Raw genomic sequence first — 54257 nt, forward strand, 5'->3', positions numbered from 1 at the left:
ATCTGCTCGTCGTTCTCGATGACACCGTTGTGGACGAGCGTGAAGCGGCCCGTCGTGCTCTGGTGCGGGTGGGCGTTCGGGACGCTCGGCACGCCGTGTGTCGCCCAACGTGTGTGACCGATGCCGATGGCGCCTTCCGCTTCGACCGGTACGATGTCACGAAGTGCGGCGATGCGACCGACTTCTTTGAACACATGGACATCATCACCGACGAGCGCGATTCCGGCTGAGTCATAACCTCGATACTCGAGCTTCTCCAACCCTTTTAATAAAATCTCTTTCGTTCCGATTTGACCAATCATTCCTACAATTCCACACATAACAATTCTCCTCATCGATTCGATTTCTCGAAAAAGGAAACGGGCTTTTTAGAGTGCTGTCAACGTGTTCCTCGTTGTCCGTCCGGTCACCCGAACGTTTTAAAAGAACACTTGTAGTCGTGACAGGCGACTAGGAGGCATCCGCCGAAAACTCGATAACCCCCAACCTCGTCAACTCCGAAGAGTTCTGGCGCTTTTCCCTTCATAGCTGGCCGTTTCTCCAGATACCCTTTCATGCTAGCCGGTCTCGATTGAATCCGAAAGTGTTTATGTCACAACAGAATCTGATACTTTTTTACTGTTCATGTAAAAGTCACCACTTTCACTAAAAAGCTACTTTTTTAAACAGGCTTGTCTCGTCGAGCTGGTTCGGTCATGATGGAAGTATCTATTAGATGAAGTGGAGGAATGGCTATGAATATCGTCTTTCTCGTCATCGGTATCATCTTATCGACCGCATCCAAATGGCTGCAAATCGAAGGACAGAGTGAAGTTGGGGATTTTCTTGTGTTTCCGGCCGCCTTTTTCTTGGCGCTCGCGCTCTTGTTCAGCTTCCCGTTCTTTAAAGAATGGTGGGATGACCCGTCGCTTCGCCCGAAAGCGTATCGTTTTGCTGGACTTGCTGCCGGCGGCGTCTTGTCATTCCAGCTCTTCGCCTGGCTCCTATTCGGTCAAGGCGAGTGGATCGGAAGTATGTTCTTGATCCCGTTCCTCATTTGTCTCTACTTCGTCATCCGCACGTTCAAATGAAAAAGGGGGAAGCGCCTAAGCGTTCCCCCTTTTTTAAGAGATGTCGAGATTGAGTAAGACTCCATAGTGATCACTCGGCAGCACGTCGGTGATTGAATCGGACGTCTTCCCAAACACGTCCACGCTCGAGATGAGCGGGACGTTCCCTTCGTCGTGACGCAATAACATCCAATCGTAGCGTGCTGGTTGTTTCTGCAAAGAATCCTGCTTCAAATACGGATTGTGTACATAATCCAGCGTCGGCTCATCCCCTCCACGATCACATGTGGCGACATCGATCCAACGATGTGCGGTCAAATCACGATAAATCTCCGACTGCGGATTGTCATTGAAGTCACCACATAATAGCTCGTAACGTTCTCCCTCACCGATCCACTTGCGGACCGCCTGCACTTGCGCTTCCCGAATGACCGGCGACCTCCAATTCAGATGGACGTTCGTCAATCCGAAAGCGTGACCTCCTGCTTGAAACGTCACCCGCATCGCACAGTAGTTCGCTTCTTCTACCTCGTGGTGCCAAATCGCATCATTCGTATCGAGGGGAATATTACTTAAGACAGCGAGCCCTTCATCGGGTGAGTCCGGATAGGCGAGAAATACGCAAAACGGATAGCCCGTTTCGTGGGCGATCTGCTCGGCTACACTGATGCCTTGCTCCCCTTCCACATGCGTTTTGACTTCTTGAAGCGCCAGCACATCGGCTTCAATCATCTTCACTGTGGCACAGATGGACTCGATCCGCTTCGACCATAATGTCGGATTGTTCCAGAGGTTGAACGTCGCAATCCTCATGTACTGGCTCCACTCTGTTGCAAATCTGTCAGCACGAATTGTTCGCTTTCTTGAAGCTGTTGAATCGTTTCGCTCAACTCACCGACCGTGTTGTCTAAATAGTAACGGTCCGGTGCACCCGAGCTTAGAAACTCGTTCCGCAATATGATGACCCGCTCCCCCATCTGCGCATCGCTCGGCCTATACTGATCGCGTTGGATGTGAACGTCTTGCTCCGCCCATAAGATGACGTAGCGTACTTCGACACCTTGTTCAATCCAGTGAACCGTGTAGCGCTTCACGTCTTGCCAAAAAGCGACCCAGTCCACGACGACGTCATACCCCGCCTCAAGAAAATTATCAGTCAACGCGACGATATTCTTCCAAACCAAATCGTTTGCCCGCTCTGATTCCCAAGGCCTTTCACGACCAGAGACTGCCATATGACTGATGTCATCCCCCGACACGTATGCACTCTTCTCCATGCTTTGAGCGAGCCATCTCGCCGTCGTCGACTTTCCGACACCAGCCGGACCTGAAATGATCCATACTTTCCGATTCATCATTATCCTCCTTAACATGTAAGAGGAAGCGCCTAAGCGCTCCCCCACTTTTGTTCTTCTCGCAATTCGGCTTCCGTGACGTAGTGCTCGTCGAGTTGAGCCATATGCCGCTCATACAGACGATGCTCAAGAATGGCGAGCATGTAAGCTCCTAGCCCAATCAACGCGAATGCTTGAAGTGAAATCCAATCCGTGAGCAATGCGTAAATCCACACTAGGAAGAAGGGTAGCGTCACGAGCCCAAAGATGGAGTTAAGATGGATGAGCCGCTTTGCTGCATCCGACTTCAAAAATTGTTTTTTAATATTCTCGCGTTGCCACATCTTACGAAAATCGGGAAGACCCGCTGCGATGCTGAGAAATATGACCGTCATGGGTGATAGCCAATTATACTCTAATGAGAAAAATAGAAGTGCGGCCAACACCGCTGACAAGAACACTTGTGTGGAATGCTTTCTCTGGTCGAACGCCGTCAATTCACGCATTTGGCTTCGTTTATCCATGACCTTGCTCCTTCTCGATGTCGCGCGCTTCCCGAATCAGTTTTAAATCCTCCCCCGTCAAATAATGGCCGTCATGCTTTTGGATGATGCGATCGAGCCATTTCCCGAAAAAGGCAGCTCCCCAGAAAAAGGCTTGCGACAACAAGAACGCCTGAAATGATTGCGGTTGTGGCGTCTCATAGAATACGACAATCCCGTAGTATCCGATTGCGCTAACCCCAATCAAATAAATCGTATACCGGAGCGTAAGCAATTTCCGTGCCTGTCCATTTTTCACGAACCGACGCCACATGAGAAATCGAGTCGTTTCGATGCTAATCATCAGAGCGAAAACCGACACTAAGAGCACAAGGATAAATGACTCGGGCATGTCCCAGTACGATGCGTAAATTAACATCCCAACGACCGCTGAGAAGACAGTTATACCGAAACCCCAACTCGTCCACTTCTCAAATCGAAGAATCGTATCAATCTGTTGTTTTGATTGTGGTGACAGTTCCATTCAACCCATCCTTTCGATCAATTCTTCATACGTCGGTGCATGAGGATCATGCTTTTTCAACTGACGTTCAATGAGTCGTTTCCGATGATTTGCAGTTAACCCCCAAATCCCAAATAGAAATCCAATCCCAATTCCAAGCGACTCCATTGTTAATAACGCCGTCATAAACGTGCCCATCAACAGCGCGCTAATCCACGTGTCCGCATATTCGACCTTTAGCCACTGTAAGCTTTTTGAGTGCGTCGAGACATAGCGAAGGAGACGGTATTGTTTATGCCCCATGAAAATAAGGAACACGGCGACGGTCCACATTAAAGGAATCAATAACATCTTTTCGAATAGAAGCGCAACAATCATTAATAGAATGTAGATGCCCAGAACCGCGCCCCCAAAGCGTTGAATTCGTTTAATCGATTGGACTTCTTTTTGAATAGAATATTCCATCCGCTCACCCCCTAAGCTGTTCGTATGTAGGAAGCCACACATCCTCTTCTTTCATCCGATTTTCGATTCGTATCGTCAACAACCCTGCTACTACGAGCATGAGCAGCCCACCTAGATACAGAACGTTCGACTCAAACAACTCACCACCATTTAAAGCGATAAAGAAGGCAATCGTATTGAAGCAGTCACTTCTTAATTGTTGGCGATAGCGATGCGTCAATTGTGGATTCAATGTCCGCCGCATCCGGGACCGTCGAATATACATGACATTGACGGGGACGAGCGCTAGTCCGGTATAGACAATTCCCCAAAACAGATGATCCGTCCATGCTATAACTGGAAGGACGACAATCAAGAATACACCGACAATCCCAAAGATGAGTTGATGGAACGAACGAAACCACGCCCGTTCCTGCTCGATGCGTTCTCTCATCGCGCTTCCTCCAATTCAAGGGCGCGCAAGATTGGATCACGGGCTTGTAGCGCCCGGTTCAAGCGGCGCGACACGACTTCGGCAATGATTCCCCAGATGACGACCGCGAACGCCCAATAGATGTTATCTTGACTAAAAATCAATAGCCCGCCGACCATGATGATGAGTACGCTCGTATTCACGATGTCGTATCCTAACTGCCAACGGAGCATTTTTTGTGCGGCTGACTCGAACAAAAACGACCGTCTCATCCGATATTTTGCGACGTCTGAAACGAGCAGGGCGACGCCGACAAGACCGAGCGGGACGGTGATCCACGTTGCCCGTCCAAAGAACATCAAAGCGAACGCCAGAATGACCACCCCCAATAAAGCGTAACCGATGCGTGTATGTCGTCGCTTCCATTCTCGTTCCCGTTCCATCCGAACTGATTGTGCCATGACCTTCTCCTCCTCACTCTTCTCTATTTTTATACGAAACCCTTTTGAATTCGTTTCGCAGATTTCAATGATTCTCTGTACAATCGTTCGACGTTTTTCAACAATTGCCGAAGGATTGTCCTCCACCCATATATAATTTCTGATATACTGATAGCGTATTCATACCTACAAATTTTCATGTGAAAGGTGCAGACCCTGATGTCCCCAAAGTATAAACAAGTCGCCGAACAGATTGAGACGGATATTATGAATCACGTCTATCAACATACGAACAAGCTCCTCACCGAGGACGAATACGCCACCAAGTACGGCGTCAGCCGCAACACGGTCCGAAAAGCAATCGAGATTCTCGTCAACAAAGGCTACGTCTATCAAGTGCAAGGGAGCGGCGTCTTCGTCCGTGACCATTATATGAGCGATTACGTGAACCTCGAGAAGTTGCAAGGTCTCACGAGCGACTTCAGTGGACGAAAAGTCGAGACGCGCGTGCTTGATTTTGAATTGACGACAGCGAACGATGAAGTCGCTGAACGGATGAAGTGCAACGTCGGGACACCCGTCTATTACGTCAAACGACTCCGTCTCGTCGATGACCATCCGTTTTCGGTCGAGGACTCGTATTTCCGAAAAGACCTCGTCGTCTATCTCGACCGGAACATCACGGAGAAGTCGATCTACAACTACTTCCGCAACGACCAAAAGCTCGCCATCGGTTTTGCCGACCGTGTCATTTACGCCGACTTTTTGAACGCAGCAGATGCTGAGCTACTTGGATTAAATGAAAATGACCCGGCCCTTCTCGTCGACAACACCGTCTATTTGACGAACGGTCAAATCTTCGACGTATCGCGCTCGACACATCATTTCCGCCATGTTAAGATGCTCAAAGTCTCTAACATCAAGTCCTAAACGCACTCGAGAGATTGTTCTCGTGTGCGTTTTTTTCGTTCGTATATTTTATAAAAGAAAGGGTTTACATGTAAGCGGTATCGTGATACTATCAATTTGTAGAATTTGTACCTATGAATTTTGGTTATCCATACAAAAAGGAGAGATACTATGGTTTCTGAAACAATCGAAATTACACCCGAAGATATTTTCGGTTTAATCGCTCTTTCAGGCGACGCCAAAGCGAGCTACCATCATGCGATGCTATTGATGCAAGAAGGCAAAGCAGAGGAAGCGGCTGAAGCGGTCAAAGCTGGGGATGCGACATTGAAAGAAGCACACGCCATCCAGACGAAATTCGTCACACTCGAGGCACAAGGGAAAACGGCTACGGTCGGCGTTCTCATGGTGCACGCGCAAGACCACTTAATGAACACAATTCTCGTCAAAGAGATGCTCGGCTATATGATGAACATGCAAAACGAAATCAACCAATTGAAAGGAATGGATCAAAAATGATGAAAATCGGACTCTTCTGTGCAGCAGGTATGTCAACAAGTATGTTAGTAGAAAAAATGAAAGCGGTTGCCGCTGAACGAGGCCTTGAGGCTGAAATCGCTGCTTACCCAGAATCAGAAATGGAAACGTACGTGGACAACCTCGACGTCGCGCTTCTCGGACCACAAGTCAAATACTTGCTCGCGAAAGGCAAACAAATCTGTGAGCCGAAAGGCGTTCCAATCGACGTCATCAACACAGTCGACTACGGCATGATGAACGGAACGAAAGTATTAGACCACGCGTTAAAACTCGCAAATAAATAAACTGAGGTGACCACTTTGAAAATGCCAAACAATTTCTTGTTCGGCGCCGCATCGGCTTCTTACCAAGTCGAAGGTGCATGGAACGAGGACGGGAAAGGACTCTCAAACTGGGACGTCTTCTCGAAAATTCCTGGAAAAACATTTGAAGATACGAACGGCGACGTCGCAGTCGACCATTACCACCGTTATAAAGAAGACATCGCACTCATGGCGGAGATGGGACTCGAATCATACCGTTTCTCGATCTCATGGCCGCGTGTCTTCCCGAACGGCACAGGTGAAGTGAACGAAAAAGGACTCGAGTTTTACAACAACTTGATTGACGAGTGCTTGAAGCACAACATCGTCCCATTCGTGACACTCTACCACTGGGACCTCCCGCAAGCGCTTGAAGAAAAAGGTGGCTGGAAAAATCCAGAGACGGTTGACGCATTCGTCCGTTTCGCCGATACTTGCTTCCAATCGTTCGGCGACCGTGTCCGTCACTGGATCACGTTCAACGAAGCGGTCATCTTCTGCTCACTCGGCTACTTGACTGGGGCACACCCGCCCGGCATCGAAGGCGACGTCAAAGGTTACTTCCAAACGACACACCACGTCTTCGTCGCTCACGCTCGTGCCGTCGAGTTGTTCAAACAAAACGGATACGTCGGCGAAATCGGAATCACGCACGTGTTCAACCCGGCTTTCAGCATCGATGACGCCGAAGAGAATAAGTTCGCTGAAATGCACGCGAACGCTTACTCGACGCATTGGTTCTATGATCCGATCTTGAAAGGTGAATACCCAGCGTACGTCGTGAAAGGACTCGAGGAGCAAGGCCTTCTCCCTGACATGACAGACGAAGAGCTCGACCTCTTGAAGCGCACGGCTTCGATGAACGACTTCATCGGCCTCAACTACTACAGCCCGCAACGCGTCATGAAAAATGACTCGGCGCTCGTCATGGCCGGTGGCCGCGAGAACTCGACAGGCCGCCCGGGTAACCCATCATTCGATGGCGTCTACAAAACGGTCATGATGGATGACAAAGTCTACACGAAATGGGCTTGGGAAATCTCACCGGAAGCGTTCCTTGACGGCATGCACATGCTCAAAGATCGTTACGGCGATGTGAAAATCTACATCACAGAGAACGGTCTCGGTGATGTCGACCCGATCGTAGACGGAGAAATCGTCGACGACGCTCGCATCGAATACATCGAAGGTCATATCCGCGCCGTGAAACACGCTGTCGAACAGGGTGTTAACGTCGCAGGTTACTATGCTTGGTCGGCTATCGATCTTCTCAGCTGGCTCAACGGATATAAAAAGCAATATGGCTTCATCTATGTTGATCACGCTAACGGGCTTGCTCGTAAGAAGAAAAAATCGTTCTACTGGTACAAAGACATTATCGCTACTCGCGCTGAAAACCTATAAGGAGGTTCCCCATGAGCCGCTTAGAAACCGTATTTGAAAAATTCACGCCAGGGTTCGTTCGTTTCGCGAACGCCAAGCCCGTCCTTGCTATTAAGGACGGGTTCATCCTGACGATGCCGATGACGATCATCGGGTCATTGTTCTTGCTCATTCTTGCTCTCCCAATTCCAGGTTGGGCTGACTTCATGTCAGGATTGTTCGGAGCCGATTGGACGCTTCCACTCACGCAAGTCGTCGGTGCGACGTTCGACATTCTCGCTTTAATCGGTGTATTCGGAATCGCTTACTCGTATGTTAAAAACGAAAAAATCGAAGGTGTACCAGCTGGTATCCTCGGGATCATCTCGTTCTTGATCATCACGCAAGCGTCTGTCCTCTCTGAAGGTGGAGAAACAGTCGGCGGAGTCATCCCGAAAGTATGGACAGGTGGACAAGGTGTCCTCGCTGCCATCGTCGTCGGATTGGTCGTTGGATTCATTTATTCGCAGTTCATCAAACGCGGCATCAGCATCAAAATGCCTGACGGTGTTCCACCAGGCGTATCGAACTCATTCTCAGCACTCGTTCCTGGTCTTGCGATTATCACACTTGCGGTCGCGACATTCGCGATTTTCCAAGCGGTTGCAGATCGTACGTTCACAGAAGTCGTCTATGACGTGCTTCAAGCACCACTTCAAAACTTGACAGACACACTTGCTGGAGCCGTTATCATCATGGTGCTCATGTCAGTCATGTGGTGGTGTGGAATTCACGGTGCTGCCATCCTCATGGGGATTATGGGACCACTCCTTACAGCAAACGCGCTTCAAAACCAAGCACTCATCGATGCGGGTGAAACACTCGTTGCCGGTGAGAACGCGAAAATCGTTACCATCCAGTTCCTCGACGTCTTCACGAAGCTCGGTGGATCAGGAATCACAATCGGTTTCATCATCGCGACACTCATGGTCGCCCGTTCGGCTCACTTGAAGCAACTCGGTAAGCTCTCGCTTGCACCAAGTCTCTTCAACATCAACGAGCCGGTCATCTTCGGGATGCCGATCGTGTTCAACCCGATCATGTTCGTACCGTTCGTTATCGTTCCTGCCATCGCATCGTTCATGGTGTACTTCTCAATCCTTTGGGGCTGGGTCGACCCGTTCAACGCACTTCAAGTGCCATGGACAACACCACCGATCATCTCTGGTTTCTTAATCGGCGGATGGCGTGCAGCGCTCTTGCAAATCGTTACGATTGCGATGGCCGTAGCCGTCTACCTCCCGTTCGTCCGCATGCAAGACCGCGTCTCGTACGGCGAAGAGTTGAAAGCACAAGAAGACGCAGACAAAGCGTCAGCCTAAGCAAATAACGACAGCCCTTCTCAGCGATGAGAAGGGCTGTTATATTTAGGAAAATGAGTATGAGAGTTGGTACATAGATGAAACGAAATTATACGGTCACGTTCTGCTTATTGATGAGCGCCTCGTTCCTCGCCGGCATCGCTCTAGAGTCTGTCGTCCCGTTCGTACTAGGAGTCGTCTGTCTGTTCGCAGCTGGCGTTCAAGCCAGGAAAGAAATCATTCATTAACAAGCAGCCAGCCTATTCGTAGCGCTGGCTGCTTTCGATTACAGATCTCGAATCGGATATGCGTCGGCGATTGCCTGTAACCCTTCCAAAAAACGCGTCACATTGCTCACAGACGTCTCAAACGTGAACGCAAGCTCCTCAGACTCACCTTCAAGCGGATGCTCGAGATACCCCTTTACCGTGACCTCATCCCCATCTCCGTCTCTTCTCGTCACTGTCAAGCTGACGAATGGTTCGGTCGGCTCAAACTCGACTTCGGATACGTCGCCCGCTACGAATGACTCGAACATTGGTATGTAGTGAGCCACGAGCAGACTGTCGAGCATGACGTCATCGAACGTGATGCGATGGTCCGGCGTATGGAGCCCGACCCAATTACGATGCCAGGCCGCGTCATGGATGTTGTCGGCGTCCGGATAGGCATACGCATAGCTCTCGATTGTCACATCACATGACTCGTCACGCGACATCAATTTGGCGATGGGCATCGTTATCCGTCCTTCCTGAGCGAATAACCGTCAATCTCCTGCAAACGCATCCGTTTCTGATCCACCGCTGCGTGGACGATGACCGTCACTCCTGGGTTGAGCTCCATCATCTTTTTGATTTTCGTCAAGTCGTCTCCTTTAATCTCGACTGGCAGGATAAACTCACCTTCCTTCAAATGGATGAACTTGATTTTCCCTTTGTCGTCATACCCTGTCACTTCGTACGTCGCATACTCGCGTTTCATTTGAACGGCCCCTTTCATTTGTTGTCCTCTTCTATACGTTCCCTGACCGAATACGTTCCACACAAAAAATCCATCCCTGTAGCGGCAGGGATGGATCCATCTTACGCCTCGACGCTATCCGCGTGTTTGGCTTTATGATCGCCGATGACTCCAGCGTACCATTTCGCGCTGTCTTTCCAGACGCGCTCTTGCGTGTCGAAGTCGATGTAGAGAATGCCGAAGCGTTTCTCATAACCGAAGCTCCATTCGAAGTTGTCCATGAGCGACCAGAGATAATATCCGGCGATGTTCATGCCTTCGTCGTTCAAGTCGGATACGGCTGTGAGGTGCTTTTTAACGTAGTCGATGCGTTTCACGTCATGGACTTCGCCGTTCTCAAGCACGTCGTCGTAAGCCGCGCCGTTCTCTGTGATGATGATTGGAAGGTCTGTGTACTCGTTACGTAAGCGACGGATCAGGTCTTTGAATTCGTTCGGGGCGATATCCCAGCCCATGCCCGTCTTGTCGTAATCGGAGTACGCAGCCACCGTCATGAAGTCGTTCGCCGCGCTGAACTCAACGAGTCCGCGGCTGTAGAAGTTGATGCCGAAGAAGTCGCACTCTGTCGAAATCGTCTCCATGTCACCTGGTTTGATGAAATCGTACGTGTGAACATATTTCGCGAACAAGTTCATCATATCGACCGGATATTGACCTTTGAACACTGGATCGAGGAACCAGCGATTCGAGTAACCGTCCGAGTTGTTTTGTGCGAGTCGGTCATTCACCGAGTCCGTCTTCGCATAGACCGGTGACAAGTTGAGCGTGATACCGATTGGCGTCGTCGACTTCAACTCTTGTTTCAATAATTCGACCGCTTTCCCGTGCGAGAGAAGCATATGGTGCACAGCGCGGACCGCTTCGTTCATGTCGCGATGGCCCGGTGCGTGGACACCAACGTGGTAGCCGAGGAATCCAGCACACCATGGCTCGTTGTGTGTGATCCATGAGTCGACGATGCCGTCGAGTTCATCGAAGCACACTTTGGCATAGTCGAGGAACCAGTCGACCGAGTCGCGGTTCACCCAGCCCCCTTCATTGTGGGCCCACATCGGGAGATCCCAGTGGTAGAGTGTGACGGCCGGCTTGATGCCTTCCTCACGGAGGCGTGTCGCCAGCGTCTTATAGAACGCCATCCCAGCTGGGTTGAACTCACCTTTCGCCGGGAAAATGCGCGGCCATGCGATCGAGAAGCGATACGTGTCGACACCGAGCTGTTTGATATGCTGGATGTCTTCTTCGAAGCGGTGGTAGTGGTCGCAGGCGACGTCACCGTTATGCTTCTCGAACACGCGTCCGTCGATGTCGCAGAACATGTCCCAAATCGACGGAGTGCGCCCGTCCTCGTTATGCGCGCCTTCAATCTGATACGACGAAGTCGCGGTCCCGAAGACGAAGTCTTTGTTAAACTGCATAGTCAATTCCTCTTTTCTCTCTAGTTATTCTTTGACCGCACCAGCCGAGATACTGCTGACGATGTATTTCGACAAGAACAAGAAGGCGATCATGATCGGTACGACCGAAATGGCGATACCGAGGTAAAGGGCACCGAGGTTCTCGGCGACTTGCGATCCTTTCAAGAAGCCCATGAGGACCGGCAACGTGTACTTCTCAGGTGAGAACAAGAGCACGAGCGGCATCAAGTAGTTGTTCCATGAGCCGATGAACGTGAAGATCGACATCGTCGCGACGGCCGGCATCATCATCGGGAGCGCAATCGTATGGAAGATGCGCAGTTCGCTCGCTCCATCGATGCGCGCCGCTTCAATCATACTGACGTGCAGCGTCGCTTGCGTGTACTGACGGATGAAGAAGACGACGAACGGACTGGCGATTGATGGGATGATGAGCGGGATGAACGAATCGAGAATTCCGAGCGTTTTCGAAATCTCGTAGAACCCGATAAGTCCGAGTTGCCCTGGGACCATCATCATGACAAGCATGAAGATGAACATCACGTTTTTCCCTTTGAAGTTGTAGAAGGCGAATCCAAATGCAGTCATCGCTGAGAAATAACCAGAGAGCAACGTCACGAGCACCGCGACGATCAAACTGTTTTTGAAGCCGGTCCAAATGTTGATATAGTCGCTCAAAATCGCATAGTTGTCGACGAGTGCCGATCCGGGGATGAGCGAGAAACCAGACATGATTTCACCGTTCGTCCGCGTCGCGTTGACGAGCATCATCAAGAACGGGATGAAGCAGACAATCGTCAAGATAATCAAGCCCGTGTAAATCAAGCCACGGCTGAACCATTTCTTTTTCGGTTTCTTACTTGGCGGTAGCACGCGAAGCGGTTTCTCCTCGCGCGGCGGCTGGACTTCGCTGTCGGCGAGCATACGCCGTGATTCTGCATTTTGTTCCATTGCTTATGCTCCCTTCTGCGCAGCGCGTTCTTTACGGAACATCCCTTTGAAGACGATCGCCGAGAAGACGAGTGTAATCAAGAACAAGCCGTAAGCGACCGCTGCCGCATAGCCATAGTTGTTATACTTGAATGCTTGGTTGTACAAGTAGAGAACCATCGTGTTCAGTGAGCCATCTGGTGCGCCGATTCCATCCGTCAATAAGAGCGGAAGATCGAACAGTTGAAGACCACCGATGAGCGATGTGATCATGATGTACAAAAGAATCGGTTTGAGTAATGGGACCGTGACGTTCGTAAACATCTGCCAACGGTTCGCGCCATCGATATGGGCGGCTTCGAAGAAGTCTTGTGAAATCCCCGATACACCGGCCATGACGATGATGAACGAGTGACCGAACCACATCCATGTCAAAATGAGTGAGACGGACAGTTGTGCCGTCACCGGTTGCGATAACCAATTGATCGGGTCAGAGATGATACCAAGTTTCAAGAGCATCATGTTGAGTGATCCATGCTGCCAGTCGAGCAAGATTCCGAACAAGAGTGCGACCGAACTGATCGTGATCAAGTTAGGAAGATAGAAGAATGAACGGAAGAACGCGAGGCCCTTCAACTTCAAACGTAAATCTGAGAACAAGAGCGCGAGTGCCAGTGCGAGACCGATTTGCAAGACAAAGTTTATTCCCCAAATCTTGATCGTATTGACGAACGCCTCGATGAAGTATGTGTCTGTCAACAGGCGCGCGTAGTTCGCAAAGCCGACGACCTCTTCTCCTTGGCTGCCGGTATAGTTGGTGAAACTGTAGTACAGGGTCAAGAAGACCGGGTAAATACTGAATGTCAAAAAGACGACCCAAAATGGGGCAATAAACGCATAGCCGTAACGGTCTAGTTTTTTCACGTCGTGTTACTCCTTCCATAGCAACCCTTCAGGGGGGGAAATCCCCCCACGGGTTAGCTGGCCTCAGTCAACTGTAATGTCTGGGTAAGCGTTCTTCGCTTGTTTTTTGAACTCTTCAATCGCTTCTTCTTTCGACTTCTTACCTTCTACGTATTGAAGGACTGAAGCGCCGTAGAGCGTGTCGAGCTGTTGGTCGTATTTCGTGACGATCCCTGGTGTGATTTCATCCGCTTGGTCAAGGAAGAACTCGTAGTTGTTCTGTCCGCCGAGGAACTCATCGCTGAAGTCGTCTTTGATTTTGTCGGTAACTGGTTTGTAAGCGAGGACGTCGCCTGTCTCTTCAGCCCAGTCAGTCAAGAACTCTTCGTCTTGTGTCATGAGCTTAACGAAATCGTATGCAGCTTCTTTGTTTTTCGATCCTTCGTACACACCGAGCCATGTGCCGCCCCAGAAGTACGGGCTTGGACCGTTCGTGACTGCCCAGTCACCAGCTGTGTCTTTCGCGCTGTCTTTCAAGACGCTGTGAAGACCCCATGTTGGGAGGACGTAAGAGAAGACTTGTGTCTCTGTCTCTTTGCCGCCTTCTTTAACTTTGATTGGCTTCGACATGCCTTCGAACCAAGATGGTGACCATTCTGGAGCGAGCGCCGTGTATTGTTTCTCACGAAGCTCTTTCGCGTAGTCCATGTAGTTGATTTTATCTTCTGTCAACACAAGTTCGTTCTTATCGTTTACCCATGCTTCTGGGTTCGCGCCTTGTGAGAACCAACGGATCGCGCCTTCGTCTGGGAACATTTTGTAGCCTTTTTGCTTCATCTTCTCAGCAACTTCGAAAACGCCGTCCATCGAGCTCATCATGTTGCCGATTTCAGTCGGATCGTCCGTACCGAGGACTTCTTTCGCTAAGCTACGTTTGTAGTAGACGCCACCTGGTGTCGTTTGCCATGAGAGAGCGCGCACGTTGCCATCTTTATCTTTCCCGAGGTCGAAGACGTAAGGGATGTAGTCGTCTGAGATTTCATTGACGTTGTAAGGCTCGTCTGAAAGGTTTTCCCAGTAGCCTGCGTCAACCCATTGCTTGAGGAACGCGATTTCGCCTGTGAAGACGTCCGGTGCCCCAACGCCGCTTTCAAGTGCCGGCTTAAGTTTTGTCGGATAGTCCGCGATTGGAACGATTGTCAATTCGACCTTGACGCCGTTCTTCTCTTCGTATGTTTTGATTGGTTCTTTGAGCTCATCCGTGAACGACCAAACTTTAAGTACGTCGTCTTTGCCGTTTGACGATTCTGAAGACCCTTCGTCATTTGAGCATGCGCCCAAGACACCGACTGATAGTGCTCCGATAGAGAGTAAGCTAACTAATTTTTTACGCATGTGTGAACCATCCTTTATAAGTGTTTTTGAGAAAGCGTTTACAAGAAGAGGTAAATAATTGTCGAAAGCGCTTTCGAAAGAATCGAAATAAAATATCGAAAGCGGTTTCGATTTGGGGTGAATGATTTTCGAAATCGCTCTCTTCTCTCCATTCCGCTGAAGCGAACAGAGCGACTTCGAAACATCATCGTGACTTGTTTACTTTTTGACCGGCGCGCACGATGCCCGTTCAATCAATGTGACCGGGATGACGCGACGTTCAGTCCGTCGTTCTTTGGCTGTCATCTGCTCGATGAGCAGCTCGGCCGCCGCCTCTCCGATTTCGTCCGTGTCTTGCCGGATTGTCGTCAGTTTCGGCGTGATGTACTTGATCATCTCGATGTCATCGTAGCCGATAATCGAGATGTCTTCCGGGACCCGGAGACCGTGTTCATGGACGGCTTCGATTGCCCCGATTGCCATTTGATCGCCTGCCACAAAGACAGCCGTCGGCGGTGACGCCAATTGTAACAACTTCTCCATCGCCTGCTTGCCTTCTTCGACCGAGAAGAACCCGGCGTTGACCAAGTATCCTGGATGAATCGGCAAGTCGAGCGTTTGCATGGCGAGCTCGTACCCTTTCACCCGGGCCGCCCCAGCGTCAATCGACGAATCTCCGGCGATGTGAGCGATGTGGCGATGGCCTAACTCATACAAGTAGTTCACAGCCATGCGGGCACCTTCCGTATTGTCCGAGTAGACGACGCTACAGTTGGCGCTGTCCATGTCGACCACGACGATTGGGATGTCGCTTTGCATGAGTTCTTGTACTTGTTCGTCCATCCGGTCCGAGCAAATGACGACGATGCCGTCGACCGCTCGATGTTTGAAGTGTTCGAGGTAACTCATGTCACGATTCCGGAGGTTACGCGAGGCGAAAATCAAATCATAGCCGTGCTCCTCGGTCGCGTGACGGAAACTTTCGATGATGCCGTTAAAGAACGGATGTTTCATTCCGACTTCATTCGCTTCTGAGAACATGACCCCGATCGCCCACGACTTCTTCGTCGATAACGACTGCGCGTGCGCGTTCGGCAGATAGTCCATCTCAGCCGCGGCTTGTAATATTTTGGCTCTCGTCTTTTCGCTGACGTCCTTGTAGTTGTTCAACGCTTTGGAGACGGTCGTAATCGAAAAGCCGGTTATTTTTGCTAAATCATAAATCGTACCCATGTCATTCTCCTCTTCCCGAAAGCGCTTTCGGTAATTTGATTGTAGCGCATGAATTTGTAGGAATCAATTCTTTTTCGTGGAATATTTTGAGATTTATTTTCGTACCGTGTTTCTTCTATATTACAGCAACCAATCTTTTTTTGTCGTTAGTGTGTCCGTGTATACAACCAAACGAGATTCGTAAATTTCTGAACTTCGGTCTCCCCCGTCACTCCTTTGAACAGACGTTGGAACGGCTTGAGCAATTGCTCGATGACAATTTTACGAAGCCGGTCTTGATGCAACTCATACGTGATTGCCTCAAACAAATCCGCTTGTTCTTCGGTCATCTTGACGTGTGCGCGAATCCGTTCCGCCATCTCAATCAGTTCGTCTTTTGTGACGAGGTTTTTATCGGTCGTACCACGCATCTGATCGACCGTAACCGGATTTAAAATATGCTCGTTCGTCTCGACCATGCGGGCCGCCATCAGCTCGACGTAGGCGTATAAGTTACGAATCAGTTTCTGAATCGAATAGGCCGTGTTCGTGATGCGGAGCGTGAACAAGATGTGTTGCAACATCCCATTGAAGAGCACGGTCAACTCGACCGAGTACGGACGAATCTCCTCACCGATAATCTCGGTCAAACGCATGGCGAGCCACTCGATCTCATAAACACGGTGCTGCAAGACGAGCTTCTTCAGCTCGGGCTCATTCGCCGACATGATCGACTCAAATAAGGCGTGGAGGTTCCGCTCTTCATTTAATTGAATGAGGATGGAAATCTGCTCGATAAAGACGTCCTTGTCACGCTTGTCCCGCCCCATCTGCATCTCGATGCGGCGCTGGCCGGCGTCATAGCGCAAGTTCTCAAGGATATTGGCGACACAGTCCGTCTTCGAGGCGAAGTAATTGTAGAACGTCCCTTTCGAGATGTTCGCCCGTTCAATGATTTCTTGGACCGACGTCTGTTGGACCCCGTTCTCAATGAAGAGGTTCATGGCGACATCGGCGACTTTTCGTTTCTTATCTTTCATATCATTTCCTGCTCCGTTCTGTTTCATTTATAGATTCAGTATATCATTTTGAACTGATAGTACAAAATGGTTGATTTATTTATACGACGGGTATAAAATCACTACATCGACACTTACTAGTATATAACTATTCAGAACATAAAGGAGCAACTCGTATGAAACCAGAATTCCAAAAGAAACCGCCGTATCTCATGCTCGCGGTCCTCTTTGCCGGGGCGTTCATCGCCTTTCTCAACAACTCTTTATTGAACGTCGCACTCCCATCAATCATGGTCGATTTGGAGATTGCCGACTACTCGACCGTCCAATGGCTCGCGACCGGCTTCATGCTCGTGACGGGTGTGCTCGTCCCGGCATCAGCCTACTTGATCACCCGGTTCTCGAACCGAAGCCTATTCATCACCTCGATGGCGATTTTCGCTGTCGGGACGGCCATCGCCGCCTTTTCACCGAACTTCGGCATCTTACTCGCCGGTCGGATGATTCAAGCGGTCGGTGCCTCGACGATGGGGCCACTCCTTATGAACGTCATGCTCGTCAGTTTCCCGCGTGAAAAACGTGGAACAGCGATGGGGATTTTCGGTCTCGTCATGATCTCCGCACCAGCCATCGGACCGACGCTTTCAGGTTATATCGTCGAGTATTACGACTGGCGCGTCTTATTTGAGATGATTCTCCCGCTCGCCATCATCGGTCTCGGCCTCGCCATTTGGAAAGCCGAGAACGTCATGGTCCAAAATAAAGATCAATCGCTCGACTATTTGTCACTCGTCTTATCGACGCTCGGTTTCGGTGGCGTCTTGTACGGAGTCAGCTCGGCGAGTTCGGATGGCTGGGACAACCCGATCGTCTTGACGACGATGATCGTCGGATTCGTCGCGTTAATCGCCTTCGTCATCCGTCAGCTCAACATGGAGAAGCCGCTGCTCGACCTTCGGGCGTACAAATACCCGATGTTCGCACTCGCTTCCATCATTGCGATCGTCAACGCCGTCGCCATGTTCTCCGGCATGATTTTGACACCGGCCTATGTTCAAAGCGTCCGCGGCATCTCGCCGCTCGACTCTGGGCTCATGCTGTTACCGGGTGCCATCATCATGGGGATCATGTCACCGATTACGGGGAAACTGTTCGATAAGTTCGGACCGAAGGTGCTCTCGATTACAGGTCTCACCATCACAGCGATTTCGACGTATATGCTCGCTAACGTTCAACTCGATTCGACGTACACGTACATCGTGACGACGTATACGCTCCGCATGTTCGGAATGTCGATGGTCATGATGCCGATTATGACTAACGGTCTCAATCAGCTTCCGACGAGCCTCAACCCGCACGGAACGGCCATCAACAACACGGCCCAACAAGTATCCGGTGCAATTGGAACGGCAGTCCTCGTCACGATCATGAACTCGGTGACGAAAACAGAAGCCGAATCACTCATGACCGGCGTCGACCCAGCGACACTCACCGAAAGTGCGATGGGCGCGTTGACGCAACAAGCGTTACTGTCAGGGATTCAAGTTTCATTCTATGTCGCACTTGGGATGAACCTACTTGCGCTTGTACTGGCATTTTTCGTAAAACGAGTCGATGTACGCAAGCTCGACTTCAAGGAAGAAGAATCAGAACTCAAAAAAGCGAATTAACACAACAAGCCGTCCTGTTCGAACAGGGCGGCTTGTTTTCTGTTTATCCTTTTGTAAAACTCAAGTCATGCCGACTCGGATGCTCCGGATCGAGCTGGCGAATCTTGCGTTCGTAATACATTGTCGTCGCCGCTTGGCCCGCGACCGCACCAAAGAAAATCATCATCCATAAGAACAGATTTGACTGGAATCCGTTCTTAAACAACAAACAGAATCCGATGGCCCCGAACAACGAGACAGCGTTGCGACCGAGATACGTGCGGCGAATGAACTTCTGGACGGACGGTTCGTCTGTCAACCGTTGCATGAATCGACTCTCACGCCACTCCAAATAAATCAACACAACGAGCGCCGCTAAAAAGGCGATTCCATAACCCGTTTGAAACTCGTTCATGACCAATAACGCAAATGACATCCCGACCGCGATGACGACCGATACGTGCAACGGCATCCATCTTTTTTGATACGATTGAATCGAACGCATCCGTGCTTGTTTCTCCATTCCCATCACCTCGTCTTTATTTACGTAAGTAAACTGATTTAAGTTTCCTCAGACGTTGGATTTTTATAGAGATTTTCACTCCGCCGCTTTTCTCATTTCACTCTCTTCACAGTCACATATTCTTGCAATAGGAAATTAATTTTATCCTTCTGATAGAATTGTACTTCTTTAGACGCTTCCACATACTCCTCGTGTTGTGGATGAGCCGAATCGTTTAAGATGTCTTGAATCATCTGATTTCCAGCCATTCCGCCCACGTCTTCGAATGGCGTCTCCCCTTCCCATTCTGTCACTGTCGGATACGGGAGCGGATAGTCGTCGATGACGTTCTCTAACGTCAGTTCATGTCTCCAGTCGTCCCCGTAGTCATACGTATAGTAAAGCGTCGAATGCGCCTCGATGACGGCCGGCAATTTTACGTTCTTCATCTGGCGAATGGATAATTGCCGATACATTTCATAAATCTGTTGTTCGAATGCTTCTAGCTTCGGCTTGGACTTGAAATAAGACAACCGAGCCTTATGGTCTTCGACCTCTTCTGAAGACAAGACGAATCGGAACGTCGGCTTCCGTAAAGCATCTTCAAACTTCGCCAAATGGGAGTCGTCCCACCACATGACGATTTGAATCGCATCATGAAGTCGTTTGAAGTTCGTTTCGGCCGGGATGATAAAGCGGCGCCAGACTGGTGTCGGGCTGTCGAGAAGTTGAATGTGGAACTGATACGCTTTAAACATAAAATTTAATCCTCCTAGTTTCGTTTCGGTCGCTTCTTTTTCTGATGATGATTCTTCCTGTTTCAAAAATACCTGAATGAATGGAAACTCGCCACTTACAAAATAGCACTTTACGATTTAGTTGCATAAATTTGGATGATTCCTCCCACTTAATCAAAATGAAATAATTTAAAAGCCTAATATATGGTATTATCTTCATAGTTTATTCGTTGATCAGGGAGGAACCAAGATGAAAAACGTGTTCGTTTATTCGATTGGAATGGCTTTAATCCTATTTTTGTTAATTAGTTCGACGCCGTCTGTTTCAGCTGCGTCAAAAAAAGAAAATCGTGCTATTATGGGAACATCAGCATTAACACCTCAACAAATGGCGGACTTTGTCAAAAAGAAAAATCCGAGAAACGTCCGGCTTGAAGGGGTGACCGTCGAAGAACTCGCCAAGCTGTTCGTCGTCATCGGCGCCAAAGAAGGTGTCCGTGGCGATGTCGCGTTCGCACAGGCGTTGAAGGAGACCGGCTACTTCAGTTACAAAGGGGACGTCCTCCCGAGGCAACATAACTACGCGGGGATCGGAACGGTCGGCAACGGGGTAAAAGGCCATACGTTCCGCTCGCCTTTCCAAGGCGTCACGGCCCATATTCAGCATTTGAAAGCATACGCTTCCACTGACAAACTGAACATGACGCTCGTCGACCCACGCTTCCGTTACGTAAAACGTGGATCCGCCCCAACATGGCCCGCCCTCCAAGGCAAATGGGCGATGCAACCGAGAGGCAACTATGGCAACGACGTCCTTGCAATCTATAAAGAGATGGAACAGACAAAACTTCGCGTCGCCAAAAAATGAACGACTACAATGACTTACAGGGGTGAAAGATAGTGACTTGCAACCAAGTACGATTGTTTAGCGGACTCGCACTTCTCGTGACCGGCGTCGCTTTACTACTTAAACGTTAACAAGCATTCGGGGTATTTGCCCCGATGCTTTTTTATTTCACTTATAAATCTCGATTTGGTGGCTGACTTGAATCAATGCATGGACGAATTTTAGATAGTTCACTTGTTGAGGAAATCGTGATTCGAAAAAACATCAAGTTCTGTTAGAATCGCTTCCTCGTTCAATCGGAAAGTTAGCTTCAAAACAAATTCGGTTACCTCCCGAAGCATACGCTGTCAGCATGCCTTCATGCAGAAGCATGATTTGTCGGGCAATCGACAGACCGAGCCCGTCACCTGGCGTCTCGCCTCGTGACGCATCCACCCGATACGTCCGGTCAAACAAATGATCGATAGACGCAATCGTCTGGGGTGTCGTCTCATTACACAATTGCCACAAGACATGCTCATCCCGTTCGACAAGCGTCAGTTCAATCGGTCCGTCCGATGTCGCGTATTTCAATGCGTTCGACATCAAATTTTGAAAGACGCGAATCAGCTGGTCTTGATCGGCTTCGATGTAGAGATCAGGCTGCACATCAATTGAGACACGAGACCCGGCCTCTTCAAACAACGGACCCATCTCGTGAACGAGCTGTGTCGTCAGAAGACTGATGTTCATACGATGTTTTGATAGCGTTACTTGAGATGAGTATAAGCGGTTCACGTCCATCAACTGATCGAGCAATTGTTCGAGCTGAGCCGTTTTCTCGTTCAACACGTTAAAATGACCCCGTTCGATATCCGTCATGACACGTTCGCTTTCAAGCAATTGCAGATAGCCACGAATACTCGTCAGCGGTGTCCGTAAATCGTGGGAAAGGTTCGAGAACAGCTGATTGCGTTCTTCTTCATGGGCGCGTTCTTTTTCGAACAGATGTTGCAACTGCTTTGACATCCAATTCACGCTTTGCCCCAGTGAGGCCAGTTCATCCCGTCCTTCTACCTCGACCGTCCGACCGAGGTCGCCACTAGCGATTTGCTCAATCTCGCTCGACAAATACGTGATTTTGCGTAATGTTTTGCGCATCATCAATGAGAAGCCGATCACAAAAATGATAATCGTAATGAACGTCACGCTTAAAAAAGCCAGATTGGACGTCAACGGGTCAGGCGTGGTCTCGTTCCGAATGTAATACATGCTGATGGAGTAACCCATGATTAAAAACGCAATCGTCGCAATCAGTGCATTAATCAAGATAATCCCAATCAACTTGACGAGTAATCGATCCCATTGTCGCTGTCTCATAACCGGTATCCTACGCCCCAAATCGTCTTGATAAACGATGGTTTCCGAGGCGTATCTTCTATTTTTTCGCGAATTTTCGTGATGTGCACCATCACGGTATTATCGACCTCAAATGCATCCTCGCCCCACACGGCCTCATAAATCTGTTCGACCGTCAGCACTTGATTCGGATGCCGCATGAAATAGGCAAGAATATCAAACTCTTTTGGGGTAAGGCGAATCAGTGTCTCGCCTTTTTGACATTGCCTCGTCTGCACGTCGAGCGTCAATTCTTGAAACATGAGTTTTCCAGACTGGCTCGCTTGATGTGCTCCATAGTCACGATAACGTCGGAGCAACGACTTGACCCGAAGTGTCACCTCGAGCGGATTGAACGGCTTTTTCATATAGTCATCCGCTCCGACAGAAATCCCTTGCATCAAATCCAAGTCACTTGTTTTAGCCGTTAGCATCAAGATGGGCATGAACTGTGTCTTCCGGATTTCGATGCATGCAGAAATGCCGTCCATGACGGGCATCATCCAATCCAAAATGAGTAAATCGATCGGTTCATGCGCGACGACGTCGAGCACCTCTTGGCCTGTTTTCGCAAAGCGAAGCAAATACCCTTCATTCTTCAAGTAAATCGCGAGCAGCTCGCGAATTGCCTCATCGTCATCGGCAATCAAAATGGTCGGTTGTGACCGCATGTTCTTCCTCCTTGCCTGATTACACGTTACACATACGATTTATGGACGACCTTAGCAGTCGTCTCGATTGAACCTAGCGTAGCATCTTTTTTCCGCTTCTGTTCCATCCTACACGTCAACTTGTCTATTTATCTTAAGGATACCGAGCGGATCGCAACGATTTCTGTGGTACTTCTTAAGATTTCTTAAGATGATGCTAAAAACTCCTTACGTTTGTCGGGGAATACTAGACAAAGGTAAGGAGTGAACGAATATGGATATATTGACGCAATACGTGATGCTCGCCATCGGCATCATGTTTACCCCACTATCAGACGACGTATTGATGATTACCCATCTGACCGTCGCATCATCTGGCTGGGCGCTCTTCTTCACGACGTGGGTCGTCTTCACGCTCGCGTTCAGCTGGTTTTATCTTGTCGGTCGCGGCCTTCATCGCGTGATTCCGTCTTCCAAGCGTGATTCCCGGTATTTGAATCGGGCGAAAGCACTTTATGAAACGTACGGGTCACGGATTGTCCTCATCTCGTATTTCATTCCCGGTCTGCGCCATCCGCTCCATTACGTTGCCGGTTTCACATCGCTCAGGTTTCGGACGTATGCGCTCTACAACGCCATCTCGGCCTTTCTTTATACTGGGGCCTGGTTCATCGTGATTCGCTTGGCCGGACAAGTCCCAGCATTTCAACAGTTCCAAGATTGGGTGCTCGCTTTATGACTCAATGCCCTCGATACTTCCCGAGCGCCCGCATATTCAACAAGTAGAGCACAGCGGCGTAAACGATTAAGCCGAGCACATAGCCCCATATCCCGGCGAACCCGCTGCCGTACACCATGACTTCTTTAATCGCGGTCGCCCCGTAAAAGATCGGCATGATATAGCTCAAGTTGCCAAGTCCGTACGGAATCAAGTCGAGCGGGATGAGACCAGAGAAGAACACTTGCGGAATGATTGTGAACGGAATCATTTGGACGACTTGGAGTTCCGAACGGGCGAACACTGAAATCGTCGCGCCGAACAAGACAGCTGTCCCCGCCATTAAAATCATCACGAGAAACACCCAGCCGATATTGCCGAGCGAGGTCAGTCCGAGCACGTAAATCGTATAGAGAACGATGAAGACGGACTGAACGACCGCGAATACGCCGTAGCCGAGCGTATACCCTAAGATGACCTGCCCGCGCTTGATCGGTGTCATCAGGAGCCGTTCGAGCGTGCCACCACTTCGCTCTTTGACGAGCGCCATCGCCGACAGGATGAAGACGAAGAAGAACGAGAACAGCGATAAGAACACGTAGCCGAACGAATCGAACGTCGATTGGCCTTCCTCTCCATATACATAGTTCATCTCGATATCAGCCGCCGGATTCAATGCCGACAACGCCGCTTGAATCTCTCGTACCGCTTTCGAGGACTTTGTCGACGGTTCTCGGAGCGTGATCGTCGTCCCTTCCTGCGTCGCTTCAAAAATCGCATCGACGTCTTTATTGTCCTCTAAATACCCGAACGGATTGTCGACCGTGTCCAACCGGACGTCGAGTGTCTCGGCTTCGAACGCCTCGACGAGTTGCGTTTGTGCATTCTCATCAAGGACGACGACCGGCACGTAATCCGAGTCACCGAGGAGGAAGTAAACGAGCGTCAAAATCAAGAGTGGCGCAATCAAAATCAAGGCGACACTCCGCTTATCGTTGAGCGTCTGAAAGATGACGCGTTTCGCCAAGTTACGCATGATCCGTCCCTCCTTCTCGACCAGCGATGAGGAACAGTTCCTCGACGCGGCCATTTTCCGTCTGTTCCAACAGACGCGGCACCGTATCAAAGGCAATCAAACGGCCGTTGTAAATGAGCGCGGCCCGGTCACACTCGAGCACTTCATCCATGACGTGCGTCGAGACGATAATCGTCGTCCCGTTCGCCCGAATCGCTTGAAACTGATCCCAGATTTGGCGTCGCAAGATTGGATCGATTCCGACCGTGGGCTCGTCTAAAAACAAGACGTCCGGCTGATGCAGGATGGCGATTGCAAGTGACAACCGTTTTTTCATCCCACCCGAGAAGTTTCGGACGAGTTTCTTGCGGTCGGCCGTCAAATCGACGAGCGTGAGCACTTCCGTGATGCGTTGTTGGAGTGTCGGTTTGCCGAGCTTATAGATCGAGCCGAAAAATTCAAGATTTGCCTCGGCCGACAAGTCGTCATACAATCCGTCGTTCTGGGGCATGAAGCCGATCTTGTGGAGCATGCTCATATTTGGCATGATCGTCTCTCCGATTTGAATCGAACCTGTGTCTGCGGCCAAGGCACCAATCATCAGCCGGATGAGCGTCGTCTTTCCCGAACCGGACGGGCCCAGCAGGCAACAGATGTCCCCTGAGTTGATGGTGAAGCCGACGTGGTCGATGGCCAATTGGTCACCGAACGATTTACTGACGCCGTTCAGTTGAATGTCCATAGCGATTCTCCTTTTCGATGTCCGATTCATGTACACTTGACTAATAGACACCGTGTTGGTTTATATGTTCAGTATAGACCTCGTCCGGTAGCCCAACAATCGGCAATATCGGGCATCGTGTCGGTTATCAGACAGTCCGCACTCAAGTGTTGGATAAAGGAGAAAAAAACAGATGGGACATGAAGATTTACGAATCACACGTACGAAACAATTGATCAAGAATGCCTTTTTGGATTTGATTGACGAGCACGGGTTCGAGGCGGTCACCGTGAAAGCCATCACCGAACGGGCCGGCATCAATCGCGGGACGTTTTACAGTCACTATGTGGATAAGTTCGACTTGATGGAGAAATTGATTGAAGTCATTTTTCAAGAGGCCGAACAGAAACTGGTCAAACAGATTCCACGCGTCTTCGGTGACCAACGCGGACCCGCTGCTCATGAGTTGCTCGTCCCGTTCATCCGCTTCATCGAGGACAATAAAATCTTGATGAAACCGCTACTGGGGCCGAACGGTGACCCTCAGTTTCAAGCCCGGCTCCGGTCGTACATGCACGCGGCGCTATTCCAACGCTCCCCGACCGTGTTGTTCGATGCGACGAAAGCACTCGTGCCGGCCGATTATCTGGTGTCTTACATCTCGTCGGCCCATATGGGGGTCATTTACGAATGGCTGTACAACGACCGACCCGAAACGGCCGAGGACATCGCCCGCATCATTTATACGATCACGTTCGAAGGCCCGTTGACGGCTGGCGGCTTGAAGCCATAAAAAGAGACAGGTCATTATCACCTGTCTCTTCGAAGCGGAAGCGTGACGGTCACCGTCGTTCCGACCTGCACCTCACTATTCACCTGAATCTTTCCACCATGCAACGTGACAATCTTTTGAACGATGGCCATGCCGAGCCCCGAGCCACCTTGATGTCTCGAGCTATCGGCTTGGTAAAACCGTTCGTACATGCGACTCACTTGATCCGGTGTCATCCCTTCTCCCTCGTCTCGAATCTCACATACGATTGCTTCGGACGTCTGCGTCAAGTGGACGCGCAACATCCCGTCCTCATAGGCATGGGTCATCGCATTTTGAAGCAGGTTCATCCACACTTGTTGCAGTAGACCCGCATCCCCGACCATGTCGATCTCATCCAGTTCAACAATCCAATTCAACTGTTTTTTAGTCGATTCACGCTCAAACGATAGGATACTCTCCCGAATCTGTTCGGTGAGCGAGAAACGGGTCAGGTCTAAGCCGACGACCGTGTGATCGAGTTTGGCAAGACGAAGTAAATCGCGAGACAATCGCGACAGCCGCTTCCCTTCCTGTTCAATCATCGTCGCATAATCGATTCGTTTCTCGGTCGAGACATCCCCACGTTTCAACATCGTCGCATACCCGAGAATCGAGGCGACAGGCGTTTTGAACTCGTGGGCCATAATCGACGTCAGTTCTTCATTCTTCGATTCATTCGTCGCGAGCGTCTCGGTCATCTGATTGAACTGACTGGCCAGTTTGCCAATCTCATCATTCCCACCGTCTTGGACCCGTACTGTCAAATCGCCAGAGGCGACCCGGCTTGCGGCTTCGGTGACACGATCAATCCGACGCGTCATGAGTCGCACCGCGAGTAGGACGAACCCGCTCGAGACGAGCGCGGTCAGCAGTAACGTCTGGAGGGATAGATTACGGAAGATGGAAATCGGGTTGTCTTCCGCATTCGGCGTCAACGTCACAATCGTTTCGTCAATCAGCAAGACGACTGCAGGCAACCGTTCATCGCGAACGGTCAACACGTCTCCCCGTTCCAGACGAGCACGTTCGGAGACGGACCACTCAGTTGCATCATACCGATTTGTCGCCATGACGAGCGTCTGTTCCGAGAACAGCTCGACGACCTCATCGGCCCCGAGCTCATAGCGTTCGGATGCCGTCCGCATGCTGTCGGCCCGTTCGACGAGCATCGTCTCAACTTGCGTCGTCAATGAATTGAACTGGAACGTCAGGAAGAGTGTGAGCGTCAACAGAATCGGGATGAGCAACAGCCCAAAGAAGATGATTAGGAAGCGGCCATAGATGGAACTGAGGAACCGCTTCATGACTTCAACTCCAACCGATAGCCAAGACCCCAGGCCGTACTGATTTGGAACGCCTCGACATGCTTCAAACGACTGCGTAACCGGTTGATATGCACATCAATCGTCCGGACGTCACTCTCCGTCTCATAGCCCCAAATCCGATCGAGCAACTGTTGTCTCGTGAACACTTGGTTCAAGTGTGTCGCCAGATGGTACAACAGCTCGAACTCTTTCTTCGGCACTTCAATCGTCTCGGACGGCGTGATCACGGTGAGCGACCGTTCGTCGAGAACGCAGTCGTTCAATTGAATCTGGTGCTCCCGATAGATGTTGGCCCGCCGGAGCATCGCCTCGATGCGGAGCTCAAGTTCTTCCAAATCGACCGGTTTGACGAGATAGTCGTCCGCCCCGGCCCGGAACCCTTTCTTCTTATCCGGTAACGTCTCGAGCGCGGTCAACATTAAAATCGGGAACGTGTATCCGGCATCGCGCAACTGTTCCGTCAATTCGCGGCCGTCGAGCCGAGGCATCATGACGTCGGTGACCATCAAATCGATTGGTTCTCGTTCGAGCACGTCTAGCGCCGCTTCCCCGTCGACCGCCAAGTGGACGCGGTAACCCGCCGTCGTCAAATATTCATCTAATAGACTCCCGAGCGCCGGGTCGTCTTCGACCAGTAGGATGGTGACCATCGTGAATCCCTGCTTTCCTTATGCGTTTCGTAACGCTTCAATCGGTTGTAAATTCGACGCCTTTCGGGCTGGAATATAACCGAAGACAACGCCGATGAGAATCGAGAATCCTAGTGCGAGCCCAATCGTCGAACTTGCGAGTGTGAACGGCACACCCATGACGAGCGTCAACCCGAATGCGAGCAGTCCACCCACGACCACACCGACGAATCCGCCGAGCAGCGATAACAGCACCGACTCGAACAAAAATTGTTGGCGAATCTTGCCGGGTGTCGCCCCTAACGCTTTACGCAAGCCGATTTCGCTCGTCCGCTCCGTCACGGAGACGAGCATCATGTTCATGATGCCAATCCCACCGACAAGGAGTGAGATAGAGGCGATTCCGACGAGCAACATACTAAGCAAGGCGTTGATTTGATCAATCGAGGCGAGCGCGTCCTCAAAGCTCGTGACGGTAAACGTGTCTCGGCCGTTGAAAGCGGTCGTCAATTGTTGCGTCACCGCTTCGTTCACCGTCTCCGACTGTCCGGCTTCGGTGTAAATATCGAATGACGCAATCGTGTTTTGGTGAAACTGTTGGAGTGCCGTCGTCACCGGAATGATGACCGCTTCATCGGTCGACATCGAAAATTCAGATGACGGTGCGAGCGTGTCCCCAAGCAAGGCGACATGCGTCTGTTGCGAGACGTCGACCGGTGTGAGACCACGACCGGTCGCGACGGTGGAATCATCGAAATAGGAATTGCTCTTGCCGATTACTGACTGCGTCGACGTCTGGCCCGTCACATAAACGTCCGTCTGTTGGGTCGTCGTTGGTGAAACTGAGCGGACACCGTCGATGGCTTCGAGCCGGTCGAGTTCAGCGACGCTGACGCCACTCTTGCTCGCGTCTTCGATTTGAACGGTCATCCGATCCGCCCCGAACGTCGCCACTTCTTCATTGATGGAATCGGTCACCCCGGAGATGATCGTCATCAAGGCGATGATGGACGCCGTCCCGATGACGATTCCGAGAATCGTCAAGAAGGAACGCATCTTATGACTGATGACCGTCAGCCAGGCCATGCGTATATTTTCTCGAATCATCGTACCCGTTCCTCCTTTTCAATCTTCCCGTCCCGCACATGGACGATCCGTGTCGCCTCTCTCGCGATATCGATGTCGTGCGTGATCATGATAATCGTCTTCCCTTCGGCGTGCAGGTCATGGAACAATTCCATGATTTGACGCCCGTTCGCCTGATCGAGCGCACCGGTCGGCTCATCGGCCAACAACAGCGACGGATTCGTCACCAACGCCCGCGCGATAGCGACCCGCTGCTGTTGCCCGCCGGACAGTTGGTTCGGGAAGGCGTCTAATTTGTCGCCGAGTCCGACGCGGGTGAGCATCTGCTTCGTGCGCGTTTGGCGGTCCGCCTTCGAGCTCCGTTGGTAAATGAGCGGCAACTCGACGTTCTCGTACGCCGATAGGCGCGGCAACAGATTGAACTGTTGAAAGATGAACCCGATCTGTTTGTTGCGAAACAACGATAGCTCGGTCTCGGATAGTCCTGTCACGTCCTTATCCCCGAATCGATACCGCCCACTCGTATAACCATCTAAACAACCGAGAATGTTCATGAGCGTCGACTTGCCGGACCCGGAAGGCCCAAGGATGGCGACAAATTCCCCTTCTTGAATCTCGAGGTCAATCCCACGTAAGACTGTCTGCTCATTGTCGCCCGACCCGTATGTTTTCGTGAGCCCTTCTACTTCGATTAAAGTCATTGGGCACCTCCGATTCGTGGAGGCATCAAGCCGCCGCTCGCCGCTTCATCGAGCAACAAGACGCGGTCTGCGTCCAAGCCATCCTTGATTTCGACACGGCTCCCGTCTGTGATGCCGAGTTCGACTTGTCGTTTGACCGGACCGTCGTCTCCTTCGACGTAGACGTACGCGTCTTCCTCTTCGAACGTGATGCTGTCGAGCGAGAGCGTATCCACTTCTTCGGCACGGGCAGCGACGACGGAGCCTTCGAGCGCCATCCCGTTGCGCATGCCATCCATCTCAGGGAGTTCGACGTCCATCGCATACCGTGCCGATGTGCCCGGTGTCGTCATCGGTTCCGCCTCGTCTGCAATCGATTCAATCGTTCCATCTACCTCGCGATCGAGCGCACTCACATAAATCGTCAGTGGATCTCCTTCCTCGACTTTACCGACATCTCGTTCATCGACGAACAACGTCCCCGTTCTCTCCTCGACGCTCGTCACTTGTCCCGCGAACGTATACACGTTCTCAATCGTCTCGACCGATACGGCCTCTGTCTTATAGTCGACCGACTGTGGCATCAACGCGACGCCTGCCCCTAATGTGATGGCTAATACCCCGATCCCGAGGCCCCATTTCCATTTCTGTTTCATCTGTGTATTCCTCCTTTTGGTTGTACCTAAAGGATAATCAGAAGATGTAAACAAAGTATAAACAGGCAAGACAATCTCCATTCGGTGACTGCATGTCGAGTTTTTTTTGTACATTCAAGCGCGATATGCGTGTTCATACATCACGAAGCAGGGAATAAGAGACGTGATGGCAAACTGTTAGAGTAGATCATCACGCTTTCATACTTATCTAATAAAAAATACATGGTGGAAGAAGGGCGAGACATATATGCAAAACGTGAACAAGTCTGTGATTGTGATTGGTGGAGGGCTCGGGGGAATTTCGGCGGCCATCTCACTCGCACAAAAAGGATACGACGTCTCCTTATACGAAAAGAACGACCATATTGGTGGCAAAGTGAACCGGCTCGAACAAGACGGCTTCGGTTTCGACCTCGGACCATCGATTTTAACGATGCCGCAGATTTTCGAAAGACTGTTCGCAGGTAGCGGCAAGCGGATGGAAGACTACGTGCCAATCAAACGGCTCGACCTTGAGTGGCGCTCGTTCTTCCCGGACGGCACCGTGCTCGATCTCTATCATGACTTGGACAAGATGGAGCGCGCCAATCCGACACTGTCACGCAAAGACATGTATGAGTATCGTGAGCTGTTGAAATATGCCGAGCGGATTTATAACACGACAGAGAAGGCGTACTTGAAAGAAGGATTCGAATCCCCGCGCGAAGCGGTCGCGAAGAACGGTCTGTTCGCGACATTGTTCGGCTTCGATTTGACGTCGACGATGTACGACGGCATCGCCAAACGGATCAGCAACCCGCATTTACGGACGATGCTGTCATATTACGTCAAGTACGTAGGGTCATCCCCGTACAGCGCGCCGGCCGTCCTCAACATGATGATTTATATGCAACACGCCCAAGGCTGCTGGTACGTCGAAGGCGGCACGCATAAACTCGCGGAAGGATTGACGAAACTCGCGGAAGAGATTGGCGTCCAGCTCCATACCGGTCAAGGCGTCGTCCGCGCGCACACGCTGAATGGTCAACTGACGGCCATCGAACTTGAGGACGGAAGGCTCCGCTCGGCTGACTATTTCGTCTCGAATATGGAAGTCATCCCGTTCTATCAAAAGATGGTCGAAGCGGATGACCAATTCGTCGACAAGCTCGTCGAAAAATATGAGCCGGCCAGTTCTGGCTTCGTGCTCCATCTCGGCGTGAACAAAGAGTATCCGGCGCTCGGCCACCACAACTTCTTCTTCTCGGAGAACTTGCATGAACAGATGGACAAGATCTTCGAGCAGCACGAGTTGCCGGACGATCCGACGATTTATTTGGTGAACGTCAATAAGACTGACCCCACACAGGCACCGCCTGGGCACGAGAATATCAAGATCTTGCCGCATATTCCGTATATCCAAGACAACCCGTTCACACCAGAACAGTACGCCGCGTTTGAAGAGCGCGTCCTCGACAAGCTCGAACGGATGGGCTTGGACGGTTTGCGGGAACATACGGTGACACGCGACGTCTGGACACCCCATGACATCGAGCGCACATACGGCTCAGATCGAGGCGCGATTTACGGCACGGTCGCCGATAAGAAACAAAACGGCGGCTTCAAGCATAAGAAGCAGAGCGAGCTGTACGACAACCTCTACTTCGTCGGCGGCACGGTCAATCCCGGCGGCGGCATGCCGATGGTGACGTTGAGCGGCCAGCAAGTAAGCGATAAGATTGCGAAGCGTGACGGGGTCACAACCCAATAACCGACTCGTTTTGGGAACGTCATCGCTTCAAGTTTTATACGATTGGCATGGTCATCTGCGGAATCTTGGTGGGCATGTTCGCCTAACGAAGCCAAATTATATCTTAATTTAAAACACCCTATGGAGAAGCAGATGAAATAAACAATCTGTATTCATCCATAGGGTTTTATCGTGCCGAAATACTACTAATCAAGTAATATATCTATTTTGTGTATAGAACTCAGACCTCTGTGATGTAACTTGTGCGCATATTTCTGTAAAGTGTTCATCTTGTATTGATGCGCCCAGAGCTAGTTGCTACACTAATTTCAAATATGTGGATTTTCGTATAGGAAGGCGGTTAGTGCATGAAAATCAAGCTCGATATTAGTAGCGAGCGCTATGACGAGATTAAATCTTTGCTCGAGGAAAGAGGAATTGAAATAGATGATTCAGCCGACCTGGTCCTGAGTACATCCACTCCTTTTATCCAGCATTTGACCGTGAGAGAGAAGGATACGAATGCACGGGCCGTATTACCGGTCACGGACATTATTTGTATCGAGTCCTTCGGTCATACAGTGGAGATTCAAACGCAAGAATCAATTTATCTCGCCACTGATCGATTATATCGGCTCGTCGGTTCGCTTGATCCGACGTCTTTTTTACGAATTAGTAATTCTGTGGTGATCGCAACCAATCAAATCAAACAAATCAAGCCTACGCTTTCTTCAAAATTTATCCTTACCTTAACGAACGGAAAACGTGTTGATGTGACAAGAAGCTATTACCATATTTTCAAAGATCATTTTCATATTTGAAGGAGACGAATCCATGAGTATCCCCATTTACGTCATCGCAACATGTATCGTTCTATTCATGTTTATTGTGACTGTCTCGCTTTATTTTCAGGCCTATAAGCGGCATATTAATCAAGCGCTAAACGGAAACGCAAGAAAACGTTCTCCGATGGTCCCACCTTATAAGATGACTATAATCCTATCAATCATCGTCTTATTGATTAGTGTATTGATTAGTTACTTTGCGGGATACACCCATGCGTACAAAGCGTATGAGGAGGATGCCTGGGTCCTCACTCCGTCCGATATCCAAACCTATTATGCCGAAATCAAAGAAATCGAAGGCAATCGGATCGCAGTTCAAGGTAGCGTTCTCAACGATGAATACAATCAAACCCTTATGGAATATGAGATTTTTGATGAACAAGTATCTATTTACAAACAAGAGGAGACACTCTCTCTATCAGACTTATCGAAAGGTGATTTGATTTTAATCACTTTGTTGACTAACCGTTCGGGCACAGGTGTGTTTAAAATACAGGTAGTAGAGGGGCAGTGAATCTGCAATCAATATAAAAAGCCATAAAAGTCGAGGCTCTCGATTTTTATGGCTTTTTGGTTCTATTCAGTTCTGCTTGTTCGCTGTTCCAATCATCAGCTTAAGCACGAAAATGATTACGCCTAACATGACAGCATAATTACCAAGCGACCACAACATGTCTAATACTCGCATATCCATCGAACTCCTCCTTATTTAAGCTGGCGTTTCGCTTCATCGCGATGCGCCGTCCGCAACTCATGGTTCGTCACGTGCTCCGGATCAATCAACTCAATTTTCCGGTTCACCCACACTGACAAGAAGATGAATGGGATGAACAGAGCGAGCAGCATAATCGCGAAGATGACGAGCGACCCTTCAATCGCCCAAGCGATGGCGATAAAGATGCCAAGCAGAATAATGTTCGCGAGGACGATGCCGAACTCGAGTCGCACGAACTTTTGATAGCGCGCGTCGTCATTGAAAGTTATCAGCAACTTCATTCGATGCCATGCCCGATAGAGACTTGGCAGCTGCGTCGCCATGATGATGACGGCAAACGTCAATAACGAGATTTCTTGCGTGAAGATGAAGTAAAAGGCAATTCCTAGAATTGCGAACGTGAGCAGGAGTGCTGTCCGGTTCACTTTACGGTCGTTCTCGACCATTTGTTTTAATCGTTCATGTTTATTAACCATATTGAGGACTCCCATCATGATGACTTTCTTTTTTCACGTTCGATTTGTGCCTCACCGAGTTCAGTCGCAGTCACATGGTTCGGATCAATGTCTTTCAACTCGCGATCGATTCGAAATCGAAGTGTCAAAAACGTGATGAGGCCAACGATGATGACGATGGAGAACGTGAGGAGCGTGATCCAGCCTAACATAGTACTCGCGACCACTAGCAAAAGAAATACGAGGTTCCCGACGGCCAATCCGAATTCGGATCGTACTTTCTGTCGGTAGGAAGCATCCTCGTTGAAGGTGAGCAACAACTTCATCCGGTGCCACCCTTTATACAGCACGGGCAACTGTCCGGCCAAGATGATCGGCAGCAGCAAGAGGACGTCCGTCACCCAAAAATAAACGATAAATAGCGCCAGGAAACCGAGCATCGGATACCACGTTTGTTTTTGTCGCTTCTGGTCGTTCTCAAGCATCCGTTCTAGCCTTACGTCATGATCACACATCAAATCCCCCTCATTTAATCTCATTACCTTCTTTTACGAAAGAAGAAGGTAACAGGTTTCACATTTTGTCCCACCCTCGCTTCAACCGCTCCCGTTTCGTGAAGCTAATCAAGCTATCCGCGACATGCTCGTGATCGATCCGAAGCAAGCGGGTATCAAGCCATGTCTCAACTACTAGCATGCCTGCAATCAACATCACCGACAGTCCGCTGAACACGGACAATGCGAAGAATCCGGATATGTGTGCAAACATCAGACCAAGCAACCCCCATAACATCGCAATCGCGATGACGCCTTTCGCCCGAATCAATCGTTGGTAAGAGCGATGCTCATTGAATGTCAAAAGTGTACGTGTCTTCTGCCACGTGACAACACTAAACGGGACAGCCGTCATGATCAGAAAGGATAAGACTGCCAGTAGCTGCAACGACGCATTGGCGTAAATCCACCATCCCACTCCTAGTCCAGCTGCGGCGGCCCATAACAAGTTAAACGCACCTTTTTTCGGGCGCTTCTGTAACTGCTCGATTCGTTCTTCTCGCGTCATCATAATTTGTTCCTCCTTGAAACCAATTCGGACCGTTTACCGTACATAAGAGTAGCATACCAATAATTAGGAGGTATTTCGATGGATATTCTCATTTTAGTCGTCCTGCTCGGTATCGCCGGATTCATCGTAACCCGTTCTTATACCATCTATCCGTCATCGTTCGGCGACCGTTCACCCGTTCAACCACGCGCCTCGCTCACAACAAAATGCCCGCATTGCCAAACCGTCATCAAACGGCAGGAACACGGGCAGACATGTCATATTTGTCGTAAATCGTTTTAACCGACTTGTTTTACTTTTTGATGGGCCGTCTCTTTATTCCCACTCAACTGGAATAACAACACCCCGCCGACGATCAACACAATGCCAATCGCTGTCTTCCATGTGAACGGGATGGCTTCGAGCCCGAACCAGCCGAGCGTGTCCCATAGGAGCGCGAATAGGATTTGTGACACCATGACGATTGAGATGGCGTGGCTCGGCCCGAGCTGTTGGACGCCTTGCGTCACACTCATGACGACACCGACTCCGATGATGCCGCTGAACCAATACCACGTCTCCATCCCCGTGACGGCGAACAGACCCATTCCCTCACTGATCAATCCGACGAGTAGCGATGCCAAGAATCCGAGGGCGAGCACGAGCGTCGTCGTCGCCCACGCCCCGACCTGTTCTTTCACTTTGGCGTTGAACGTATTCTGCACACAGACGAGCATGCCGCCCATGACCGCGAGCATCATCCCAAGTGCCATGATGTGTCCTCCTCATTCATAAATGCTCTCCCCAGCAACAGCAAGCAATCCGGCGCGATCAATGATTGCAATCGATCGACGATCCCGTTCAATCAATCCCTGCTCGACGAAACGCTTGAGCGTCCGGTTGACGTGGCGATAGCTCGTCCCAATCAAATCGGCGATATCGGTCAACTCATCGACGGTCGACCCGAGCGTCGTCTCTTCCGGTGTCATCGACAACAGATAGCTCGCGAGCCGCACATCGACCGGGTAAAACAAGTTGAAACTCATCGACTGCGACTTCATCTCGAACTTTTTCGTGATGCCTTCCAACAAATAGTGGAGCCATTTCACATCATCCTTGGCATAACGCGCGAGATCGTCGAAGCGGACGACAATCATCTCGACCGGCGTGACTGCCTCGACCGTGTTCAAGAACGGCGTGCGGCGGACGTATTCGATGTCTCCAATCAAGTCGAGTGGATATTTGAACGACAAGACGAGCCGCTTTCCAGCCGCTGACGTGTGGGCCACCCGAATCTTTCCACTGACGAGAAAGTGGAGCTGCTCGGCCTTAGCGCCTTGGGTGCAAATCGCCTCTCCCGTCGCATAACGAACGAGCTTAAGTTGAGGACGTACAGCTGATGGGAGTACCTCATCCAGCCCATATCGCTTCATGTAACGGTCAATCTGTTCCATCGCACGTCATCCTTTCAATACGAGAATCCCGACAATCATCATGACGACCCCGAGCAGTTGCGTCCGGTTTAAGTCACGGCGCAACATCCCGAACCATCCGCGCCAGTCGATGACGAGCGCGAGGGCAAGCTGGGCAATCAAGAACAACGAGATGGTGAGTGTGACACCGAGCTCATGCACGGCTGTCATATTGCTGAACAAGATGAACGCAGCGAACGCGCCCCCTGACAAATAAAGCGGCTCGACGCGACGCATGTGGACGTACGTCCGGTCGCGGACGAGAAGCATGATGACGAGCGCGACAAGGAAACCCGTCAATTGCGTCAACGTCGCTGCCTGCCACGTCCCGATACTTGAACTGATGCGTGCGTTGGCGACGCTCTGTAGCGTTAAAAAGAAGCCGCCACTGATGGCGAACAGTACTCCGCGCATGATGTCTCTCCTTCCTTATGATAAACGAATCAGCATGATTCCGATGACCATGACGAGTAAACTGACGAGTTGAATCCCGGTGACCGGGTTCTTGGCGGCCCCGAACCAACCGAAACGGTCGATGAGCAGGCTTCCGCACAGCAAGCCGACAATGACGATGACGACGGCGATGCCGGTCCCGACCATCGGCACGATTAAGACGTTCCCGCCGATGAACAGTGCCCCGATGATCCCGCCGAGCCAAATCCACCACGGCTGACCACGTAACCCGCACCATTCGACGCTCGGCCGCAAGACGAGCAAGATGAGCAGTAACGTGACCGTCCCGACGACGAACGAAACGAGGGCCCCTTTCAAGGCCGATTCGAGCACCGTTCCCAAATAACCGTTGATGGCCGTCTGTGTCGCACTCATCATACCGGTCCCGATTCCGACGAGGCGCCAAGCGTTCAAATTGCCGTTTCCCGTCTGCGATGAGGCGACGAGTTTACCACGGCGACGGTTAATCCAGTCCGTGAGCGCGACCGTCCCGACGACACCGAGCAAGACGAGCATGGCCCCGAACACGCGCCACGGTGTGAGGACATTGACGGTTGAATTGAACCAGCCGAAGTGGTCAATCAAGAGCCCCATCAAAATCTGTCCGAAGATTGGCATGATGACGGTCTGGACACTCCCGAGTCTCGGGAACAAGAGGATGTTCCCCGTTAAAAAGATTACCCCTAACAAACCACCCGACCACATCCAAAGCGGTTCTCCTTGGAAAATGGATGATTCAATCCCGAACGACTGCCCGGTGAGCAGTAACGTAAGTGTTAAAAACGTCGTCCCGATTGCGAACGACAGGAACGACGCGACAAACGGTGACCCGACGATGGTGCGCAGACGCGAGTTCACGCTCGTCTGCATCGGTAACAAAATCCCGATGACGAGTCCAATTACAATGGCTAACATAGTCTCTTCCTCGATTCTCTCTATATACTGTGTACGTGTTAAGCTTACTCCCCACACACTTTAGCATAAAGGACCGATGTCCTGAAATGTGAAAAAAGACGAGTTCCGACTATCAGGAACTCGTTTTTTGGTGTGTATGGCGCTCAGTTTTCGCTTCGTTGAACATCCGATTCGTGACGTGATGTGTATCAAACGTCAGCACCACTCGGTTGACCATGTATGAAAACAGTAACTCGCCAATCGTACCAGTCACCAACATGACCAGGAGTGGCCAAACCGTGAGAAGGTCGGTGTGATGTGCAGCGAGCAGACAGATAAACAGCAAAAAAATGAACCATTCGACGATGAAATCACTGTAAATCCAACGTCGATAGCGAGGATCCGGATTAAATGTCAGCAACACTTTCGTCTTGCACCACGCGACACACAATTGGGGCAAATACACTGCAAACAGGATGAGCGGTAAATAAATCGACGTCTGATACGAGATGAATGCGACAGCGATCAGGCTGAAGAAAAGTCCCCAGTAGCGCCAGTGCCACGTCGCATCCTCATGCGCGAATAATCGCTCGATTCGTTGTTGTTTCGTCAGCATGTTCATATCAACCCATTCGCCGTTGCCAATTCAGAGCGGACCGGTTGGGCTGCATCTGCGCTTTGGACAGTTTCATTGAAGCGTTTATACAGAAGGGATAGCAGGACGGCAATCCCAATGACGAGAACCCATGTCCACCAAGGGGCCACCAGTTTATAACTCGCCACGCTACCGACGATGAAGACGTACCACCCGCCTAAAATCCGGTAGACGTTTTGCGTCGCCACTCGTGCGCCGTTTTCATCTGATAGACGAGCGAACGCCTCCCCTTCTTTCAGCAAATACACGATTGAACCGCTGGCGAACAAACCCATCAACCCTAAGCCAACCCACCAAATGTGATCCGCGAGCAACATGACAAACAATAGTCCAGGGACAGGGGCGAACAGCATGTCTCGTCGCCGCTTCCTTTGCTCACGATATCGATTCATTTCGTCAATCCGTTGTTGTTTCGTCATACGATTCCATTCCTTTTCTAATCATTGATTCCGTTGAGGCAACGCTTCAATCCGGGCTTCTCTGTTCAACTAAATACCTCCTCAGTCCTTGACGTTACTAAGTTTGATGTCGCGACGGATTGGGTGTTCCGGGTCTTCACGCGTCAATCGATTGTCGAGATTTCGTTGAATGCGGTGGATTGCGAGAACGAAGCCGATTACCAAGACAGGTAAAAACCACGTCACCCCGAGTCGTCCAGTCAAAAGGTACGTGAAAACAATGAGTAGGATCACTACAAAATCGTACACGTATTGCTTCGTGATGATTTGTTTCGCCTCGTTCTTGCTCGTCAAACTCTTCACGAAGCGGCTTTCATAACTAAGCACGGCGCCAATCAATACGAGACTGCTAGCAGCGCCCACGATGTACCAGTCGTTTCTTTGAATCGAAAACACACAAAGCAGCATCACGATCAACAAGAAACTGCGAGCCCAAGCCAACTGTTGATTCTTTTTATACATGACGTTGATGCGTTCTTGTTTGGTCATTCAGTTCCACTCCTTAAAAACTTTCTCGTTTGACGTCGCGACGCGTCGGTTGCTCAGGATCAATCAACTTTACTTTCTCATCGAGCAGCCGTTCGACAATTACCAGCGCCAATGCCGTTAGGGAGAAGATGAAGAATGGGACCCAGCTGATGGTTTCTATCTTCATGAGCAACGGGAAAAACAAACATATGAAGACAACCATCATGTAGTCGAACACATATTGAATGTGGATGACCCGCTTCGCTCGAATGTGGTCTGTGAAACTGCTCATGAATCGACTTTCCCGCCTAATTATCACGCCGTACGCTAACAGCGACACTATAATCAAACTTCCGTATATGAGCGATTGTGTCTCGGTTTGTAGAAAGAAGAAGAGCAATACGCCAATCGGAATCGCAAAACCGAGTCTAATGAGAAGCGATTTTCGATTACCTTTAATCATTTCTTTTAAACGCTGATGTTTGTTCATCTCATTCACCTCTTATCTCACTATACGATTCCACCATAAAAAAAGTTCCGTTTTTTTACAATTGTCTTGTAATAGCCTCCTCGCTTGACGAACCAGTCACTTCACTATATAGTTTAGTTAACTTAACTATATTAAAAGATAGAAAGACTGAGGTTTTCTTTATGAATTTGCTACAAAATACACGTTTCGTGTTCACGTGGTTATCCGGGATGACGCTCACGCTCGGCTTCTCGATTTTCTTCCTGAGCGTATCGTGGCTCACGATCGATGTGCTGAAGCAACCCGCCCTCCTCGGGATCATCATGACTGCCGTCTCGTTGCCGCGTGTCGTGATGATGGTATTCGCAGGCGTGTTCGCCGACCGATTCCAAAAGAGTCGGCTCTTGTTTTTGACGAACCTCGGGCAAGGTCTTCTCATGGTCGCGGTCGTTGCGCTCCATCTCGCGGACGCATATTCAGTGTTCGCCTTGATTATGATTTCCATCGTGTTCGGACTCCTCGACGGCATGTCTTACCCGGCGTTGTCTTCTTTGATTCCGTCGCTCGTCAAACAAGAAGAGCTGCAACGTGCCAACTCGCTCTTCCAAGGGACGCTCGAGCTCATGTTCGTGTTCGGTCCGTTCCTCGCCGGGGCTTTACTCACATGGGGCGGCTTCGGGCTCAGCTTCGGGACGGCAGCTGTCTTGATTTTCATTGCGGCTATCCTGATCATGCCGCGCTTGATTCGCGATTCGATCCCGCTCGCCCGTGCCATGTCGCTCGGTGATGTCATCTTTGACTTAAAAGAGGGCATCCGTTACGTCTCGAGCACGCCGATTTTACGGAGCGGGACGTTATCCATCGCCATCGTCAACTTGTTCGTCATGGGACCGCTCATCATGAGTATCCCGATTCTCGTCGGTGAACGAGGCGGGAATGCGTTTGACTTGAGTCTGATTGAAGGTGGACTTGCTGTCGGGACGTTCGTGGCAAGTTTTCTCGTCCTCTTGTTCCGCTCGGTCCATCGTGGACGTTTCGTCTTCCGCGTCCTGTTTTTGACGATTGGGGCCTTCTTCCTCTATACGCAGGCGCAGTCCATCACGCTCCTTGCCTTGGCTGCGGCCGCGAGCGGATTCATGTTGATGCTCGTCTATTTGCCGACAGTCACACTCATGCAAGAACATAGTGACCACGACAAAATCGGACGCGTCATGAGCATCATGGCGCTCGCTGCATCCGGATTAGAACCGATCGCGTTCGCCGTCCTCTCGATTTTGGTCGCTCTTGCCGTACCGATTCAAACGTTACTCATCTCGTTTGGTATAATCGGATTAGTATTCAGTATCGTGTTATACGTGCGGAGCCAGACGTTCCGTGACACGCGATGAAAGGAGAACGACGATTGAACGACACACGCAAACAGCAAGTCATCGAGATGTACCGTCAAATTGACGAACTCGACTTGTTGTTCACCAAATACTTTACCGAGTTGAACGAATTCGAACTCAGTTACCAGCAAGAGCAGATGTTACTCCTGTTCAAACGACAAGACACATGGACGACGACCGAGATTGCGACGAAGATGAATATCTCGAAAAGTGCGGTCAGCCAAGTGCTCAAAGTGCTCGAACAACGTGAGTTCGTCCAAAAAGAGAAGAATCCGGACAACTTACGTGAGAGTTTCATCCGTCTCGGTCCAATCGGTATGGCATATTCGAAACAAATCGATGCCATCGAGGAACGGCTCGCCGAAGAGATGTTCTCCGTGCTCGAAGATGACGAGATGACGATGATCAATCGCTCACTCGCGCTGATGATTAAAAAGTTCAAATGAAAAATGCGTATCGTCCCGACTCGGGAGGATACGCATTTTTGGTTAGAGTTTCTCGACGACACGTTCCGCTGCACGGAGCGCGCCTTCGATATGACCGCCGAACAAGGAGTCCGTCTCCGTCCCGGCGAGTGAGAGTCGTCCTTCCCAAGCTGGGTCGAGCGCGATCGGCTGATAGACCGGGAATTCGGTCAATGGCTGGGCATCTCGCGGGCTTGCCGTGTCACGATCACTCGACCAATCCATATACAAGACATCACGTGACTGCCGCGCCTCTTCCCCGAACAGTCGCACGAGTTGATCGATGACGCGACGATTCAGCTCGTCTTGATCGAATACCGAACGTTCGGCAGCAGACAACCGAAAGAAGCCGAATAACGCCGCAAGTCCGCCCGGCTGCGAGGCATCATGAATCTCCTGCAACACTCCGGCCCAGCTCATGCCTTGACCAGATTGACCATTATCTCGCCAAAACGGGCGGTCGTAGACGGCGAGTACTTTCGCCTGCCCGGCCATCCAGGTCGGCGTGTTTGCTAGGTTCGACTTCGTCGTTTCAGACAGTTCTGGTTGGAAGCTGATGCGTGATGCGAGTCGTGGCGGGATGGCAAGGATGACATGACTGAACGTTTGAGATCGCCCTGTTTCGAGTTCGATGGAGACCTCGTCTTCTGTCTGTTGAATCAAGGTGACGGTCGACTCGAGTTTAATCGTTCCGTCAGGCAAGGTGGCAGCAAGCGCTGTCGTCAGTGTCATCATTCCACCCACGAGTCGCATCGATGGGACGGTGTGACCTGGCGGGAGCGTATGGCGTTCGATGACACCGAACTGCCGCTCAAGCATCAAATCACCGGCCGTATATTGTGTGAACGTCGGGAGACCGAGCCGTTCGATGAGTTGGGTGATCGTCGTCTCCGTCTCTGGCCAATACCAGGTCGGACCGAGGTCGAAACCGTCATGGCTTAACACCCGTCCCCCGATGCGATCGCGCGCCTCGAACACGGTGACGTCATAGCCTTTCTCGATGAGGAGCGACGCGGCATACAGCCCACTCACGCCCGCTCCGATAATCGCAATTGATGGATTCATGAAAATGCTCCTTCTTTGTACGTGGTGTTCCTATTATACTGAAAAAGATGGATATACATAATTTGGGCGCACCGCTCAGTAAAGGACGTTACGATGTGAATCGATTCTTTTATTATTTCTATTTCCCGTTCATTTGGTTGATGCTCATATTGCATCGGTTCATCAAAACAGAAGTGATGATGACATTTGCATTATTTGTCATGGTGACCCCAGTGACGGTCATGATATTAGCTGATGTAATTCCACTGCCATTTCACTTGAAAACATTTGTTTCGTACTATGTCCCACTAGGAATGTACACACCATTTCATTATTTTGACTCGGACGTCAGACGAAGGCGGACCAAGCCTGGATACGTTCCGCTCGATGAAACCAAATCGTATTTGAAATCGTAATATCTAAGAGTCACACAAGGAGGAAACCACATGGAGGAAGTATTATTCTCATTGCTCGAGGGAGTTATGGCACTGCTCCCGTTGCTCGTCATCATCTTGTTCATTGTGACAATCGTACGATTCATGAATCGTTATGAGCAACGCGCCAACGCACAAATCGAATTTGAGAAACTAACCGCCTTGCATCAACAAGAACAGATGAATGCGTTAATCGACCGACTGGATCGAATTGAAGAGACGTTAGAGACTCGCCGTTAATCCGAAAGGAGTGTTTGAATGGATTGGAGCACAATCATGTTAATCGCCTCGCTGATTATGAACGCCTTATTTCTCAATATCATCGTCCAACAAGCGAGAGATATAAGTGTATTGCGACGAAAGATAATTCGTATCGAGCCATTTCGGGCAAGATGATGAATTTATCGCGTCCGTAAAAGAAAAAGTAGACACGATTGGCGTGATTCCGACTGTGAAGTTTTTGCGGGAGACTCATGGCATGTCCCTGCTTGAAGCAAAACGACTAGTCGATCGCATTACAGGTCGATCAACATCATAAAAAGGAGTAGCGCGCTACTCCTTTTTGACTGCCTTCATTTAGGAAAGAATCCTACTTTCCCACGCTCATACACTTTGTGCGTCACATGTTCCGGGTCAATCTTCGCAAGCTGTTGATCAATCTTAGATGACATAATCCATCCAATCCCATAGAGGCCCATCGTCACCCAAAACTCAAGGCGAACTAGTCGCGTATATTCAGGGGATGAGTTGAATCGCAGTAACGTGTTCGTCCCTGCCCAAATCTTAACGAGAAAGATGGAAGGAACCAAAAGTACAAACCAAATCAGTTCAGCGAGCAGCCGTTCCTCGCTCATCAATAAAATGAATCCAATGCCCGTGACCAATGAAAACAGAAGCGCCGCCTGTCGGGTCGACCGCTTTCCTGAGTGATAGAGTTGTTCGAACCGTTCACGTTGGGTCATATTCATATTCCTTTCTTACGATTGCATCGTTACTATTCAAATAGACTTTCATACAAAGAAAAGAGGATGTTCATGAATCCTGCAAAAACCGAAGTCCTGGTCTATTTCCAACTGCTAGCCGACGATTTCTCAATCGAGAAGACGTTACGCTTCGTCTCGGCTTAACCCCTACCGAAACATTTGAACGAGGCGATAAGAGTACCTACTCGTCTCGTCCTCGTGAATATACATCGTGGTCACTCGGTACGGGCTATCAGCCTTCATTTGATGTGAACAATCAGCTGCAACACATCATTGCTCAACTTTGCGGCAAAGAAACAATTTTAGATGACATTTATAGCGCGTACGACGACATCCGAGCGAAATTCACCATCGTAATCGTGATGGAAAACGGTCAAGCACCGTCGCTTGTATTTGATTTGGAGACGATTCAATTCGCCCATCGGATTCGTGCCGAGTTTGACATTGATTTATATTCGAACCCGTATGAAGAGGACCATTCATGACTTAAATTCGAATCACTTCCGCCTTCACTCGACCGCTTTAAACGGAACTGGCGACGACAGATTGATGAGTGACGACGGCTGGCCGTATGCCATCGATTCATCGATGAACGTCTCGAGCGTGCGCACGTTTTCCGTCACCACTTTGACCAAATAACTGTACTGACCGGCGAGACGATGGCATTCCATCACGCTAGGTTGTTGTCGGCAAAACTCCCGGAACGCTTCACACCGTGTCGTGTCATATAAAATGAAGGCCGTCACATGCTTTCCTAGTTTCTCCGGATTGATTACGGCACGATATCCTGTGATGACGCCACGTTCTTCGAGTCGCTTCAACCGTTCATTCGCAGCCGGTGTTGATAAGCCAATCCGCTTTCCGAGCTCCGTGACAGAAATCCGCGCGTTCCCCTGCATCAAGCTGACGATATGTCGATCAATTTCGTCCATTTCAGTCCCCACTTTCAAATCGTAAGTTGTATCTCCAAACTTCCGTTCATTTTAAGGAATCAAACGCATAACTCCGTTTATATCTTATGTAATCAAGCCTTCCTCCCCGCTACACTTAACATAACGTTGAAGAGGGGGAAACAATCATGAATCAAAACACAGTCGTACCATTATTGATTATCGACGTCCAACAAGCGTTTCACGATCCGAGTTGGGGCAATCGGAACAATCCGATGTGTGAAGACAACATCGCACGACTCATCACCACTTGGGAAGAGGCCAATCAGCCAATCATCTACGTCCAACACGTCTCACAAGTGCCTGAATCCTTGTTTTACTTCAAGAAGGATGGCCATTTGTTCCAAGACTTCATTCGTCCACGAGAACAAGACACAATCCTCACCAAGCAAGTCAACAGCGCCTTCATCGGAACGAATCTGCAAGAGCTTTTAGAGGCGTATCAAGCGAAATCCATTATCGTCACGGGATTAATCACGAACCATTGTGTCGAGACGACCGCCCGCATGGCCGGTAATCTTGGCTTTGGACCGATTGTTGTATCCGATGCGACAGCGACGTTCGACCGTCGTTCATTGAGCGGTTCGTTGATTTTGGCGGATGTCATCCATGACGTGTCCCTCGCCAATTTGAACGAGGAGTTCGCGACCATCCAAACGACGGATGAGGTTATCGCGATGATTCAGATGAAAGCAGTACAGGCCTAGTAACGGGCTGTACTGCTTTTTTTAGTGTTAATACTGCCCTTATCAAACTAGTTCCTGTAACGTCATTCAGCAACCTCTTCTTTATAGCCACTAATTAAAAATGGAATCTTTAAGTTCGCAAGTTTCATCAAGAAATCAGGTTCAAACTCTAGTTTCACATCAAGGTGATAAACGACACCTAAATCGATATAGATATTATCGGCTCCACAAGAACGAAGGGTATCGATATGTTCCGTAAGTGTGTCCACCATCCAAAAGAGTCCGACATACGGATTTTCCATTTGTTGAAATTCCAGTGGTGGTTCAAATGACGCATTGCCGTACGTAGCAATCCATTTTCCTACGCGCTCAATCTCCCCGACTTCCGTTTGTTTATAAAATTGAATTCCTGTTTTCTCCGATGCGACGCGAGGTGAGAAATTCTATCCAATTAAATGGCAAGGAATCATAAATTGATCCGATGGGATATTCAATTCGAGCTCCCCACTCATTTTTGCGGACCCGGATACTTCACCGCATTTTTCTAAAGCTTCTCTTCAATCGCCTGCGACACATCAATCCCTGCTGCATGGGCGAACGTCAGCGCATAGATGAGGACATCCGCGAGTTCTTCTTTCATCTCGACGTGTTTCGTCTCGAGCGCTTCTTCGCTCGACACCCATTGGAACAACTCCAAAAGCTCGCTCGCCTCAAGCGATAACGACAACGCCAAGTCTTTCGGGTTATGGTGGAACGCCCAATCACGCTCGTCTCGGAATTCAATCACTTTATCCATCAATCGTTGTACTTCGTTCATTTGGCTTCCTTCTTTCCTTAACTCTTCTGTCTCACTTTATCAACGATTAATGACAAGCCGTTGGCGTTGATCACTTAACAATGGTGAAAATTCATTCGTCGTATGGATAATTACTTCATGCAATGCTCGAGTTAATGAAACATATAACCGTCTAGCTTCCTTGGCGTCTTCCGGGTAGGTACTTTCATTGACATCTAGTAAAAGAACCGCATCAAATTCCATCCCACGAAGATAATCAATTGTTGAGATAATGATTTGATCATTGACCTTTGTCGTCTCCGAACGGATCAATTGAGTCTCGAGCTGTAATTTAGAATGAAGGAATGAAGCTCGTTCCATCGTCGGTGTAATAATGCAAATTGAAAATCCTTCATTCTGCCATTGTCGAAGTAGAGTTCTTAATTCGTTACTCTTTTTCGTGCGTAAATAAGTGACAGGTTTTCCTGTCCGATCAAATGGATCAATCCACGATGTGTCGTGTCCTGCATCATGTAAAATTTCTTTCGCTACTTTTACAATCGGCTTCGCCGTACGGAACGTTTTTGTTAAGTACTCGATTGTCCAATTCGATTCTCCATGTGTTTTAACTGGTTCCCATGACGCCATTTCGAGCGATCGATAGCTTTGGAGCGTATCACCAAACACCGTCATCCCGTGACACAGCTTCTCGAGTACGAAAATGTCGAGTGGTCGAAGCGTCTGTCCCTCATCGACAAAAAGATGACTCCACTTGTCCGGATATCCGTTCGTTTCGTAATGAAGATACATCCAGAAGAAACAGTCGAGCTCAGTCGGACGTTTCAACTTGTGCCACATCTCTAACAGTTCTTCTGACTGGGTCTTCTTGAGATAAACAAGACGGCCAGGTTGCTTCATGATTGACCAAATCGTCGCAGCCTCCAGCTGGGTCGTCTTCTTCCAAAAGTCGATTAATCGAAGATGCTCTCGTTTTTCACGGGCCAGTTGGCGCTTCATATTTTCTTGCATGATCTGTTCAAGCGTGCGAGTTTTCGTCGAATCTAAATCCCCGCTCCATCTCTGCATATCCGTAATTAGCTCGTTCTCATACTTCTCTTTATTCAAGATAGCTGTTCGTTCAGACTCACTGCGCATCATTTGTAAAATGCGTTCTGTTTGTGCAGGACCTGGTCGTTCTTGTCCAAACCAAATGGCTAACGCCCGCTCGTGTAAATCCCCTAACGCTTTAATCGGCTCATATCGTCGAAGCAACACAGCAACGTCGTCGTACCACTCCTCAATTGCCGCATCCGCCCATTCGAATAGATCGTGCCCTTGATATAACGGAAGGAGTTCTTGAACGATGCTCGCGGTGAAGTCTTTAGACGACCCTGTCTTTAACCATTCATCAAACGCCATCGTCGACACCGATTGAATTTGTAAATGCTCCGCGTCCTTCAATAGTTGATGAATCGTCGCCTCATTCGGAGCTAAATAAAGCATCTTCCGACGTTCGTCTTGATACTGTAAATAAGACATACGGTGCAGCGCCGTCAACGACTTTCCGGTCCCGGCCGCCCCTTGGACAATCATATATGTATTCACTGGCGCCTGGATGATGTGGTTCTGTTCGGCTTGCCGTGTCGCAATGAATCCGTCGATAGAGCGATCTTTTTGTTTCTTCGTCAACTCTTGCTCCATAAAACTCTGTTGTGGGACGTCAGCCACCGTCGACGGCTTTTTGAATGTCGATTTGATTTGCTCGGTAAATCGTTTTGTCAGTGAGCTCGATTGCCGTTTTGGAGCACGACGATGATTTGCCTGAACGACACGTCGCTGTCTTCGATCAAGCTCGAGCTGAGTCATCCCGACGATATCACCACCTGTCGTCTCAATCGTTTCCCCGTTAAACATGGACGCACGCATCGCCATCTCACTTCGCCAATCTAGGACGAGCGGAATCTCAGGTGAACGAGGGTGCGCCACTCCAAACTTTCCGACCGGATAAATCTCTTCTTCACCTTCATCCTCAATCACGAATGTGAATGAATACAACTCTTTCAGCGCGTCTTTGTAACGTTGTCGTTCCTGTGCACTTTCTGATTGACGTGAATGCCCCCGCATGTCAATCATTTCATAGTCGCTTGACTCAAGACCTGGTTTGTCACCAGCTGTCTTCCCATTTAGATGAGATTCAATGACCATACAGAAATGATCAAGTCGTTGCTGCTCATTTTCTAAAACCGCCTTCATGCCTTACACCCCTACATTATTTGATATCCTCATTTTACCAAATGTTATACTTATCAACTTTTCACTTTTCATAAAAAAGGTAAATTCTCTAAGGTGAGTGATATAACTAGGAGTTCAATCGGTATGATTTTTTATAGGGAAGTATGTTTTGAGTCTTCACAATCTGCATTCCAAAGCTTTTCTTTATTAAGGTTCATAAATGGTATACTCCAACTAAAAAGGGAGGGATTCGGTGTTTACGTTCGACAACGTCTCTGTTCGCCAACAAGACACGCTCATCCTTGAAAATATCTCGTTCACCATCAATCCAGGTGAAATCGCAGCCATCCACTGCGGCGTCACTTCCCGGGAAATATTGTTCGCATTATTGACTGACTCGCACGCGAACTACTCCGGTACCATCGATACAGCGAATCGTACGCTCTCTGTCTTCTCCATTCGTGACGGATTGTATGACCGGCTGACTGTCGAGGAGTACTTGCGATTTACGCACACGCTTTACGAATCGACGGAATCGCTGGATATCGTCCTGCAAACCGTTCAACTCACCCCATATCGGAACAAACGATTGAACCGGCTCAGCTTGTCTCTCGTCCGGCGCGTCCAATATGCTGCGCTGCTCTTACATAATCGAGACATTTACGTTCTCGAAGAACCAGATCAAAACGTCGACCAAGAGACACGGCACTTGTTCGCGACCGTCTTGATGCAACTGAAGCAGCAACAAAAAGCCATCCTGCTTCTGACGAGCAACATGGAGAGCGCCCTGTTCGTCACGTCGACCGTCTATCGCATCGACCACCGACATTTGCGACTACTCGACGTGGAACCGGATGAACCAGATGCGAACGAAGATATCACCCCTGACGTGATGCACGTCCGATTCGAGAAGATTCCAACGAAAGTGAATGAGAAAATCGTCTTGCTCGATCCGCCGGAAATTGACTACATCGAGAGCCAGGACGGACAATCCGTATTGCACAGTCAGTCCGAGCAGTTCCCGAGCGTCTTCACGATGAACGAACTCGAGACGCGTCTGACACCGTACGGCTTCTTCCGCTGTCATCGGTCGTACATCGTGAACCTTCAACGAGTGCGGGAAGTCATCACCTATACGAAGAACAGTTTCAGCCTCGTACTCGATGATTCGGCGAAGACTACCATCCCACTCTCGAAGACGAAAATGGCCGAATTGAAGACGATGATCGGACTCAAATAAGCTCCATTCGTCGTCTCATTCACTCCACTCGCTCCTCAAAAAGCGCCATTTACCGCCATTCTAATGCGCCCACCTCTCCCTCTCGATATGATGTAAGCAAGCAAGACGACATCGACGAGGAGGAACGAGAATGGACTCAATCATTCAAGTGAACGGATTAAAAAAGCTATTCGGCAATGAAGAGGCGTTACGCGACGTGACATTTTCTGTCGGCAAGGGAGAAGTGTTCGGCTTCCTTGGACCGAGTGGATCGGGGAAGACGACGACCATCAAAATCTTGACGTCCCAACTCGCTCAGACATCAGGTGACGCAACCGTGTTCGGCGTCCCGGTCTCGGAGTTGAAACAAGAACAGTATCGGAAGCGGATCGGCGTATTGACCGATAACAGCGGACTGTATACGCGTCTCTCCATCGAAGAAAACTTGCAACTCTATTGCGACCTATACGACGAACCACGCACCCGAATTGATGAAGTACTGCAAACGGTGAACTTGGCCGGGGAACGCAAAAAACGCATCTCCGCTTTATCACGCGGGATGCTGCAACGGGTGACACTGGCCCGAGCGTTATTACATGAACCGGAATTGTTGTTTTTAGATGAGCCGACTTCCGCGCTCGACCCGGTCAATTCGCGCCACATTTATAAAGGGATTGAACGATTAAAGGCAAAAGGGACGACGATTTTCTTGACGACACACGACATGAACGAGGCAGAGGAACTGTGCGACCGCGTCGCGTTCTTGCATCAAGGGGAAATTCAATTGCTCGACGCCCCAAAACAATTGCGCCGAAAATACGCGAACGGCTCGATGCGCGTCGAACTGCATGACGGGGAAACGGTTGACTTGAAACAAGGAAAAGACGGGGCCGACTGGCTCCATGCACAGATGCGCGACCAAAACATCGCGGCCATCCATTCAAACGAGCCGACGCTCGGGGATATCTTTATTGAAGTGACGGGGAGGAAATTATCATGACATTTTCAATGAAACGGGCACTCGCCATTTTCCAGAAAGACTATAAAGACTTGTCGCGGAACTTATTCGTCTCCTCGACGTTGATCATGCCGCTGTTCTTCGCCGTCTTCTATTCACAGCTCGGCGGAGGAGGCATCGACGTAACGTACTTCGTCATCAACATCACGTTCAGTCTCGTCGCGACGTTCGTCCAGTGTGCCTTAATCGCGGAAGAGAAAGAGAAGAACACGCTCCGCGGGTTGATGTTGTCGCCAGCGAGCACGCTCGACATCTTGCTCGGGAAAAGCGCGCTCACCTTCGTGACGACGCTCATCCTCATCGCGGCATGCGCTTTCATCATGGGTTACAGTCCTGCGAACCTGCTCGTCATCTCACTCGCCTTGATCGTCTCGACGTTCTTCTATATCGGGATTGGGACGATTCTTGGATTGATGACGAAGACGGTCATGGAAGCCTCGCTCATCGTCATGCCGGCGTTCTTCTTCTTCTCGTTCTCTCCGATGTTGTTAGCGTACGAGGACCGCTTCTCCATTATCGGTCTCCTCGAGTACTTGCCAAACATCGTCTTGATCGACCTCGCGCATCAAATCGAGGCGGGTGCTGGCCTTGGTGCTGCATGGTTGGAGCTGGTGATTTTGTCTGCCTGGGCGCTCGTTGTGTTCGTTGGGAGTATTGTGATGTATAACCGGAAACAGACGGATTAAAAAGTAATCGTGTAGAAGTGAAGTCACTTCTACACGATTACTTTTTAATGAGAACCTGTTCTGTTAGTCTATCTAAAAAATCATGATGCTTTCGTGCTTGTCAACGTCTCTTGGCGGTCCAGTCGATAGCTAGCAAATGCTAACCCAGAGGCGATCAATGCACATAATCCGCCCACCCAAGAAAGATGAATTAGATCACCACTTGTTACTACGTAACCGCCAATCGTCGCACCTAGTGCGATTCCGACGTTAACGGCTACAGGTGTGAGCGAAGAAGCAAAGTCTTTCGCTGCTGGTGCATAAACTGTCGCTAAGTTCATTAAATACAATTGAACGGTCGCATTCATGGCATAAATCATGACTGCCATCAGCATGAGACTCATCAGTCCAGCCACAGTTGAACTCATCGTAAAGTAAAGTGAACCTAAAATGATTGCTTGAACAATAAATACATAACGTAACTTACTGATTCCGTCACGACTCGCAATTTTCCCGGCTACCACATTACTCAAAATCGAGAACGCTCCATACGCTAGTAAAATCATACTCACGTAACTTGTCGGAATATCTAGACCTTGTTCTAAAATTGGTGTGATATACGTGTAAATGGTATATGTTCCCGCAATCGAGAAGGTCGGGATAAAGAAAGCTAATAATATTCGTGGATTCGTCAACAATGCGAGTTGATCTTTCAAGGACCCTTTCTCTACTTTCATTTTTTTCGGAAGAATCAAAATCGCCATAATCAAACTGATGATACCCAACAACGTCGTGAACCAAAATGTAAGTTGCCAGTTTCCAAGTTGACCAATCAATGTACCAATTGGAACACCGATTACATTTGAAATTGTAAAGCCCGCAAAAATTAAGGCGATGATTGAGCCCTTTTTATTTTTTGGCATAATGTCACCGGCTATGCTCATTGATAAGGCAACGAGAACACCACTCACTACTGCCGTAAGGACGCGAGACAAGATTAATAATTCATACGAAGCGGATAACGCACTGATGATATTTCCAATGATAAAAATAGAAATCAACGTTAACATTAACGGATATTTTGGGAAACGACTAACAAACGCCGTCAACACCGGTGTCCCGATTGCATAGGCAATCGCAAAACCAGACACAAGGGTTCCTGCTGTCGCTAAGCTAATATTTAAATCCAAAGATACTTCCGTCAGTAAGCCAACAATTACAAATTCACTCGTCCCCATGACAAACGTCAATAACGTCAGCGTGATCGCCAATACTTTTTGTTTCGTATTCAGTCCTTCTTGATTTAAAGTTCGATCCATCGGTATCACCTCTGTTTTTTATATAGATATATCTAGAAATGTCGATATTAGTAATCAAAAAAAGACATTCGGCTCTCAAATTTCTTCTTCGATAAACTTTGAGATTTTCGCCAATGTCTCTTCATTTCGTCTGTAATAAGTCCATTGTCCATAGCGAACAGCTTCTAACAATCCCGCTTTTTGCATAAGGGACAAGTAATGGGAAACGGTCGATTGAGATAAGTTCACCTTTTCTTGAATATCCCCAACACAGACACCACCTTTAATGCTGACCTCCTTTGGTAAATGGGCTTGCTGAGCAGGGAAGTTTTTCTCAGGTTCTCGTAACCATTTCAAAATATTAAGACGAGTTTCGTTTGATAATGCCTTAAAAATATCTAAAACATTTAAGTTATCCATGTCTTTATCCTATATCGATTTAATTCGATATGTCTAGTAAATCGATTGTGAATAAAAAAATCTCCAATAAGTTCATAGAACTAACTGGAGATTCTCTCAAAAGCTATAGATTGTTTAAACGACCAACTTAGCCATTTTTGTTTCAATCATTCACGAACTCTCTAATTTAGAGGTTCAGGCGTATGACTTACATCATTCCGCCCATTCCACCCATGCCGCCCATGTCAGGCATGCCGCCACCAGCGCCTGCTGGTTCTGGCTTGTCTGCGATGACTGCTTCTGTAGTGAGGAACATGGCTGATACTGACGCTGCGTTTTGAAGCGCTGAACGCGTCACTTTCGCCGGATCGACGATTCCGTGTGCGATCATGTCGACGTACTCGCCAGTCGCGGCGTTATAGCCGATGCCGACCGACTCGTTCTTAAGCTTCTCGACGATGACCGAACCTTCTTCACCCGCGTTTTCCGCGATTTGACGGACCGGTGCTTCGAGGGCACGGAGGACGAGTTTCACACCTGTCGCTTCATCCGCTGTCACTTCTGCAAGCAACGCGCGAACGGCTGGG

The 54257-nt window shown here is 49.6% G+C and carries 68 protein-coding genes and 2 pseudogenes (1 of these 70 running past the window's edge); 23 read left to right on the top strand and 47 right to left on the bottom strand.

Annotation, left to right across the window (positions count from 1 at the left end; all coding sequences use genetic code 11):
* Positions 1 to 320 (bottom strand): annotated as a pseudogene (locus M467_RS0115750) (glutamine--fructose-6-phosphate transaminase (isomerizing)); the annotation flags it as partial.
* 414 nt (positions 321 to 734) lie between these two features.
* Here M467_RS0115750 and M467_RS16785 point away from each other — a divergent pair.
* A complete protein-coding gene (locus tag M467_RS16785; protein WP_021065292.1) occupies positions 735 to 1070 on the top strand; it encodes a hypothetical protein in 336 nt (111 codons plus the stop codon).
* A 33-nt stretch (positions 1071 to 1103) separates the two neighbouring features.
* Here the strand turns inward: M467_RS16785 and M467_RS31555 are convergent, their stop codons facing one another.
* Genes M467_RS31555 through M467_RS16820 form a run of 7 tightly spaced genes read right to left on the bottom strand, consistent with a single transcriptional unit; the run spans position 1104 to position 4726 of the window.
* Positions 1104 to 1862 (bottom strand): endonuclease/exonuclease/phosphatase family protein, encoded by a 759-nt coding sequence (locus tag M467_RS31555; RefSeq protein WP_021065293.1) that lies wholly within the window; start codon positions 1860 to 1862, stop codon positions 1104 to 1106.
* Positions 1859 to 2404 (bottom strand): P-loop nucleotide/nucleoside kinase family protein, encoded by a 546-nt coding sequence (locus M467_RS16795; RefSeq protein WP_021065294.1) that lies wholly within the window; start codon positions 2402 to 2404, stop codon positions 1859 to 1861. Before M467_RS16795 ends, M467_RS31555 begins: the two co-directional genes overlap by 4 nt.
* 32 nt (positions 2405 to 2436) lie before the next feature.
* On the bottom strand, positions 2437 to 2907 hold the full coding sequence (locus M467_RS16800) for a hypothetical protein (RefSeq protein ID WP_021065295.1): 471 nt from the start codon (positions 2905 to 2907) through the stop codon (positions 2437 to 2439).
* Positions 2900 to 3409: a hypothetical protein gene (locus M467_RS16805; RefSeq protein WP_021065296.1), complete on the bottom strand. Its 510-nt coding sequence runs from the start codon at positions 3407 to 3409 to the stop codon at positions 2900 to 2902. Before M467_RS16805 ends, M467_RS16800 begins: the two co-directional genes overlap by 8 nt.
* On the bottom strand, positions 3410 to 3853 hold the full coding sequence (locus tag M467_RS16810) for a hypothetical protein (RefSeq protein WP_021065297.1): 444 nt from the start codon (positions 3851 to 3853) through the stop codon (positions 3410 to 3412).
* 4 nt (positions 3854 to 3857) lie between these two features.
* Positions 3858 to 4286, bottom strand: a complete 429-nt coding sequence (locus tag M467_RS16815; RefSeq protein WP_021065298.1) for a hypothetical protein — start codon at positions 4284 to 4286, stop codon at positions 3858 to 3860.
* On the bottom strand, positions 4283 to 4726 hold the full coding sequence (locus M467_RS16820; protein ID WP_021065299.1) for a hypothetical protein: 444 nt from the start codon (positions 4724 to 4726) through the stop codon (positions 4283 to 4285). The genes M467_RS16815 and M467_RS16820 overlap by 4 nt, the downstream gene beginning before the upstream one ends.
* A 198-nt stretch (positions 4727 to 4924) precedes the next feature.
* Here M467_RS16820 and M467_RS16825 point away from each other — a divergent pair, with 198 nt between their 5' ends.
* The 6 genes from M467_RS16825 (at position 4925) to M467_RS31720 (ending at position 9427) form a co-directional block, all read left to right on the top strand.
* The gene (locus M467_RS16825) at positions 4925 to 5635 is read left to right on the top strand and encodes a GntR family transcriptional regulator (RefSeq protein ID WP_021065300.1); all 711 of its coding nucleotides are present in this window, start codon (positions 4925 to 4927) and stop codon (positions 5633 to 5635) included.
* A gap of 150 nt (positions 5636 to 5785) precedes the next feature.
* Complete coding sequence (locus tag M467_RS16830; RefSeq protein WP_021065301.1) at positions 5786 to 6133, top strand: PTS lactose/cellobiose transporter subunit IIA; 348 nt, start codon at positions 5786 to 5788, stop codon at positions 6131 to 6133.
* Positions 6130 to 6438 (top strand): PTS sugar transporter subunit IIB, encoded by a 309-nt coding sequence (locus M467_RS16835; RefSeq protein ID WP_021065302.1) that lies wholly within the window; start codon positions 6130 to 6132, stop codon positions 6436 to 6438. The genes M467_RS16830 and M467_RS16835 overlap by 4 nt, the downstream gene beginning before the upstream one ends.
* Before the next feature lie 15 nt (positions 6439 to 6453).
* Complete coding sequence (locus M467_RS16840; protein WP_031199766.1) at positions 6454 to 7860, top strand: GH1 family beta-glucosidase; 1407 nt, start codon at positions 6454 to 6456, stop codon at positions 7858 to 7860.
* Positions 7861 to 7871: 11 nt separating this feature from the next.
* Positions 7872 to 9200: a PTS sugar transporter subunit IIC gene (locus tag M467_RS16845; protein ID WP_021065304.1), complete on the top strand. Its 1329-nt coding sequence runs from the start codon at positions 7872 to 7874 to the stop codon at positions 9198 to 9200.
* 77 nt (positions 9201 to 9277) lie between these two features.
* Positions 9278 to 9427 (top strand): hypothetical protein, encoded by a 150-nt coding sequence (locus tag M467_RS31720; RefSeq protein ID WP_021065305.1) that lies wholly within the window; start codon positions 9278 to 9280, stop codon positions 9425 to 9427.
* A gap of 38 nt (positions 9428 to 9465) precedes the next feature.
* On the opposite strand, the gene M467_RS16850 is transcribed toward M467_RS31720, so the two are convergent.
* The 8 genes from M467_RS16850 to M467_RS16885 form a co-directional block, all read right to left on the bottom strand.
* Positions 9466 to 9915: a WapI family immunity protein gene (locus M467_RS16850; protein WP_021065306.1), complete on the bottom strand. Its 450-nt coding sequence runs from the start codon at positions 9913 to 9915 to the stop codon at positions 9466 to 9468.
* A 2-nt stretch (positions 9916 to 9917) separates the two neighbouring features.
* Positions 9918 to 10160 carry a hypothetical protein gene (locus tag M467_RS16855; protein WP_144060641.1) on the bottom strand — a complete coding sequence of 81 codons (243 nt, stop codon included), beginning with the start codon at positions 10158 to 10160 and terminating at the stop codon, positions 9918 to 9920.
* Between the two features lie 101 nt (positions 10161 to 10261).
* Complete coding sequence (locus M467_RS16860; RefSeq protein WP_021065308.1) at positions 10262 to 11614, bottom strand: GH1 family beta-glucosidase; 1353 nt, start codon at positions 11612 to 11614, stop codon at positions 10262 to 10264.
* Positions 11615 to 11638: 24 nt separating this feature from the next.
* Positions 11639 to 12565, bottom strand: a complete 927-nt coding sequence (locus M467_RS16865) for a carbohydrate ABC transporter permease (protein WP_021065309.1) — start codon at positions 12563 to 12565, stop codon at positions 11639 to 11641.
* A 3-nt stretch (positions 12566 to 12568) separates the two neighbouring features.
* Complete coding sequence (locus M467_RS16870; protein WP_021065310.1) at positions 12569 to 13468, bottom strand: carbohydrate ABC transporter permease; 900 nt, start codon at positions 13466 to 13468, stop codon at positions 12569 to 12571.
* A gap of 63 nt (positions 13469 to 13531) precedes the next feature.
* A complete protein-coding gene (locus tag M467_RS16875; RefSeq protein ID WP_021065311.1) occupies positions 13532 to 14842 on the bottom strand; it encodes an ABC transporter substrate-binding protein in 1311 nt (436 codons plus the stop codon).
* 198 nt (positions 14843 to 15040) lie between these two features.
* The gene (locus M467_RS16880; RefSeq protein ID WP_021065312.1) at positions 15041 to 16054 is read right to left on the bottom strand and encodes a LacI family DNA-binding transcriptional regulator; all 1014 of its coding nucleotides are present in this window, start codon (positions 16052 to 16054) and stop codon (positions 15041 to 15043) included.
* A 146-nt stretch (positions 16055 to 16200) separates the two neighbouring features.
* Entirely contained in the window at positions 16201 to 17073 is an 873-nt protein-coding gene (locus tag M467_RS16885) for a TetR/AcrR family transcriptional regulator (RefSeq protein ID WP_021065313.1), read from the bottom strand.
* 155 nt (positions 17074 to 17228) lie between these two features.
* Between M467_RS16885 and M467_RS16890 the strand changes: the two genes are divergently transcribed.
* Positions 17229 to 18722 (top strand): DHA2 family efflux MFS transporter permease subunit, encoded by a 1494-nt coding sequence (locus tag M467_RS16890; protein WP_021065314.1) that lies wholly within the window; start codon positions 17229 to 17231, stop codon positions 18720 to 18722.
* 43 nt (positions 18723 to 18765) lie between these two features.
* On the opposite strand, the gene M467_RS16895 is transcribed toward M467_RS16890, so the two are convergent.
* The gene (locus M467_RS16895) at positions 18766 to 19224 is read right to left on the bottom strand and encodes a hypothetical protein (protein WP_021065315.1); all 459 of its coding nucleotides are present in this window, start codon (positions 19222 to 19224) and stop codon (positions 18766 to 18768) included.
* Positions 19225 to 19316: 92 nt separating this feature from the next.
* Positions 19317 to 19961: a plasmid pRiA4b ORF-3 family protein gene (locus M467_RS16900; RefSeq protein ID WP_021065316.1), complete on the bottom strand. Its 645-nt coding sequence runs from the start codon at positions 19959 to 19961 to the stop codon at positions 19317 to 19319.
* 337 nt (positions 19962 to 20298) lie between these two features.
* On the opposite strand from M467_RS16900, the gene M467_RS16905 reads away from it, so the two are divergent.
* Positions 20299 to 20808: a glucosaminidase domain-containing protein gene (locus M467_RS16905; RefSeq protein WP_235045154.1), complete on the top strand. Its 510-nt coding sequence runs from the start codon at positions 20299 to 20301 to the stop codon at positions 20806 to 20808.
* Between the two features lie 243 nt (positions 20809 to 21051).
* Here M467_RS16905 and M467_RS16910 read toward each other — a convergent pair whose 3' ends face one another.
* Positions 21052 to 22146 carry a HAMP domain-containing sensor histidine kinase gene (locus M467_RS16910; RefSeq protein ID WP_021065318.1) on the bottom strand — a complete coding sequence of 365 codons (1095 nt, stop codon included), beginning with the start codon at positions 22144 to 22146 and terminating at the stop codon, positions 21052 to 21054.
* Positions 22143 to 22835: a response regulator transcription factor gene (locus M467_RS16915; protein ID WP_021065319.1), complete on the bottom strand. Its 693-nt coding sequence runs from the start codon at positions 22833 to 22835 to the stop codon at positions 22143 to 22145. Before M467_RS16915 ends, M467_RS16910 begins: the two co-directional genes overlap by 4 nt.
* 253 nt (positions 22836 to 23088) lie before the next feature.
* Between M467_RS16915 and M467_RS16920 the strand changes: the two genes are divergently transcribed.
* The gene (locus M467_RS16920) at positions 23089 to 23553 is read left to right on the top strand and encodes a DedA family protein (protein ID WP_021065320.1); all 465 of its coding nucleotides are present in this window, start codon (positions 23089 to 23091) and stop codon (positions 23551 to 23553) included.
* A gap of 1 nt (position 23554) precedes the next feature.
* Here M467_RS16920 and M467_RS16925 read toward each other — a convergent pair whose 3' ends face one another.
* Positions 23555 to 24568 (bottom strand): ABC transporter permease, encoded by a 1014-nt coding sequence (locus M467_RS16925; RefSeq protein ID WP_021065321.1) that lies wholly within the window; start codon positions 24566 to 24568, stop codon positions 23555 to 23557.
* Positions 24561 to 25289 (bottom strand): ABC transporter ATP-binding protein, encoded by a 729-nt coding sequence (locus M467_RS16930; protein WP_021065322.1) that lies wholly within the window; start codon positions 25287 to 25289, stop codon positions 24561 to 24563. Before M467_RS16930 ends, M467_RS16925 begins: the two co-directional genes overlap by 8 nt.
* Before the next feature lie 172 nt (positions 25290 to 25461).
* On the opposite strand from M467_RS16930, the gene M467_RS16935 reads away from it, so the two are divergent.
* A complete protein-coding gene (locus tag M467_RS16935) occupies positions 25462 to 26061 on the top strand; it encodes a TetR/AcrR family transcriptional regulator (protein ID WP_021065323.1) in 600 nt (199 codons plus the stop codon).
* A gap of 17 nt (positions 26062 to 26078) precedes the next feature.
* Here the strand turns inward: M467_RS16935 and M467_RS16940 are convergent, their stop codons facing one another.
* Genes M467_RS16940 through M467_RS16960 form a run of 5 tightly spaced genes read right to left on the bottom strand, consistent with a single transcriptional unit; the run spans position 26079 to position 30458 of the window.
* Positions 26079 to 27386 (bottom strand): HAMP domain-containing sensor histidine kinase, encoded by a 1308-nt coding sequence (locus M467_RS16940; RefSeq protein WP_021065324.1) that lies wholly within the window; start codon positions 27384 to 27386, stop codon positions 26079 to 26081.
* Positions 27383 to 28057, bottom strand: coding sequence for a response regulator transcription factor (locus M467_RS16945; RefSeq protein WP_021065325.1), 675 nt, complete (start codon positions 28055 to 28057; stop codon positions 27383 to 27385). Before M467_RS16945 ends, M467_RS16940 begins: the two co-directional genes overlap by 4 nt.
* Positions 28058 to 28075: 18 nt before the next feature.
* Complete coding sequence (locus M467_RS16950; protein ID WP_021065326.1) at positions 28076 to 29143, bottom strand: ABC transporter permease; 1068 nt, start codon at positions 29141 to 29143, stop codon at positions 28076 to 28078.
* A complete protein-coding gene (locus M467_RS16955; RefSeq protein ID WP_021065327.1) occupies positions 29140 to 29823 on the bottom strand; it encodes an ABC transporter ATP-binding protein in 684 nt (227 codons plus the stop codon). The genes M467_RS16950 and M467_RS16955 overlap by 4 nt, the downstream gene beginning before the upstream one ends.
* Complete coding sequence (locus M467_RS16960) at positions 29820 to 30458, bottom strand: efflux RND transporter periplasmic adaptor subunit (RefSeq protein WP_021065328.1); 639 nt, start codon at positions 30456 to 30458, stop codon at positions 29820 to 29822. The genes M467_RS16955 and M467_RS16960 overlap by 4 nt, the downstream gene beginning before the upstream one ends.
* A gap of 247 nt (positions 30459 to 30705) precedes the next feature.
* On the opposite strand from M467_RS16960, the gene M467_RS16965 reads away from it, so the two are divergent.
* The 3 genes from M467_RS16965 to M467_RS16975 all read left to right on the top strand — a co-directional run bounded on the left by M467_RS16965 (position 30706) and on the right by M467_RS16975 (position 33546).
* On the top strand, positions 30706 to 32208 hold the full coding sequence (locus M467_RS16965) for a phytoene desaturase family protein (protein ID WP_021065329.1): 1503 nt from the start codon (positions 30706 to 30708) through the stop codon (positions 32206 to 32208).
* A 347-nt stretch (positions 32209 to 32555) separates the two neighbouring features.
* Positions 32556 to 33008, top strand: coding sequence for a LytTR family DNA-binding domain-containing protein (locus M467_RS16970; RefSeq protein WP_021065330.1), 453 nt, complete (start codon positions 32556 to 32558; stop codon positions 33006 to 33008).
* Between the two features lie 13 nt (positions 33009 to 33021).
* Positions 33022 to 33546, top strand: a complete 525-nt coding sequence (locus M467_RS16975) for a hypothetical protein (RefSeq protein ID WP_021065331.1) — start codon at positions 33022 to 33024, stop codon at positions 33544 to 33546.
* A gap of 191 nt (positions 33547 to 33737) precedes the next feature.
* Here M467_RS16975 and M467_RS16980 read toward each other — a convergent pair whose 3' ends face one another.
* From M467_RS16980 to M467_RS16990, 3 genes are read right to left on the bottom strand one after another with little or no spacing between them, the layout of a single operon-like run.
* Positions 33738 to 34223, bottom strand: a complete 486-nt coding sequence (locus M467_RS16980) for a hypothetical protein (protein ID WP_031199769.1) — start codon at positions 34221 to 34223, stop codon at positions 33738 to 33740.
* A 14-nt stretch (positions 34224 to 34237) separates the two neighbouring features.
* Positions 34238 to 34717, bottom strand: a complete 480-nt coding sequence (locus tag M467_RS16985) for a hypothetical protein (RefSeq protein ID WP_021065334.1) — start codon at positions 34715 to 34717, stop codon at positions 34238 to 34240.
* 58 nt (positions 34718 to 34775) lie between these two features.
* Positions 34776 to 35267, bottom strand: a complete 492-nt coding sequence (locus M467_RS16990) for a hypothetical protein (RefSeq protein ID WP_021065335.1) — start codon at positions 35265 to 35267, stop codon at positions 34776 to 34778.
* A gap of 78 nt (positions 35268 to 35345) precedes the next feature.
* Here M467_RS16990 and M467_RS16995 point away from each other — a divergent pair, with 78 nt between their 5' ends.
* Positions 35346 to 35549: a hypothetical protein gene (locus M467_RS16995; protein WP_021065336.1), complete on the top strand. Its 204-nt coding sequence runs from the start codon at positions 35346 to 35348 to the stop codon at positions 35547 to 35549.
* Here the strand turns inward: M467_RS16995 and M467_RS17000 are convergent.
* The 8 genes from M467_RS17000 to M467_RS17035 all read right to left on the bottom strand — a co-directional run bounded on the left by M467_RS17000 (position 35546) and on the right by M467_RS17035 (position 40136).
* Positions 35546 to 36019: a DMT family transporter gene (locus tag M467_RS17000; protein WP_021065337.1), complete on the bottom strand. Its 474-nt coding sequence runs from the start codon at positions 36017 to 36019 to the stop codon at positions 35546 to 35548. The genes M467_RS16995 and M467_RS17000 overlap by 4 nt on opposite strands.
* A 12-nt stretch (positions 36020 to 36031) precedes the next feature.
* Positions 36032 to 36700, bottom strand: a complete 669-nt coding sequence (locus M467_RS17005) for a Crp/Fnr family transcriptional regulator (RefSeq protein WP_021065338.1) — start codon at positions 36698 to 36700, stop codon at positions 36032 to 36034.
* Positions 36701 to 36706: 6 nt separating this feature from the next.
* Positions 36707 to 37132, bottom strand: coding sequence for a DMT family transporter (locus tag M467_RS17010; RefSeq protein WP_021065339.1), 426 nt, complete (start codon positions 37130 to 37132; stop codon positions 36707 to 36709).
* A 15-nt stretch (positions 37133 to 37147) separates the two neighbouring features.
* On the bottom strand, positions 37148 to 38086 hold the full coding sequence (locus M467_RS17015; protein WP_021065340.1) for a DMT family transporter: 939 nt from the start codon (positions 38084 to 38086) through the stop codon (positions 37148 to 37150).
* Between the two features lie 112 nt (positions 38087 to 38198).
* Complete coding sequence (locus M467_RS17020) at positions 38199 to 38681, bottom strand: hypothetical protein (protein WP_144060642.1); 483 nt, start codon at positions 38679 to 38681, stop codon at positions 38199 to 38201.
* A gap of 2 nt (positions 38682 to 38683) precedes the next feature.
* Positions 38684 to 39139 carry a hypothetical protein gene (locus M467_RS17025; RefSeq protein WP_021065342.1) on the bottom strand — a complete coding sequence of 152 codons (456 nt, stop codon included), beginning with the start codon at positions 39137 to 39139 and terminating at the stop codon, positions 38684 to 38686.
* Positions 39140 to 39220: 81 nt separating this feature from the next.
* A complete protein-coding gene (locus M467_RS17030) occupies positions 39221 to 39667 on the bottom strand; it encodes a hypothetical protein (protein WP_021065343.1) in 447 nt (148 codons plus the stop codon).
* Between the two features lie 13 nt (positions 39668 to 39680).
* Positions 39681 to 40136: a hypothetical protein gene (locus M467_RS17035; protein ID WP_021065344.1), complete on the bottom strand. Its 456-nt coding sequence runs from the start codon at positions 40134 to 40136 to the stop codon at positions 39681 to 39683.
* 161 nt (positions 40137 to 40297) lie between these two features.
* On the opposite strand from M467_RS17035, the gene M467_RS17040 reads away from it, so the two are divergent.
* Entirely contained in the window at positions 40298 to 41503 is a 1206-nt protein-coding gene (locus tag M467_RS17040; RefSeq protein ID WP_021065345.1) for an MFS transporter, read from the top strand.
* Between the two features lie 14 nt (positions 41504 to 41517).
* Entirely contained in the window at positions 41518 to 41949 is a 432-nt protein-coding gene (locus M467_RS17045; RefSeq protein WP_021065346.1) for a MarR family winged helix-turn-helix transcriptional regulator, read from the top strand.
* Positions 41950 to 41991: 42 nt separating this feature from the next.
* On the opposite strand, the gene M467_RS17050 is transcribed toward M467_RS17045, so the two are convergent.
* The gene (locus M467_RS17050; RefSeq protein WP_021065347.1) at positions 41992 to 43032 is read right to left on the bottom strand and encodes a flavin monoamine oxidase family protein; all 1041 of its coding nucleotides are present in this window, start codon (positions 43030 to 43032) and stop codon (positions 41992 to 41994) included.
* A 425-nt stretch (positions 43033 to 43457) separates the two neighbouring features.
* Here M467_RS17050 and M467_RS17060 point away from each other — a divergent pair, with 425 nt between their 5' ends.
* A complete protein-coding gene (locus M467_RS17060; RefSeq protein ID WP_021065349.1) occupies positions 43458 to 43685 on the top strand; it encodes a hypothetical protein in 228 nt (75 codons plus the stop codon).
* 332 nt (positions 43686 to 44017) lie between these two features.
* On the opposite strand, the gene M467_RS17065 is transcribed toward M467_RS17060, so the two are convergent.
* Positions 44018 to 44407, bottom strand: a complete 390-nt coding sequence (locus M467_RS17065; protein ID WP_021065351.1) for a hypothetical protein — start codon at positions 44405 to 44407, stop codon at positions 44018 to 44020.
* Positions 44408 to 44604: 197 nt separating this feature from the next.
* Here M467_RS17065 and M467_RS31560 point away from each other — a divergent pair.
* Positions 44605 to 44913 (top strand): annotated as a pseudogene (locus M467_RS31560) (DUF4279 domain-containing protein); the annotation flags it as partial.
* Positions 44914 to 44937: 24 nt separating this feature from the next.
* Here M467_RS31560 and M467_RS17075 read toward each other — a convergent pair.
* On the bottom strand, positions 44938 to 45360 hold the full coding sequence (locus M467_RS17075; RefSeq protein WP_021065354.1) for an Lrp/AsnC family transcriptional regulator: 423 nt from the start codon (positions 45358 to 45360) through the stop codon (positions 44938 to 44940).
* A gap of 146 nt (positions 45361 to 45506) precedes the next feature.
* Between M467_RS17075 and M467_RS17080 the strand changes: the two genes are divergently transcribed.
* Positions 45507 to 46085: a cysteine hydrolase family protein gene (locus M467_RS17080; protein WP_021065355.1), complete on the top strand. Its 579-nt coding sequence runs from the start codon at positions 45507 to 45509 to the stop codon at positions 46083 to 46085.
* 62 nt (positions 46086 to 46147) lie between these two features.
* Here the strand turns inward: M467_RS17080 and M467_RS17085 are convergent, their stop codons facing one another.
* The 3 genes from M467_RS17085 to M467_RS17095 form a co-directional block, all read right to left on the bottom strand.
* Positions 46148 to 46366, bottom strand: coding sequence for a hypothetical protein (locus M467_RS17085; protein ID WP_021065356.1), 219 nt, complete (start codon positions 46364 to 46366; stop codon positions 46148 to 46150).
* 242 nt (positions 46367 to 46608) lie between these two features.
* Complete coding sequence (locus M467_RS17090) at positions 46609 to 46881, bottom strand: nucleotide pyrophosphohydrolase (RefSeq protein WP_021065357.1); 273 nt, start codon at positions 46879 to 46881, stop codon at positions 46609 to 46611.
* 39 nt (positions 46882 to 46920) lie between these two features.
* Complete coding sequence (locus tag M467_RS17095; protein ID WP_021065358.1) at positions 46921 to 49092, bottom strand: ATP-binding domain-containing protein; 2172 nt, start codon at positions 49090 to 49092, stop codon at positions 46921 to 46923.
* Between the two features lie 232 nt (positions 49093 to 49324).
* On the opposite strand from M467_RS17095, the gene M467_RS17100 reads away from it, so the two are divergent.
* The 3 genes from M467_RS17100 to M467_RS17110 all read left to right on the top strand — a co-directional run bounded on the left by M467_RS17100 (position 49325) and on the right by M467_RS17110 (position 51994).
* Entirely contained in the window at positions 49325 to 50311 is a 987-nt protein-coding gene (locus M467_RS17100) for a LytTR family transcriptional regulator DNA-binding domain-containing protein (RefSeq protein ID WP_021065359.1), read from the top strand.
* 130 nt (positions 50312 to 50441) lie between these two features.
* On the top strand, positions 50442 to 51290 hold the full coding sequence (locus M467_RS17105) for an ABC transporter ATP-binding protein (protein WP_021065360.1): 849 nt from the start codon (positions 50442 to 50444) through the stop codon (positions 51288 to 51290).
* A complete protein-coding gene (locus tag M467_RS17110) occupies positions 51287 to 51994 on the top strand; it encodes an ABC transporter permease (protein ID WP_021065361.1) in 708 nt (235 codons plus the stop codon). The genes M467_RS17105 and M467_RS17110 overlap by 4 nt, the downstream gene beginning before the upstream one ends.
* Positions 51995 to 52074: 80 nt before the next feature.
* On the opposite strand, the gene M467_RS17115 is transcribed toward M467_RS17110, so the two are convergent.
* The 3 genes from M467_RS17115 to groL form a co-directional block, all read right to left on the bottom strand.
* Entirely contained in the window at positions 52075 to 53292 is a 1218-nt protein-coding gene (locus M467_RS17115) for an MFS transporter (protein ID WP_021065362.1), read from the bottom strand.
* Positions 53293 to 53367: 75 nt separating this feature from the next.
* Positions 53368 to 53691, bottom strand: coding sequence for an ArsR/SmtB family transcription factor (locus tag M467_RS17120; RefSeq protein WP_021065363.1), 324 nt, complete (start codon positions 53689 to 53691; stop codon positions 53368 to 53370).
* Positions 53692 to 53878: 187 nt separating this feature from the next.
* Positions 53879 to 54257: the 3' end of a chaperonin GroEL gene (groL, locus tag M467_RS17125; RefSeq protein WP_021065364.1), read on the bottom strand. 1262 nt of this gene lie beyond the right edge of the window; only the last 379 of its 1641 coding nucleotides appear in the window; its start codon lies beyond the right edge, outside the window; it ends in the stop codon at positions 53879 to 53881.

This window comes from Exiguobacterium chiriqhucha RW-2 (assembly GCF_000416965.1).
GTDB classification, from domain to species: domain Bacteria; phylum Bacillota; class Bacilli; order Exiguobacteriales; family Exiguobacteriaceae; genus Exiguobacterium; species Exiguobacterium chiriqhucha.

What these genes read in the sequence shown, in the direction of transcription:
- M467_RS16785 (WP_021065292.1), top strand. Translation starts at nt 735, where the DNA reads ATGAATATCGTCTTTCTCGTCATCGGTATCATCTTATCGACCGCATCC.
- M467_RS31555 (WP_021065293.1), bottom strand. Translation starts at nt 1,862, where the DNA reads ATGAGGATTGCGACGTTCAACCTCTGGAACAATCCGACATTATGGTCG.
- M467_RS16795 (WP_021065294.1), bottom strand. Translation starts at nt 2,404, where the DNA reads ATGAATCGGAAAGTATGGATCATTTCAGGTCCGGCTGGTGTCGGAAAG.
- M467_RS16800 (WP_021065295.1), bottom strand. Translation starts at nt 2,907, where the DNA reads ATGGATAAACGAAGCCAAATGCGTGAATTGACGGCGTTCGACCAGAGA.
- M467_RS16805 (WP_021065296.1), bottom strand. Translation starts at nt 3,409, where the DNA reads ATGGAACTGTCACCACAATCAAAACAACAGATTGATACGATTCTTCGA.
- M467_RS16810 (WP_021065297.1), bottom strand. Translation starts at nt 3,853, where the DNA reads ATGGAATATTCTATTCAAAAAGAAGTCCAATCGATTAAACGAATTCAA.
- M467_RS16815 (WP_021065298.1), bottom strand. Translation starts at nt 4,286, where the DNA reads ATGAGAGAACGCATCGAGCAGGAACGGGCGTGGTTTCGTTCGTTCCAT.
- M467_RS16820 (WP_021065299.1), bottom strand. Translation starts at nt 4,726, where the DNA reads ATGGCACAATCAGTTCGGATGGAACGGGAACGAGAATGGAAGCGACGA.
- M467_RS16825 (WP_021065300.1), top strand. Translation starts at nt 4,925, where the DNA reads ATGTCCCCAAAGTATAAACAAGTCGCCGAACAGATTGAGACGGATATT.
- M467_RS16830 (WP_021065301.1), top strand. Translation starts at nt 5,786, where the DNA reads ATGGTTTCTGAAACAATCGAAATTACACCCGAAGATATTTTCGGTTTA.
- M467_RS16835 (WP_021065302.1), top strand. Translation starts at nt 6,130, where the DNA reads ATGATGAAAATCGGACTCTTCTGTGCAGCAGGTATGTCAACAAGTATG.
- M467_RS16845 (WP_021065304.1), top strand. Translation starts at nt 7,872, where the DNA reads ATGAGCCGCTTAGAAACCGTATTTGAAAAATTCACGCCAGGGTTCGTT.
- M467_RS31720 (WP_021065305.1), top strand. Translation starts at nt 9,278, where the DNA reads ATGAAACGAAATTATACGGTCACGTTCTGCTTATTGATGAGCGCCTCG.
- M467_RS16850 (WP_021065306.1), bottom strand. Translation starts at nt 9,915, where the DNA reads ATGCCCATCGCCAAATTGATGTCGCGTGACGAGTCATGTGATGTGACA.
- M467_RS16855 (WP_144060641.1), bottom strand. Translation starts at nt 10,160, where the DNA reads ATGAAACGCGAGTATGCGACGTACGAAGTGACAGGGTATGACGACAAA.
- M467_RS16860 (WP_021065308.1), bottom strand. Translation starts at nt 11,614, where the DNA reads ATGCAGTTTAACAAAGACTTCGTCTTCGGGACCGCGACTTCGTCGTAT.
- M467_RS16865 (WP_021065309.1), bottom strand. Translation starts at nt 12,565, where the DNA reads ATGGAACAAAATGCAGAATCACGGCGTATGCTCGCCGACAGCGAAGTC.
- M467_RS16875 (WP_021065311.1), bottom strand. Translation starts at nt 14,842, where the DNA reads ATGCGTAAAAAATTAGTTAGCTTACTCTCTATCGGAGCACTATCAGTC.
- M467_RS16880 (WP_021065312.1), bottom strand. Translation starts at nt 16,054, where the DNA reads ATGGGTACGATTTATGATTTAGCAAAAATAACCGGCTTTTCGATTACG.
- M467_RS16885 (WP_021065313.1), bottom strand. Translation starts at nt 17,073, where the DNA reads ATGAAAGATAAGAAACGAAAAGTCGCCGATGTCGCCATGAACCTCTTC.
- M467_RS16890 (WP_021065314.1), top strand. Translation starts at nt 17,229, where the DNA reads ATGAAACCAGAATTCCAAAAGAAACCGCCGTATCTCATGCTCGCGGTC.
- M467_RS16895 (WP_021065315.1), bottom strand. Translation starts at nt 19,224, where the DNA reads ATGGAGAAACAAGCACGGATGCGTTCGATTCAATCGTATCAAAAAAGA.
- M467_RS16900 (WP_021065316.1), bottom strand. Translation starts at nt 19,961, where the DNA reads ATGTTTAAAGCGTATCAGTTCCACATTCAACTTCTCGACAGCCCGACA.
- M467_RS16905 (WP_235045154.1), top strand. Translation starts at nt 20,299, where the DNA reads ATGGGAACATCAGCATTAACACCTCAACAAATGGCGGACTTTGTCAAA.
- M467_RS16910 (WP_021065318.1), bottom strand. Translation starts at nt 22,146, where the DNA reads ATGAGACAGCGACAATGGGATCGATTACTCGTCAAGTTGATTGGGATT.
- M467_RS16915 (WP_021065319.1), bottom strand. Translation starts at nt 22,835, where the DNA reads ATGCGGTCACAACCGACCATTTTGATTGCCGATGACGATGAGGCAATT.
- M467_RS16920 (WP_021065320.1), top strand. Translation starts at nt 23,089, where the DNA reads ATGGATATATTGACGCAATACGTGATGCTCGCCATCGGCATCATGTTT.
- M467_RS16925 (WP_021065321.1), bottom strand. Translation starts at nt 24,568, where the DNA reads ATGCGTAACTTGGCGAAACGCGTCATCTTTCAGACGCTCAACGATAAG.
- M467_RS16930 (WP_021065322.1), bottom strand. Translation starts at nt 25,289, where the DNA reads ATGGACATTCAACTGAACGGCGTCAGTAAATCGTTCGGTGACCAATTG.
- M467_RS16935 (WP_021065323.1), top strand. Translation starts at nt 25,462, where the DNA reads ATGGGACATGAAGATTTACGAATCACACGTACGAAACAATTGATCAAG.
- M467_RS16940 (WP_021065324.1), bottom strand. Translation starts at nt 27,386, where the DNA reads ATGAAGCGGTTCCTCAGTTCCATCTATGGCCGCTTCCTAATCATCTTC.
- M467_RS16945 (WP_021065325.1), bottom strand. Translation starts at nt 28,057, where the DNA reads ATGGTCACCATCCTACTGGTCGAAGACGACCCGGCGCTCGGGAGTCTA.
- M467_RS16950 (WP_021065326.1), bottom strand. Translation starts at nt 29,143, where the DNA reads ATGATTCGAGAAAATATACGCATGGCCTGGCTGACGGTCATCAGTCAT.
- M467_RS16955 (WP_021065327.1), bottom strand. Translation starts at nt 29,823, where the DNA reads ATGACTTTAATCGAAGTAGAAGGGCTCACGAAAACATACGGGTCGGGC.
- M467_RS16960 (WP_021065328.1), bottom strand. Translation starts at nt 30,458, where the DNA reads ATGAAACAGAAATGGAAATGGGGCCTCGGGATCGGGGTATTAGCCATC.
- M467_RS16965 (WP_021065329.1), top strand. Translation starts at nt 30,706, where the DNA reads ATGCAAAACGTGAACAAGTCTGTGATTGTGATTGGTGGAGGGCTCGGG.
- M467_RS16970 (WP_021065330.1), top strand. Translation starts at nt 32,556, where the DNA reads ATGAAAATCAAGCTCGATATTAGTAGCGAGCGCTATGACGAGATTAAA.
- M467_RS16975 (WP_021065331.1), top strand. Translation starts at nt 33,022, where the DNA reads ATGAGTATCCCCATTTACGTCATCGCAACATGTATCGTTCTATTCATG.
- M467_RS16980 (WP_031199769.1), bottom strand. Translation starts at nt 34,223, where the DNA reads ATGGTTAATAAACATGAACGATTAAAACAAATGGTCGAGAACGACCGT.
- M467_RS16985 (WP_021065334.1), bottom strand. Translation starts at nt 34,717, where the DNA reads ATGTGTGATCATGACGTAAGGCTAGAACGGATGCTTGAGAACGACCAG.
- M467_RS16990 (WP_021065335.1), bottom strand. Translation starts at nt 35,267, where the DNA reads ATGATGACGCGAGAAGAACGAATCGAGCAGTTACAGAAGCGCCCGAAA.
- M467_RS16995 (WP_021065336.1), top strand. Translation starts at nt 35,346, where the DNA reads ATGGATATTCTCATTTTAGTCGTCCTGCTCGGTATCGCCGGATTCATC.
- M467_RS17000 (WP_021065337.1), bottom strand. Translation starts at nt 36,019, where the DNA reads ATGGCACTTGGGATGATGCTCGCGGTCATGGGCGGCATGCTCGTCTGT.
- M467_RS17005 (WP_021065338.1), bottom strand. Translation starts at nt 36,700, where the DNA reads ATGGAACAGATTGACCGTTACATGAAGCGATATGGGCTGGATGAGGTA.
- M467_RS17010 (WP_021065339.1), bottom strand. Translation starts at nt 37,132, where the DNA reads ATGCGCGGAGTACTGTTCGCCATCAGTGGCGGCTTCTTTTTAACGCTA.
- M467_RS17015 (WP_021065340.1), bottom strand. Translation starts at nt 38,086, where the DNA reads ATGTTAGCCATTGTAATTGGACTCGTCATCGGGATTTTGTTACCGATG.
- M467_RS17020 (WP_144060642.1), bottom strand. Translation starts at nt 38,681, where the DNA reads ATGCTGACGAAACAACAACGAATCGAGCGATTATTCGCGCATGAGGAT.
- M467_RS17025 (WP_021065342.1), bottom strand. Translation starts at nt 39,139, where the DNA reads ATGACGAAACAACAACGGATTGACGAAATGAATCGATATCGTGAGCAA.
- M467_RS17030 (WP_021065343.1), bottom strand. Translation starts at nt 39,667, where the DNA reads ATGACCAAACAAGAACGCATCAACGTCATGTATAAAAAGAATCAACAG.
- M467_RS17035 (WP_021065344.1), bottom strand. Translation starts at nt 40,136, where the DNA reads ATGAACAAACATCAGCGTTTAAAAGAAATGATTAAAGGTAATCGAAAA.
- M467_RS17040 (WP_021065345.1), top strand. Translation starts at nt 40,298, where the DNA reads ATGAATTTGCTACAAAATACACGTTTCGTGTTCACGTGGTTATCCGGG.
- M467_RS17050 (WP_021065347.1), bottom strand. Translation starts at nt 43,032, where the DNA reads ATGAATCCATCAATTGCGATTATCGGAGCGGGCGTGAGTGGGCTGTAT.
- M467_RS17060 (WP_021065349.1), top strand. Translation starts at nt 43,458, where the DNA reads ATGGAGGAAGTATTATTCTCATTGCTCGAGGGAGTTATGGCACTGCTC.
- M467_RS17065 (WP_021065351.1), bottom strand. Translation starts at nt 44,407, where the DNA reads ATGACCCAACGTGAACGGTTCGAACAACTCTATCACTCAGGAAAGCGG.
- M467_RS17075 (WP_021065354.1), bottom strand. Translation starts at nt 45,360, where the DNA reads ATGGACGAAATTGATCGACATATCGTCAGCTTGATGCAGGGGAACGCG.
- M467_RS17080 (WP_021065355.1), top strand. Translation starts at nt 45,507, where the DNA reads ATGAATCAAAACACAGTCGTACCATTATTGATTATCGACGTCCAACAA.
- M467_RS17085 (WP_021065356.1), bottom strand. Translation starts at nt 46,366, where the DNA reads ATGGAAAATCCGTATGTCGGACTCTTTTGGATGGTGGACACACTTACG.
- M467_RS17090 (WP_021065357.1), bottom strand. Translation starts at nt 46,881, where the DNA reads ATGAACGAAGTACAACGATTGATGGATAAAGTGATTGAATTCCGAGAC.
- M467_RS17095 (WP_021065358.1), bottom strand. Translation starts at nt 49,092, where the DNA reads ATGAAGGCGGTTTTAGAAAATGAGCAGCAACGACTTGATCATTTCTGT.
- M467_RS17105 (WP_021065360.1), top strand. Translation starts at nt 50,442, where the DNA reads ATGGACTCAATCATTCAAGTGAACGGATTAAAAAAGCTATTCGGCAAT.
- M467_RS17110 (WP_021065361.1), top strand. Translation starts at nt 51,287, where the DNA reads ATGACATTTTCAATGAAACGGGCACTCGCCATTTTCCAGAAAGACTAT.
- M467_RS17115 (WP_021065362.1), bottom strand. Translation starts at nt 53,292, where the DNA reads ATGGATCGAACTTTAAATCAAGAAGGACTGAATACGAAACAAAAAGTA.
- M467_RS17120 (WP_021065363.1), bottom strand. Translation starts at nt 53,691, where the DNA reads ATGGATAACTTAAATGTTTTAGATATTTTTAAGGCATTATCAAACGAA.